Genomic DNA, 46,480 nt, shown 5'->3' on the forward strand with positions numbered 1-46,480 from the left:
TAAGCGAAAAAGTCACACGTTTATTATCTCACATCGGGGGCATGATTAAAAGACTTGAGCGAGCAAGAATCCCCGGAAACTCAATACATCACCCGCACGGCCGTCCTGTCATGTCAGGAGCCCTGGGGACGGCCGCTGCGGAGAATGTCCCGTTTCGAGTCAAAGATGCCGTCGCCGGTAAAACCCGGTGACGGTTCCCTCTACGACGCTGCAGAGTCCCAGCCCTAAATGGCCCGCTGCCGCACAGTAGACTGGACGGGAAACAACAACTTCTGCAGGGGAGATCCATGGCTGCGATCAACCGTGACGACGTGGCGCATCTGGCGCAACTGGCTCACATCGAGATGAGTGCTGACGAACTGGACCGGATGGCTGGCGAATTGGCCGTCATCGTCGATTCGGTGAAATCCGTCAGCGAGGTGGCGGGAGCAGATGTTCCCGCAACGTCGCACCCGATTCCGCTCACGAATGTGCTCCGTGAGGATGTCGTCGGCCACGTGCTGACCGCCGAGGAAGCGCTCGCCGGCGCCCCGGACGCACGCGGCGGCCGTTTCCGCGTACCCGCGATTCTGGAGGAGGACTAATGACGGAACTGATTAAGCACTCGGCGGCCACCTTGGCCGCCATGTTGGCGGCCAAGGACGTCTCCGCCGTCGAAGTGACGCAGGCGCACCTGGACCGGATTGCCGCCGTCGACGGCGATGCTGACCGCGGCGTGCACGCCTTCCTGCACGTCAACACCGATGAGGCGCTCGCGGTCGCCGCCGACGTGGACGGCCGCCGGGCCAGGGGCGGCGCAGACGCCGAGGATCTGCACGAAATGGCCGGTGTGCCAATCGCGGTCAAGGACCTGATCGTAACCGTCGGGCAGCCGACGACGGCCGGGTCGCGGATTTTGCAGGGCTGGCACAGCCCCTACGACGCGACGGTGGTCAAGAAGCTGCGCACCGCACGGATGCCGATTTTGGGCAAGACCAATCTGGATGAGTTCGCGATGGGCTCCTCCACAGAGCATTCGGCGTACGGACCCACCCGCAACCCCTGGGACCTGGACCGCATTCCCGGCGGTTCCGGCGGCGGCTCAGCGGCCGCCGTCGCCGCTTTTGAAGCTCCGCTGGCACTCGGGACGGATACCGGAGGTTCCATCCGCCAGCCCGGTGCGGTCACCGGGACGGTGGGCGTGAAACCGACCTACGGCGGCGTGTCGCGTTATGGGGCCATAGCGATGGCGTCATCGCTGGATCAGATCGGTCCGGTTTCCCGGACGGTGCTGGATGCCGCGCTGCTGCACGAACTGATTGGCGGCCATGATCCGCACGACTCCACCTCGCTGACGGATCCGTCCACCGGCCTGGTGGCGGCCGCGCGGACCGGCAATGTGCAGGGCCTGCGGATCGGTGTGGTCAAGGAACTTGGCGGCGAGGGCTACCAAGCCGGCGTGCTGGCGCGGTTCAACGAGTCGCTGGACCTGCTCCGCGACGCCGGCGCGGAAATCGTCGAGGTGTCCTGCCCCAACTTCGTCTACGCGCTCGGCGCCTATTACCTGATCATGCCGTCCGAGGCATCCTCGAACCTCGCGAAGTTCGACGGCGTCCGGTTCGGCTTGCGCACGCTGCCCAAGGACGGGCCCATGACGATCGAACGCGTGATGGCGTCCACCCGCGCCGCCGGTTTCGGCGACGAGGTCAAGCGGCGGATTATTCTGGGTACCTACGCGCTCAGCGCTGGCTACTACGACGCGTACTACGGCTCCGCGCAGAAGGTCCGCACCCTGATTCAGCGCGATTTTGACGCGGCCTTTACGCAGGCCGACGTGCTAATTTCCCCGACGTCCCCCACCACCGCCTTCAGATTGGGTGAGAAACTGGACGATCCGCTGGCCATGTACCTCAACGACGTGGCCACCATCCCCGCCAACATGGCCGGTGTTCCGGGACTGTCCATTCCTGGCGGACTGGCCGACGAGGACGGGCTGCCGGTGGGGATCCAGCTGCTGGCCCCGGCCCGCGAGGATGCCCGGCTCTACCGCGTGGGTGCCGTGCTCGAAGGGCTGCTGGAAGAAAGCTGGGGCGGCCCGATCCTGAATATGGCGCCCGAGCTGGTCGCGACACAGACCATGGAGGCAAAATAATGACCGACGCAACCCTGAGCTTTGACGTCGCGATGGAGAAGTTTGACCCGGTCCTGGGCTTCGAGGTCCACGTTGAACTGAACACCGCCACCAAAATGTTCTCCTCCGCGCCGAACGTCTTTGGGGACGAGCCGAACACCAACGTCAACGAGGTGGATCTGGGCCTGCCCGGTGTCCTGCCCGTGGTCAACAGGAAGGCCGTGGAGTCCTCGATCAAGATCGGCCTGGCACTGAACTGCAAAATCGCCGAATCCTGCACCTTCGCCCGCAAGCACTACTTCTACCCTGACACTCCGAAGAACTTCCAGACCTCCCAGTACGATGACCCGATTGCGTACGACGGGCACCTGGACGTGGTGCTTTCCGACGGCAGCATTTTCCGCGTGGAGATTGAGCGGGCGCACATGGAGGAGGACGCCGGCAAGCTGACCCACATGGGCGGGGCCACCGGGCGCATTCAGGGCGCCGATTTCTCGTTGGTGGATTACAACCGTGCCGGCGTTCCGCTGGTGGAAATCGTCACCAAGCCTATCGAAGGTGCCGGGTCCCGGGCGCCGGAACTTGCCAAGGCCTATGTGGCCGCGGTGCGGGAGATCGTGAAGAACCTCGGCGTGTCGGATGCGAAGATGGAGCGCGGCAACGTCCGCTGCGACGCCAACGTGTCGCTGCGCCCGTACGGTCAGGAAAAGTTCGGCACCCGCTCCGAGACCAAAAACGTAAACTCGCTGCGCGCGGTGGAAAACGCCGTCCGTTTCGAAATCCAGCGCCACGCGGCCGTCCTGGATTCCGGCAACACCATTGTGCAGGAGACCCGGCACTGGCACGAGGACACCAAGTCCACCACCTCCGGGCGGCCCAAATCGGACGCGGATGACTACCGCTACTTTCCGGAGCCGGATCTGCTGCCCATCCTGGCTACCCCGGCGTGGGTGGAGTCCCTGCGGGCCGAGCTGCCCGAGCCGCCCGCGGCGCGCCGCAAGCGCCTGCAGGCGGACTGGGGCTACACGGATCTGGAATTCCGCGATGTGGTCAATGCCGGCGTGATGGACGAAATCGAGGAAACCGTCGCCGCCGGTGCCTCCGCCGCCGTCGCCCGCAAATGGTGGATGGGGGAGATCGCGCGCCGTGCCAAGCTGGCCGACGTCGATCCGGTCGGGCTCGGCGTGACGCCGGCCGTCGTCGTCGAACTTGACGCCCTGATCCGCTCCGGCGCGATCAATGACAAGCTGGCCCGTGAGGTCCTGGACGGTGTGCTGGCCGGCGAAGGAGCCCCCGCCGAGGTGGTTCAGACCCGCGGTCTGGCCGTGGTGTCCGACGACGGCGCGCTGCAGAGTGCGATCGACACCGCCCTGGCCGCCCAGCCGGAGGTGGCGGACAAGATCCGCGCCGGCAAAATCCAGGCCGTGGGTGCCATTGTCGGCGGCGTCATGAAGGTCACCAAGGGGCAGGCCGACGCGGGGCGGGTTCGCGAATTGATCCTCAAAACCCTCGGCGTCGAAGCCTAGCCCAACTAAGTAGCAGTTATCGCACTCAAAACGCGATTTGGATGCGATAACTGCTACCCGGTTGAGATTAGGGTGGAGCGATGGCCCCCGAATCCCTGAATTGGAAGATCCGTGCCCGTGTGCAGTCCGAGGGGGACGCGCACGTGATGGAGGATACCTGCGGGTTTGCCGGCCCGGCCGCCTGGGTGATCGACGGTGCCACCTCCCTGCTGGAACCGCTCGGCCTGCCCGGAGCCTCCGATCCCTCCTGGCTGGCGCAGACGCTCTCCATTGCCTTGACCGAGGTGGTGGCGGAATCCGAGCCAGCGGCCCCGATGTCGGAGTCCGGCGTCCGGGCTCTGTTGGCGGCGGCGCTGCAAAAGGTCGACGACGGCGGCCGGCGGTCAGTGGGGGAGGAACGCGTGCGCTTTCCCAGCGCGGCCGTTTCCGTAGCCCGGTTGAACGACGGCGGCGTGGAAGTGCTCAGCCTGGCCGACTGCCACGTGGCGGTACGGCTGGCCGGGGGCGGTATAGAGCACGTCTTCAGCGAGCTGGCTGATTCCCGCATCCACGCTGCCGTGCCGACTACCGGCCCGGATCCGGTCGGCCTCCGGGTGCGGCAGATCGCGGACCGGGAACGCCGCAACACCGCGGACGGGCTCTGGGTGGCACGCCGCGAGCCGGCGGCGGCTGACCACGCGTACGTCGTCCAGCTGCCCCGGCCCGAACTGATGGTGATGGCCTCGGACGGCGCCTGGCGGGCCGTCGATCTTGGCCTGATGAGCGATGCCGGAGAATTCCTGGAGGCCGTCTCGACGCCCGTCGGTGCGCTGGAACTGATGCACCGGCTCCGCGCCCATCAGCGGGCCATCGGCGAGGTGGCCGACGACGCGACGGTGCTCGTCGTCGAACCGGCGGACCAGGACCAGGACGCCACCCGGGTCCAACTGCCCCGCAGATAAGAGCCGGCAAAGCGCGGTTTTCGTGCGTTATCTGCGGGGCAGATGGGCTTCGGCGCCTGCCAACCGTTCGCGCGTGTGCCGGAGGATGGAGGTCACGGCCTTCCCCGCGACCAGCCGCCCGTCCTCGATGAAGCCCTCCTCCCGGCCGGTCAGGTCCCGGATCAGCCGGGACTTCCACAATGCCAGCAGCTCGGCGTGCGCCGAATCATCCGCCAGGTTGTCCAGCTCACCGGGATCCGCATCCAGATCGAACAGCTCTTCGGTGCCCCAGCCCGAGGCCCACAGGTACTTCACATGACCATCGGTGACCCACTGCAGGGACTGTCCGAAATAGACATGCTCGCCGTGCAGCCAGTCCCGGACCGGAACACCGGCTTCGCCGTGCAGCAACGGAACCAGGGATATGCCGTCGCACTCCGGCGGGACCGGGATGCCGGCAAGATCCAGCAGTGTGGGCATCACGTCCCGCAATTCCACCACCTGGTCGACGACGATCTGCCGGGCCGCCTTCGCGTCGGACGGCGCGGGGGCAAGGATGAACGGAATCCGGGCCGAGCCCTCATAGCCGACGGCCTTGCGGTAGAAGTCGTGGTCGCCCATCATCTCGCCATGATCGCTGGTAAATGCGATGACAGTGTCGTCGGCGAGCCCAAAGTCGGACAGAGCCTCCTGCAGCCTCATGATCTGAAGGTCGACGTGGGCCATGAGCCCGTAGTAGCCGGCCCTCGCGCGGTGCGTCACAGCCTCGGACAGGGTGCCGAACGCGGCCTGGTGCAGCCCGTCGGTCCGGACGGCATCGAAATGGTGCTCCCAATTGCCCAACCGGCGTCGGAATGCGGGCAGGTCCAGATACTGTTCGAAGGCCCACGCCGGCGGATCGTAGGGCGGGTGCGGCCGATGGAAGGACAGGTACAGGAAGAATGGCCTGGTCGGATCCCGGCGGTACAGCCAGTCAACAGCCTGACTGCCGGCCCAGCTGGTCGGGTGCAAGCGCTCGGCCTTGTCCCAGGGACGGGCCACCGTGGAATTGCAATTGACCCCGTGGTCGAAGTATTCCTCCTCCGGGTCCACGCCCGGCTGCCGGCGCAGCCAGGGGACGTAGTCGTCGAAGAACCTGAAATTGAGCCGGTGCTGCTGACGGGCGAAGTGCAGGAAACCATCGTGCAGGATGACGTCATCGAAGCCGATTCGACCCCGCTCCGGGAAGACATGCATCTTGCCGATCGCCTGGGTCTGGTAGCCCGCCTTGCGGAACTCGCCCTGGAGCGTCACCGGGTGCGCAACATCGAAGGGAACTCCCTCCTGGTAGCCAACCCGTCCGTGCCGTTCCTGGGACTGGCCGGTGAAGAGGGCAACGCGGGCCGGCACGCAGGTGGGTGTGGCGGAATACGCGTGCTCAAACCGCGAGCCCTTGCGGGCCAGTTCGTCCAGGTGCGGGGTTTGGAGGTAGGGGTGGCCGGCGCCGGAAAGGCAGTCGCCGCGCCATTCGTCGGCGCAGATCAGGATGACATTGGGCCGCGTCATGTGGGACTGGCCACCTTTCCTTCGTTCGGTTTGTCCAGTTTTGTCCGGCCACACACGTTCAGCCACCACAGGACATCGGCCACCGCGCCAAGGATGTCCTGCGGATCAGCGCGGACCGTGAGATGGAAAACGGCGGACGTGCCGTAGATTTCCGACTCGGTCCGGTATCCGGTCGACTCGACAAAGGCCGCGAACTGGGCATTGCTGACCGCGGCGGAGTCGATCCGGAAGGACTCCAGACTGACCTGGTGGACGGCGTTTCACCGTCGCCAGCGCAACCCTCCCCGAACGGATCCCTCATCACGAAGGTGCCGCCCGGAATTCTGACGTCCTGATGGACGAGGGCGGTCGGCGGGCTTCCGCTGCCGGCCCCGCCGCGTTGGCTCTCCGGGCCGGCGGCGACATGGCCGGCCACCACGGGAGGCTCGTCGCGGCGCTGCGGGCTGCAGCACTGCGCCATGGATCCTCCGTTCGGCTGGTGGCGGTGGCGGCGGAGCGGATCGATGAATGCCGCCGTCCTCCGCTTTATGGTAGCCCGGCCATGGCCCGATGTCGCCGTCAACGTGACGAAAGATGCTTGTTACATCAGTATTCGATCAGTTTCTTGCATTTTTGAAATTCATCCCCTACGTTTGTTAAACGGTTAACAAGGTGCGGGTCACATGATGTCTCCCCCGCCGCAGCCCAAAGGTAAGAGGAGAGAGCATGAGCTCGACAACGAGTGAGGTGCCGCCGGCGCCGGCGCCCGAACGCGCCACGGCTTCGACCGGACCGGGTAGATTCCGGGGCGGGAAGAAGAAAGCGTCCGCGGTGGCTGGACAGAGTTTTGCCGGACAAAGTTTCAGGGTGCGGTGGAAGCGCGACCGGCAGATGCTGTTGATGATGGTGCCGGGTGTGCTCTTCCTCTTGCTCTTCTTCTACATCCCTATTCTTGGCAATGTCATTGCCTTTCAGGACTACCAGCCATTCTTGGGCATCGGAGACAGCGACTGGGTCGGTTTTCAGAACTTCGTGGATCTCTATTTCAACCCGGACTTCTGGGTGGCGCTGCGGAACACCCTGGTGCTGGCGCTCTGGCAGCTGCTGCTTTTCTTCCCGGTCCCGCTGGGATTGGCGCTGGTTGTGGATTCACTCATGAGCTCCAGGATCCGCCGGTGGTTCCAGAGCATTGTCTACCTGCCGCACTTCCTGTCCTGGGTCCTGGTTATTGCGCTGTTCCAGCAAGTGCTGGGCGGGGCGGGGCTGGTCAATAACGAGCTGCGGCACCTGGGACTGGATGCTCTTCCCTTCATGACTAACCCGGATACGTTCCCGCTGCTGGCCACGGTGCAGCTGGTGTGGAAGGACGCCGGCTGGGCGATGATCATTTTCCTTGCCTCGCTGGCCAGCATAGATGGGTCCCTCTATGAGGCCGCGGCCGCGGATGGGGCCGGGCGCTGGCGCCGGATGTGGCACATCACGCTGCCCGGCCTGCGGTCCATCATCATCCTGCTGCTCATCCTGCGCATTGGGGACATCCTCAGCGTCGGCTTTGAACAGTTCCTGCTCCAGCACGACGCGGTGGGTCCGGGGGCCTCGGAAGTGCTGGATACCTTCACGTACTTTGCTGGCGTGGTGGGCGGCGGCTGGAGCATCGGCGCCGCGGCCGGCCTCGCCAAGGGCATCGTTGGCGCAGTCCTGATTTTCGCGGCCAATAAGGTGGCGCACAGGTTGGGCGAACCCGGAATCTTTTCGAAAAAGGCCGGCTGATTCCGGGCCTGCGCCGGGAATCCAGCCACCCAAGGAGGCATCTCATGGCAACAGACACAATGGTCCGGAAGACATCCGGCAGGCAGTCCAAGGGGCTGACTTTCAATCCCACACGTCCGGCCTGGAAGGAACCGGTCTCGCCGCTCTACCAGGCCATCAAGGCCGTCGTTCTGGGACTCATCACGCTTTCCATCGTGCTGCCGATCCTGCTGGTGGTTTCAACATCCCTGGCGGATGACCAACAGCTGGTGGCCGCGGGCGGCTACGTGCTGTGGCCCACGCACCCGACGCTGCAGGCCTACCAGGCCATCTTCAGCGGACAGTTCATGTTCCGGGCGCTGGGGGTGAGCGCCGTCGTGACGGCGGTCGGGACCGTGCTGGCCCTGTTCGTCACGATCACCATGGCGTACGCCACCAGCCGTCCGGTGCTCTTCGGCCGGCCCGTGCTGCTGATGGTGCTCTTTACGCTGCTGTTCGCCCCCGGCCTGATTCCGATGTTCCTGATGGTCAAGCAACTGGGCCTGCTGGACACCTTGTGGTCGCTGATCCTGCCGGGCATCTTCGGAGCCTTCAACTTTGTGGTGATGCGATCCTTCTTCATGAACATTCCGCAGGAGCTCATCGAGGCGGCCCGGATCGACGGTGCCAGCGACGTCAAAATTCTGTGGAAAATCGTGCTGCCGCTCTCCAAGGCCGTGGTCGCCGTCGTCGGCCTGTTCTATGCCGTCGGATTCTGGAACGCCTTCTTCAACGCAATGCTCTACATCAACGACCAGACCAAGTTCCCCGTCCAGCTGGTGCTGCGCAACTACGTGGTGCAGGGCGGCGGCCTGGCCGACCAGCTGGGGATCGCCTCCACACCGCCGCCGCAGTCCATGCAGATGGCCATCGTCGTCGTGGCGCTGCTGCCCATTCTGCTCGTCTACCCATTCCTGCAGAAGCACTTCAACAAGGGCGTCATTACCGGCGCCATCAAGGGATAAACAGAAAGGACATGCGATGACTCGCACTTCCAAAGACGCCGGCGTCAGCCGGCGCAACTTCCTGGGCCTCGCAGGGCTTTCCGTCACAGCCGTGGCCGTGGGCGGATCGCTGGCCGGCTGCGGCGGTACCGGCTCCGGTGCCAGCGGCGGCGGCGCGGCATCCGCCGGCGTCAAGCTGCCCACCTACAAGGAATTCACCGGGATTACACCGGATTTCGCGGGCAACGCCAAGGGGTTGCAGGCTGGTTTCCTGACGATGCCCAGCCCGGTGCAGACGGTGAAGACGCCTCCGCTCAAGGGCACGGTCACGGGCCTGACGGAAACCTTCGAGACCATGTCCCCCGCGATGGCGGACAACAAGTTCTGGCAGCGGCTCAACGCCAAACTCGGCGGCACACTGGACCTGCAGATCGCCGAGGACGTCGGAGATGGGTACCCGGCCAAGTTCGCCACCATCCTGGCCAGCGACACACTGCCGGACATGATGTGGGTACCGCCGAACCAGGGTATCCCGAACATCGGCCCGATGCTGGAAGCCAAATTCCAGGACCTGACCAAGTACCTCTCGGGCGACGCCGTGCTGGAGTACCCCAACCTGGCCGCACTGAAACCGGACTCCTGGAAGACCGCCGTCGTCAACGGCAAGATCTGGGGCGCGCCGATCCCCAGCACCCCTTTCGGACAGGTGCTGGCCGGAAACAAGACCACCTGGGCACAGGTGGGCGGCCTGACCGCGAGCAGCGCGGATGAGTTCTTCCAGAAGGCGAAGGAGCTGACCCGGCCCAACGAGGGCAAATACGCGCTGGAGCCGGCCTACATCAACCTGCTGCACATGATCACCGAATGGCTCGGTGCCCCGAACGGCTGGGCAGTCAACAAGGACCGCACCCTCACCAACCGCTATGAAACGCCGCAGTATGAGGCGGGCCTGGAGTATGCGTCCAAACTGTTTGCCGCCGGCTGCTTCTACCCGGACGTCAATGCCACGGACATTTCCAACCGGATTGTCAACGGCACCGTCGCCGCCCAGGTGATCGTGGGACCCCACAACATCGCCCGCTACCGCAATCTGGACAAGGATGCCCAGACGGAGATCCTGATTCCCTTCGGTTTCGATGGAAAGATCAGGCCCACCTATGACATGGGCTACGGAACCGTCGGCTTCACGGCTTTCAAGAAGACCGATGAGGGCAAGATCCGCGAGCTGCTGGCGCTGATGAACTACCTGTCCGCGCCGTTCGGCAGCGCCGAATACCTGCAGAAGAACTACGGCGAAGCTGGCCAGGACTACACGACGGACGGCGGCGGCAACCCGGTCATGACCGAATCCGGGCTGAAGGACATCCCCGGCGTAGCCAGCGCCCTGAACATCATGTCCAGCCCGGAGAACGTGGTGTTCAACCCGGCATTCCCGGATGACACCAAGTACATCTATGAGCAGGAAAAGAAGCTGCTGGACTTCGCCTGGCGCAATCCGACCAACGGCTCGTACTCGGACACCAACGCCAAGGTGGGGGCGAAGATCAACAAGATCATCACGGATAAGACCATCGACATCATCACCGGCCGCGCCAAGGTCTCCGACTTCAAGGATGCGGTGAAGCGCTGGAAGGACGGCGGCGGAGACAAGATCCGCGAGGAGTACCAGAAGGCGCTGCCCGCGGACGTGCCGGTGTTCGGCGCGTAGCGTGATCCGCCGCGTTCGGCGGCACTGCCGCGGTGGCTGGTCCTCAGGGCCCGCCGCCGCGGCTACAGTAACCATCAGGTAGGACTTCAGCAGTGATTGGGGCATCGGAATGCGGGCTACTATCCGGAGTGTGGCAGGGGAAGCGGGAGTCTCGACGGCGACCGTCTCGTATGTACTCTCGGGGCGCCGCGGCGCCAAGGGACAGGCCGGGGTTTCCCCCGCCACGGTCCAGCGTGTCAGGGACGCGGCTGACCGGCTGGGTTACCAGCCGAATTCCGCGGCCCGGGCCATCCGGACCGGCCGGACGAATACGGTGCTGCTGTCCCTGACGATGCTCTCCGACCCATGGTCGCTGGAGGTCATCGAGGCCGTCCAACGCCTCGCCGCTCCGCTGGGCATCACGCCGATGATCCTGGCCGACGCGGACTGGGCCCAGGTACTGCGGAACCACGACGCGGACGCCGTCTTCATCGACGCCGTGCCGCCGGAGAGCCGGGACAGCCTGGGCAGGCTCGCGGAACGGGGCACCCGGCTGGTGGTATTCGACGAGACGCTGGCGCCGGAGGGCTTCGATGTGATCCGTTCCGTCGCCGGGCCCGGCTGCGTCCTGGCGATGGAGCACCTGCTCAAAAAGCACCGCAAGGTGGGCTGCCTGACCTCCGGCCGGAGCGCAGCGCCGGGACCTCCGTCGCGCTACCTGGCCTATGTCCAGGCCTTGGCCGGTGCCGGTCTGGAGCTGCGCGAGGACTACCTGGAGACCTTCGATGTCACCCCCGCCAGCGCCTACGCCGCCGCCGTGCGGATGCTCTCCGGCCCGGAGCCGCCCACCGCAATTTATGCCACCACGGACTATGCGGCGATGAGCGCGGTCAACGCCGCGCAGCGACTGGGCCTGGCGGTGGGCCGGGACATTGACATCATCGGCGTGGGCAACACCGGGGAGGGGGAACGGATGACTCCCTCGCTGAGCTCGGTGGGACCCATTGATTTCTTCGACAGGGTGGCGCGGCTGCTGCTGGACCGGGCCACCGGCGCGGAGCGGGAAGCGGCCGTACTGGACTTCCCGTGGCAGCTGTTCGCCCGCGAATCCGCGCCGGCATAGCGGCAGGTGCAGCAGCAGGTTCAGCCGCTTCAGCAGCAGGTACAGTCAGCAGATTTAGTCAGATTCAGGTAAGAGGAATGCAAAACACAATGGACACAGTTGATATGAAGATTGGTGTTGTCGGATTCGGGCTGCGGGCGGGACTGTGGAAGCACGCGCACAAACCGGGCCAGGGCTCCGAGGTCACCGTTGTCTGCGACACCAGTAAGCGCGGCCGTGCCGACGCGGCGGCGAAGATTCCGACGGCGAAGGTCACCGATGACCTGGACGTGCTGCTGGCCAGCGGCTTGGATGCGGTCCTGGTCCTGACCCCGGACAACCAGCATGCCGTGGTGGCCGTTGAGACGCTCAGGGCCGGTATCCCGACGTTCTGCGAAAAACCGCTGGATGTCACCCTGGAGGCCGCGGACCTGGTCCTGCAGACGGCCTTTGAGACCGGGACCCGGCTCTACGTTGGGCACAACATGCGGCACATGCCGGTGGTGGCGCAGATGCGCCAGCTGATCCTCGACGGCACCATTGGCGAGGTCAAGGCCATCTGGTGCCGGCATTTCGTGGGCAATGGCGGGGATTACTACTTCAAGGACTGGCACGCCGAGCGGGCCAACACCACGGGCCTGCTGCTGCAAAAGGGCGCCCACGACATCGATGTGATCCACTGGCTGGCCAACGGATACACCAAGCGGGTGTCCGCGGTGGGTGATCTTGCGGTGTACGGCGACGTAGCGAGCCGACGGGACAACTCTGACCGGCGCATGGGCGACTGGTTCAGCCTGGACAACTGGCCACCCACCGAGCAGACGGACCTGAACCCGGTCATCGACGTGGAGGACATCTCGATGATGCAGATGGTCCTGGATAACGGCGTGCTGGCGTCCTACCAACAGTGCCATTTCACCCCCGATTACTGGCGGAACTACACGGTGATCGGCACCAGAGGCCGAATTGAGAACTTCGGTGACGGCCCGGGCGACGTCATCCACGTCTGGACCACCCGGACCCAGGACGGCTTCAGCGAGCCGGATGCAAAGGTGGAGATCCTCGACGGCGACGGCGGCCACGGCGGGGCGGATCCGAAGCTGATCGCCGAGTTCCTGGACTTCGCTCGCCACGGAGGCACGACTCAGACCAGCCCGGTAGCGGCCCGCCAGGCCGTGGCGGCCGGCGTGCTCGCCACCGAATCGCTGCGTACCGACGGCTCCGCGCGCACGGTGCCGCAATTGGCTCCCGAGCTGCTGGAGTACTTCAACGCCGGCCAGCCCGCACGTACGACGGCCCTGTAACCATGACGCACGCTCACCTTCGTCCGGGCGTTCCCGGGACACCCCTCGCAGCCGCCTCCGCCCCCGAACCAGCACTCACCATCCGCGAGGGCGCGCTGTTCCGCAATGGCAGGGAGCACCGGATCCTGGCGGGGGCCATCCACTACTTCCGGGTCCATCCGGCGCAGTGGGAGGACCGCATAGCCCGGCTGGCGGCGATGGGCGCCAACACCCTTGACACCTATATTGCCTGGAACTTCCACCAGCCCAAGCCCGGTGAGGCTCCAGACTTTACCGGTTGGCGCGACGTGGCACGTTTCATCCGGCTGGCGGAGCAGGCAGGTCTGGACGTGATCGTGCGCCCGGGTCCGTATATCTGTGCCGAATGGGACAACGGCGGATTCCCATCCTGGGTTACGGCCATCCCCGGCATCGGGCTGCGCAGCTCGGACCCCGCCTTCACTTCGGTGGTGGGGAAGTGGTTTGATCAGCTCCTGCCCCAGCTGGGGCCGCTGCAGGCGGCCCACGGCGGGCCCATCGTCGCCGTGCAGGTGGAGAACGAATACGGCAGCTATGGCGACGACCGGGACTACCTGCGATGGAACCGGCAGGCCCTGCAGGAGCGCGGCATCACCGAGATCCTTTTCACGGCCGACGGCGGCACGGATTACTTCCTGGATGGCGGCGCCCTGCCGGATACCTGGGCCACGGCGACACTGGGCAGCCGTGGCGCTGAGGCCATTGAAACCTGGAAACGCCGACGCCCGGGCGAGCCGTTTTTCAATGTGGAATTCTGGAACGGCTGGTTCGACCACTGGAAGGAGCACCACCATACGCGTGACGCGGCCGAGGCCGCTTCCGAGGTGCGCCAGATGCTGGAGCGGGACGGCTCCGTCTGCCTCTACATGGCCCACGGCGGAACCAATTTCGGGCTGACCTCCGGCTGCAACCATGACACGATCCTGCAGCCCACCGTCACCAGCTACGACTCGGACGCGCCGATCGCGGAGGACGGTACCCTGACGGATAAATTCCATGCCATGCGTGCCGAATTCCATGCCGCGGCCGGCAAGGAACTGCCGCCGCTCCCCGCTGGCCTGACGACGCCGACGGCGACAGTGGCGCCGCAGACGCTGGCCGTGCGCCCCGGCGTCGGGCTTCTGGATTTTGCGCGCTCGGGCCAGCCGGTGCGCAGCGTCCGGCCGCTCAGCTTCGAACAGCTCGGGCTTGACCGCGGGCTTGTCCTGTACAGCGCCACGGCCGTGCTGCCGGATACGGAGACCACCATCGGCATCCGGGATCTGCATGACCGGGCCTACCTCTGGGTTGACGGCGCCTTCGCCGGGGTGCTCGATGATGCCACCGCGGCCGACGGCGTCCGTGTCACGGGTGCGGGGAAACCGGCAAGGCTGGAGATCCTGGTCGAGAACCAGGGTCGCATCAATTACGGTCCGCTGCTGGGACAGGGCAAGGGCATCCTGGGCGGCGTCTTGGTGGGACGGCGCTACGTCTTCCACTGGGAGCAGCGCCTGGTGCCGCTGGAGGAATTGGACGAGGGTCGCTTGGGTGTGCTCTCCTCCACCGGACCCGCTGCCGAAGATCACGCGATTGCCGGCACCGGATTCGCTGCGGCGGACTTTGAGCTCACAAATGCTGCCGACGCCTACCTGGCGCTGCCCGGATTCGGCAAGGGCTTCGCCTGGGTCAACGGCTTCCTGCTTGGCCGGTACTGGGAGACCGGACCCCAGATAACGCTGTACGTCCCGGCCCCGCTGCTGCGCCCCGGACGTAACCGGATCACCATTCTCGAGCTGGAACACCTCGGGACCGAGCTGGAACTGCGCGACCAACCAGAGTTGGGATCTGACCCGTCCGGGGCGGAGGCGCTTCCCTCCCTGAGCTGACCAGGGCGCGGGCAGTTGGCTCCCGACTAATTCAGCTGACCAGCTCCGCCATGGCTTCGTGCAGCGCATCGATCACCAGCAGGACGGACCGGCGTTTGAGGCTTTCCGGCCGGGCCAGAATATCTATCCGACGGTGCGTGCTGATGCCGCGCAGGGGGCGGAGCGTCACACCTGGGCTCAGCGCCGGGCTCGCCGTGTAGCGCGGCAGCAGTCCGAGCACGCTTCCGGTGGCAACCAACGCCGCCACCGTGGAGTAGTCGTTGATCCGGTGCACCACGGTCGGCGGTTTACTGGAAACGGCGCCGACGGCGGCAAGGACGTCGGCCGGCGAGTAGCCGCCGCGGCTGGTCACCCAATCGTGGTCGGCGACGTCGAGCGGGGTCAGTGCGTCCAGCGCGGCCAGCGGATGCCCGGCGGCGAGGGCCACGTCCAGAGGTTCCCGCGCCAACGGCAGCACCGTCACCTTCCCCTCCGGCCACGGCGGGCTGTGGTCCAGGCGGTGCGCCAGCACCAGATCGTAGCGTGCCGTCAGGGAGGGGAAGTCCTGCTGTGCGACGTCCTCATCGGAGAGCCGGACGCTCGGCGAATCCGCGCCCGCCAGGATCCGCAGCAGCGGGGCAAACAGTGCCTGGCCAGCGCTGTGGAAGCCGCTGACGGTGACAATGCCGTTCCTGGTTTCACGATAGCCGCCAATGGCCGCCCGCGCGTCGGCCATCGCGCTGACCACCGTTGCACCGGCATCCGCCAGTACCTGCCCGGCCTCGGTGAGGACCAGGTTGCGGCCCTCCTTACGCGTAAGCGGGGCATCCACGTTTTTCTGCAGCGAGGCCAATTGCTGGGAGACGGCGGACGGCGTCACCGACAACGTTTCCGCCACGGCCTTGACGCTGCCCAGCTCACCCAGTTCCCGCAACATTTCCAGCTGGTGTAATTCCATGGAAGCCACACTAAAGCATTAGGATGACTTAATCGTCGAGTCAGCTAATAGAGGTTGTGCTAATGCGTTCAGCCCGCTGTAATGAAGGAAGAGAACACCCACACACAATGGGACACGATGACTGCAATGGCGACACGATGACGGCCAAGGGGAAACCATGAAAGCACTGTACAAATCCGGAGCCCATGCGGGCTTCGAGCTCGTGGACCGGCCGGAGCCCGAGGCCGGCCCGGACGACGTGAAGATCCGTGTCATGACGACCGGCATCTGCGGCACGGACCTGCACATCGAGTCCTGGGATGCCTGGGCCGCGCAGAACATCAACGCACCGCTGATCCCCGGGCACGAGTTCTACGGTGAGGTCGTGGCGATCGGAGCGCAGGTGCGGGACGTGAAGATCGGTGACCGTGTCTCCGGCGAAGGCCATATTGTCTGCGGGATCTGCCGCAACTGCCGTGCGGGGCGCCGTCAGATGTGCATCAATACCGTGTCCGTCGGCGTGCAGCGGGACGGGGCCTTTGCCGAATATGTGGTGATACCGGAAACCAATGTGTGGGTACACCACGACACCTCCGTCACCCCTGAGCTCGGTGCGATCTTCGATCCGTTCGGCAACGCCGTGCACACCGCCCTGAGCTTCCCGCTCGTCGGCGAGGACGTGTTGATCACCGGTGCCGGACCCATCGGACTGATGGCAATCGCCGTCGCCCGTCATGCCGGCGCACGGAAGATCGCCATCACGGATGTCTCGGAGCCCCGGCTGGAACTCGCCCGCACGATGGGCGTTGACCTGGCCGTCGACGTTTCCAGCACGCGGGTGAAGGATGCTCAGCGCGAGCTCGGCATGCGGGAGGGCTTCGACATCGGTCTTGAAATGTCCGGACACCCCACGGCGCTGCCGGAAATGATCGACAACATGAATCACGGTGGCCGGATCGCGATGCTGGGTCTGCCCAGCCAGTCCATCGATATTAATTGGGGCAAGGTGGTGACCCACATGCTGACGCTTAAGGGCATCTACGGCCGGGAGATGTTTGAGACCTGGTACGCCATGAGCGCCATGCTCTCCTCAAATCCGTTGCTGCACCGGCATATTTCGGCCGTGGTGACGGACTCGCTGCCGGCCGCCCGGTGGGAAGAGGGATTCGCGGCCGCTCGATCGGGCGCGGGCGGCAAAGTTGTGCTGGACTGGACCGGATTCTAAGGAGCAAGGCTGTATGTACACCGCAATGAAAGACCAACTGGCTGCCGAATTGGACGAAATCCGGGCGGCCGGCCTCTTCAAGACCGAGCGCCGGATCTTGTCGGCCCAGTCCAACCACATTCAGGCCGGTCCGTTGCACGGCGACGCCCGGCCGGTGTTGAACTTCTGCGCCAATAACTACCTTGGCCTGGCGGACCACCCGGACATTATCACCGCGGCCAAGACCGCCATGGATGAACGCGGATTCGGCATGGCTTCGGTCCGGTTCATCTGCGGCACGCAGGATCTGCACTTGGAGCTGGAATCACGGGTCTCGGACTTCCTGGGGACCGAGGACACGATCCTGTTCTCGTCCTGCTTCGATGCGAACGGCGGCGTGTTCGAGTCGCTTTTCGGCCCGGACGACGCCGTGATCTCCGATGCACTGAACCACGCCTCCATCATCGACGGCATCCGGCTGTGTAAGGCCAAGCGCTACCGCTATGCCAATCAGGACATGGCCGAGCTGGAGTCGGCGCTGGTGGAAGCGTCCGGGCTCAACGGCACCGGCGCGCGCCGGACGGTCATCGTCACCGACGGGGTTTTTTCCATGGATGGTTTCCTCGCGCCGCTGGCGGCCATCTGCGATCTGGCGGACAAGTACGACGCGCTGGTCATGGTCGATGATTCCCATGCCGTCGGTTTCATGGGCGCCACCGGTGCCGGCACACCTGAGCACGCGGGGGTGTCGGACCGGGTGGATATCTACACCGGGACCTTCGGCAAGGCCCTCGGCGGAGCGTCCGGCGGCTATGTTTCCGGCAGGGCCGAAATCGTGGCCATGCTCCGGCAGAAGGCGCGTCCCTACCTGTTCTCCAACTCTATGGCGCCGGGCATCGTCGCGGCTACGCTCAAGGCCCTCGAACTGGTGGAAACCTCCGGGGAGCTGCGCAGCACACTGTTCGACAACGCCGGGCACTTCCGTCGACGGATGACCGAGGAGGGCTTCGAGTTGCTGCCCGGGGAGCATGCGATCGTGCCGGTGATGTTCGGTGATGCCGTTCTTGCGGCGGCTATGGCGGATGAGATGCTCGGCCACGGCGTCTTCGTCACTGCGTTCAGCTTCCCGGTGGTGCCGCGCGGCGCGGCCCGGATCCGGGTCCAGCTCTCGGCGGCGCACAGCGCGGACGACGTCGAAACCTGCGTAGCTGCCTTCGTCGAGGCCCGCGCTGCGTTGACACCCGGGCGATAGGCTGAGGGGCGATCGGGAAAGATCCAGCAGAGCCGTAGGACGACGGCGGAAGGCCGGGAAATGAACACTGACGTACTGATTGTGGGCGGCGGGATAGCCGGGCTCTCGCTGGCATGCAAACTGGCCCCACATGCCGCCGTCGTACTCGTGGAGGCGGAGGGAACGCTGGCCTACCACACGTCCTCGCGCTCGGCCCGGCAGATGCAGCCCAGCTACGGACCGGCCGCGATCCGGGAACTCACCGCCCGGAGCATTGAGGCAGTCCGGGGAATTTCCGCCGAGCTGGGGCAGCCGATTCTGCAGCCGCGGCCGTTGATCTTCATCGGCACCGAGGCGGACGTCACCGCCAGCACCGCGGCCAACGCTCACCTGCGCCCGCTCGGCCACGCGGAGACGCTGCTGCTGAGCCCGGATCTGCGCCCGGACGCTTTCGCCGCGGCATGTCTGGACGACTCGGCCATGGAAGTCGATGTGCCGGCGCTGCTGGAATACTACCGGTCCGGGGCCGTGGCGGCGGGAGCGGCCATCATGACGGGACTTCCGGTACACACAATGCAGCGGACCTCGGGCGGCTGGATAGCCGGTGCCGGTGAGGAGGCGATTGTAGCTGCCGTGGTGGTGAACGCCGCGGGAGCCTGGGCCGATCCACTGGCGGTGATAGCCGGCGTCGGGATCCAATGCCTTCGCCCGCACCGTCGCACGGCGGCGATTGTGCGGACGGAGCAGCCGGTCAACCCTGCCGGCCCGATGGTGGCCGCCGTGGATAACAGCTTCTACTACCGTCCGGACGGTAGCGCGCTGCTGATCTCACCCTGCGAGTCCATCCCCAGCATCGCCGAAGACGCCCGGGCGGTTGAGGGGGACGTGCGCCGGCTGATAGAGCGGCTCAACGCCGTGACGTCATTGGGCATCGCCGGGCTGGAGCGGAGCTGGACGGGGCTGCGCACCTCAGGTTCCGACGGGCTCCCCGTGGTCGGTTTTGACGCGGAGTCGCCCGGATTCTTCTGGCTCGCGGGCCAGGGCGGGTACGGCATTCAGACCTCGGCAGCGATTGCCGAACTGGCGGCGGGCCTGATCCTTTCGCCCGCTGAACCACCAAACTCGTTGTCGCTGGAGCTGGCTGCCGACCGGCCCTAAGGCCGCGCCCTGCCTCCCCGCATCCGATCTGAAGTGCTCATATCGCGGCAGCTCTGGCGCAATGGCCGCAAAATGGGCACCTCAGCTTCAGCTGGTGGCGCCCGAAACGAGTATGCCCAGCCCCAGTGCACCGACGATGGAGTTGCTGACGCGCTCCAACCACAGATTCACCTTGGGCTTGCGCAGCAGTCCCATCGCTTTGGCCGCGGCGAAGGCCACCGCACACAGATAAGCGCCCCCGATGCCGGCCTCAATAGAGCCCAGCACCAGCGCCGTGAGCAGGGAATTTCCGCCGTGCGGAATGAACTGGGGTACCACCGCGAGGTAAAACAGCCCTACCTTAGGATTTAGCAGCGTGGAGAGGGCGCCGGCGCCGAACCCTGCCAGACGACCCGTCCGGCCGGAGCGCCGCTGCGGCGGCATGACGTCGTCAGTGCTGGCTGCAACGACCCGCGCGCGCTCGCGCCGGCCGCGCAGAAAAGCGGATACACCCAGATACAGCAGGTACAGGCCGCCGGCAATCTTCAACCAGCGGAAGAGCTCGGCCGACTGTTCCAGCACGGCCGCAAGTCCAACGCCGACCAGCAGAGCCCAGATAATGCCGGCCACCGAGCATCCGGCAGCGGTGGCCAGTCCTGCGCTGACCCGCTTCAGCGCGGTCCGCAGCACCAAGAAGGTATCCGGTCCGGGCGTCAGTGACAACAGCAGGCACAGCCCGGCAAAGGCAAGAAGGGAAGCGATGGTCATGCTCCCATCTTCCTCGCGAATTGCCCACCGGGCCAGCGCCGCTCCGGTGCCGGACCGAACCCGGGGCAAAGCGTCCGGTACCCTGAGCGCCGGTGCCGGACCGAACGCGGGCAAGGCTTCCGGCAGCAGACTGCGCCGGCGCCGGACCAAGTGTCCGGTATCCCGGATCCGGACGCGGACGCAGCCACCCCGGCGGTCAGGTAGCCCCGTAGGGTTGAGTCATGAGCCTTGTGATCACCAATATCGGCGAGCTGATGACCCAGGACCCGCGGGCCGGAGCGGACGAGGGCGTGCTCCGGGACGCCGCCGTCGTCGTCGAGGGGGAGCGGATCAGCTGGCTGGGCCCCGCCGCGTCTGCGCCGGCCGCGGATCTCTCCTTCGACGCCGAAGGCCGCGCGCTGCTGCCGGGTTGGGTGGATTCGCATACGCACCTGATCTTCGCCGGCGACAGGACCGCGGAGTTTGAGGCGCGGATGGCCGGGAAAAGCTACAGCGCAGGCGGGATTGCGGTGACCACGGGAGCCACGCGCAGCACCCCGGACTTCGATCTGACCCGGCTGGCGATGGGGCGGGTGGCCGAGGCGGTCGCGCAGGGGACCACGTACCTCGAAACGAAGACCGGATACGGACTTGATGTGGAGAACGAGGCCCGCAGCGCGCGGATCGCTTCCACCGTGGTGGACGAGGTGACCTATCTGGGCGCCCATCTGGTCCCCGCCGGGACGGATCCGGACGAGTACACCGGACTGGTGTGCGGTCCGATGCTCGACGCCGTCAGGCCGTACGTCCGCTGGGCGGATGTTTTTTGCGAGCGCGGCGCCTTCACGGAGGAACAATCCCGGCGCGTGCTCCAGGCCTGCCGTGCAGCCGGGCTGGGACTGCGCGTGCACGGCAACCAATTGGGGCCCGGCGCCGGGGTTCGGTTGGCGGTGGAGTTCGGCGCGGCCAGCGTGGACCATGTGAACTACCTTGACGACGACGACGTGGCGGCGCTCGCCGGCAGCTGGTCCGACTGGGACGGGCAGGGCGGGCAGGGACGCCGCGGCACCGTTGCCACTGCCCTGCCGGCGTGTGATCTATCCACCCGCCAGCCGCTGGCACCGGCCCGCCTACTCCTGGACGCCGGCGTGCAGTTGGCGCTGGCGTCCAACTGCAACCCGGGCACTTCCTACACCAGTTCGATGGCGTTCTGCGTCACGACGGCGGTGCTGCAGATGGGATTGAGCGTGCACGAAGCGGTGCGGGCCGCCACCTACGGTGGTGCCCTGGCATTGGGCCGGGAGAGCGGCTCCGATACCGATGGCAGCCGGGCCGTGGGATCCATTGCCGTCGGCCACCGGGCGGACCTGCACCTGCTGAACGCCCCCTCGGCGACCCATTTGGCCTATCGCCCGGGTATCCCGCTGACCGCGGCGCTCTGGCGGGCCGGAGTCCGGCAAGCGTAAGCCGTCCGCCGGGCGGGCCTACCGCGGCGATCTGGCGGGCCGGAGTCTGGCAAGCGTAAGCCGTCCGCCGGGCGGGCCCACCGGGGCTGCCCGGCGGACGCGGAGCCGGCGCCGTCAACCACCGGGGCGGCCATTGCCCCGCGCTGTGCCCCGTCGTAACGTTGACCATGCCATGACCTGGTCAGTCGATGCCACCGGATATGAATTCGCACGGCAGGTCCTCCAGCGGGGCATTGCCGGCGTGTACCTTGTGGCATTTTTCTCCGCGGTGGCCCAGTTCCGCCCGCTGCTGGGCGAGCACGGGCTGCTGCCGGCGCCGAGGTACCTGGCCCGGGTTGCTGGCGGCGGTGTGCCGACCATCTTCCGGTGGCACTATTCGGACCGGTTCCTGCTCCTGGTGGCGTGGGCAGGCGCCGCGCTCGCTGCCGTGACCGTGGCCGGATTGCCGCAGCTGGGTCCGCCATGGCTGCCGTTCGTCGTGTTCGCGCTGCTGTGGACCGGTTACCTCTCCATAGTGAATATCGGGCAGGTATTTTACGGCTTCGGCTGGGAGAGCCTGCTGCTGGAGGCGGGTTTTCTGGCCGCGTTCCTGGGGTCCAACGAGACGGCGCCGCCGGTGGCGGTCATCTGGCTGGTGCGCTGGCTGGTGTTCCGGCTGGAGTTCGGCGCCGGGCTGATTAAGATCCGCGGCGACAGCTGCTGGCGGGACCTGACGGCGCTGTATTACCACCACGAAACGCAGCCGATGCCGAATCCGGCCAGCTGGTTCTTCCATCACCTGCCCAAGCCGCTGCACAAGGTGGAAGTTGCCGGGAACCACTTTGCCCAGCTGGTAGTGCCGTTCTTCCTGTTCGCTCCGCAGCCCGTGGCCAGCGCGGCGGCCGGCATCATTATCGTGACCCAGCTCTGGCTGGTTGTATCGGGAAATTTTGCCTGGTTGAACGTGCTGACCATTGTGCTGGCGTTTTCCGCCCTCGGGGACGGCGCCGCGCACGCCGTCCTGGCGGCAGTTCCGGCCGGCGTTCCGGACCGGGCGGCGACGCCATTGTGGTTTACCGCCGTGGTCCTGGTGATGACGGCCGGGATGCTGTTCCTGAGCTACTGGCCGGCACGCAATCTGCTTTCCCGCCGGCAGCTGATGAACGCCAGCTTCAACCGTTGGCACCTCTGCAACGCCTACGGAGCCTTCGGAAGCATCACGCGTCGCCGTTACGAGGTCGTGGTCGAGGGGACCGACGACGACGATCCCGGCACGGGTGCGCGCTGGCGGGAGTACGAATTCAAGGGAAAACCCGGGGATCCGGCCCGGATGCCACGCCAGTTCGCCCCGTACCATCTGCGGTTGGACTGGATGATGTGGTTCCTGGCCCTCGGCTCACCGGGGTTCAGCTGGTTCGTTCCCCTGCTGCAGCGCCTGCTGGCGGCGGACCGGCCGACCCTGCGCTTACTGCGCGTGGATCCCTTTGCCGGAGCCCGACCGCGTTGGGTCCGCGCCCGCTTGTTCCGTTACCGGTACTCAACACCCAAGGAACGCCGGGCCAGCGGTCTGTGGTGGATCCGTGAACCGGCCGGTGAATACGTCCCCCCGCTCCGTCAGGGCCAGGATTGACCCGAACCGGTAGGGATGTGGATCGAAAATGATCAAACCTAGCGGTAAGACGTCACGTTCAATCATCGGGTGCTATGCTGGGGCAAAGAATCGGTCTTCGTGGGCCGTATATTACCGACCTGATGCAAAGAGATTGGCTGACAATGACCAACGCAGCTGCAACCGCCGCCGGCGGCGCGTACATGGATGAAGAGTTGACGAGCCAGCCGGAGGTCTGGGCCCGCGCCATCGAGCAGGCCACCGCGGACGGGAAGGCCGGGAATCTGCTGCCGCGCGACGGCGAGCGGGTTGCGGTCATCGGTTGCGGTACGTCCTGGTTTATGGCGCAAAGCTACGCCGTGGCCCGCGAATCCGCGGGCAAGGGTGTTACCGATCCCTTTGCCGCGTCGGAGGCGTTTTTGGGGTCCGCCCGCGGCTACGACACCGTCGTGGCCATCACGCGCTCGGGGACCACGTCCGAGGTGCTGGAAATCCTGACGCAGCTCAAGGGCACGGTGCGGACCATCGCGCTGGTGGGGGATTTGGGCTCGCCGATCATGACTCTGGCCGACGCCGTCGTCGAACTTCCCTATGCTGACGAAAAGTCGGTGGTGCAGACACGTTTTGCCACCACCGCCCTTGCCTACCTGCTGACCAGCGTCGGTATGGATCTGAGCCGCGCCGTTGAAGAAGCCAAGACAGCCGTCAGCGCACCGGTGGAACAGGAACTGATCGACGCCGAACAGTTCACCTTTCTGGGGCGCGGCTGGACCGTGGGACTGGCGCATGAGGCGGGGCTGAAGATGCGTGAAGCAGTGCAGGGCTGGACCGAGAGCTATCCGGCGATGGAATACCGGCACGGGCCCATCGCGATCGCGGCGCCCAACCGCGTGACCTGGCTGTTTGGCGCGCAGCCGGAGGGGCTGGATGCGGATATGGCCAGGACCGGTGCCCTGTATATCCATACGGACAGGCACCCGCTGGCCGAGCTGGCCCGCGTGCACCGGGTGACGCTGGAGCGCGCGCGTGCCCGCGGCCTGGATCCGGATTCGCCGCGCAACCTCACGCGTTCGGTGATTCTGGACGACGCCATTTCCGGGGCGGCGTCCGGCCCCACGTCCGGTCCCACGGCAGACTCCTGAGCCGGCCCCCCGCCCCGGAGAGCGCACCCATGAGTCATGCCCAGCCGGCCGTCCTGGCCTTCGACGTTGGCGGCACAGATATGAAGGCCGGTATTGTGGCTGGCGGAGTTTCGGCTGGTAACGCCGTGGTCCGGGACCTGCAGCGCCTGCCCACGCCGCACTGCGAAGGCACCGCCCGGGCCGGTTCCGGGCGCGGCGACGCCATTGTGGAACGGATCGCCGGGCTGACGGAGACATACCGGCGCAGACACCCGGATATTGCGCTGGCCGCGGTGGGCGTAACGGTTCCCGGGCTGGTGGATGAGGCGGCCGGCGTTGGCCTGTTTTCGGCAAACCTGGGCTGGCGGGATTACCCGTTTGTCGCACGGCTCGAGGCCCGGCTGGGGCTCCCCGTCGCCTTCGGGCACGACGTCGGCATGGCCGGCGAAGCGGAATTCCGGATTGGCGCAGCGCGGGGCCGGTCCGACGTGGTCGTGCTGGTGATCGGGACCGGCATCGCAGGAGCGGTATTCAGCGATGGCCGCCGGCTGACCGGCGGCGGCCTAGCCGGGGAGCTCGGCCATGCCATGGTCCCGGGCGCGGACGGTGCCCTGCGGATTCTGGAGTCGGTGGGCTCCGCCGGTGCCGTGGCCCGCCGGTACACCGAAGCCGGCGGGGCGTCCGTCCGTGGGGCGCGCGAGGTGCTGGAGCGGGCGGGCCTAGGCGACGCCCTCGCCGCCGGGATCTGGGCCGACGCTGTGGCCGCGCTGGCCTTCAGTGTGGCACAGTGCGTCTCCATTCTCGGGACCGAAACGGTGGTGCTCGGCGGCGGGCTGGCCGAGGCCGGAGATGCATTGTTCGTGCCGCTGGACAGGGATGTGGATAAACTGCTGACCTTTCACCGCCGCCCGCGGCTGGTGCCCGCTGAACTGGGACAAAATGCCGGACTGATAGGGTCCGCGCTCAAGGCGCGCGACCTGCTCGCCGCGGCGCAGGGATCCTCAAGACCGGTCCGGCAACGACAGGTCCTACCGTGACGGGCGTGACGGGCACCGGGAAAACCGGCAGGGGGGAGAACGGCGCCGCAATGACCGGCAGTGTCGTCACCGTCACGCCGAACCCCGCCCTGGACATTACCTATACGGTCGCCGGGCTTCGGCCAGGCGGATCGCACCGGGTACCCGCACCGCTGACGCGGGCCGGTGGGAAGGGCGTTAATGTTTCCCGGGTGGCGCACCAGCTGGGCTGCCCGACGCTGGTCATCTCCACGGCGGGCGGCGGCACCGGTGCGGAATTCGCCGCCGACCTCCGCAACAGCGGGATCCCGAACCGGCTCATCCCGGTGACAGCGCAGACCCGCCGGACCATCGCACTGGTGGATACCGGGGCGGACCTGACCAGCATCTTCAACGAAGAGGGCCCGGCGCTGAGCGCCTCGGAGTGGCAGCGTCTGGTTGCCGCCGTCGTTGAAAGCCTTGCTACGGCCGGCGTGCTGGTCGGCTCGGGTAGCCTGCCGGAGAATGCGCCGGCGGATTTCTATCCGGCTCTGGTCGAACTGGCCCACCGGGCTGGCGTGCCGGCGATCATCGACACCTCCGGCGCCGGCATACTGGCCGCGGCGAAGGCAGGCGCAGATCTGCTCAAGCCGAACAATGACGAGCTGACCGAGGCGATGGGGGAGCGGGATCTGGTCACGGCCGCGCTTAGGCTGCTTGAAATGGGTGCCCGGAGGGTGCTGGTCAGCGCCGGCGCCGAGGGCATGCTGGCCTTTGACGCCGGAACCCCCGGACGGTACCTTTGCGCCCGGCTGCCGGAGCCGCTGCGCGGAAATCCCACCGGGGCCGGCGACGCCGCGGTCAGTGCGGCCGCCGTCGCCCTGGCAGCGGGAATCACCGACCTGGAGGAGATTCTGCGCCGCGCAACCGCCTGGAGCGCGGCCGCGGTCTTGATGCCCGCGGCCGGCGAAATATCCCCGCGCCATCAGGAGCTGGCCGGCCAGCTCATCATCAGGCGGTACTGACTTTTTCAGCCACTCCCGAGCCACGCAACGATCGAAGGAAGACATGGCACTGAGCCCCACACGCGAACTGATGGCTGCCGCCGCGGCAACCGGCTCCGGGCAGGGGGCCTTCAACGTCATCCACCTGGAGACGGTCGAGGGCCTGCTGGCCGGAGCGGAATCCGCCGGCCTGCCTCTGATCCTGCAGATTTCCGAAAACTGCGCCCGGTACCACGGCGGCCTGGAACCGCTGGCGCTGGCCACCCTGGCCGCGGCGCGGCGGTCATCCGTTCCCGTGTCGGTCCATCTGGACCATGCCGAGGACGAGCAGCTGGCCTACCAGGCGGTCGATCTGGGTTTCGGATCCATTATGTACGACGGCGCCCGGTTTGAGTATGCGGACAATGTGGCCGTGACCCGCCGGGTCACGGAGTACGCGCACGCACGCGGCGTGTACGTTGAGGCGGAACTGGGGAAGGTCGGCGGCAAGGACGGCGCGCATGCGCCCGGCGTGCTCACCGACCCAAAGGAAGCCGTCGCCTTCGTGGCCGCCACTAAGGTTGACGCGCTCGCCGTCGCCGTCGGCTCTTCTCATGCCATGACGGAGCGCAGTGCGGCCCTGGACCTGGCGCGGATCGGTGCGCTCAAGGCGGCACTGAATGTGCCGTTGGTGCTGCACGGTTCCTCCGGCGTCCCGGATGATGCCATCGTGGCGGCGATCGCGGCCGGAATGACGAAAATCAACGTCTCGACGCACCTGAACGGGTTCTTCACCCGGGCCGTGCGGGAATACCTTAACCTGAACCCCGCCGTCGTCGACTCGCGGAAGTACCTCAAAGCCGGCCGGGACGCCCTCGTTCCGGAGGTGGCACGCCTGCTGAGTCTGTTCTCGACTGTGCACGCGCAAGGAGAAAAATGAATCGTACCGAACGGCTGAATGCCATCCTGGACCTGCTGGCAGGATCCGGCCAGATCGAGGTGGATGACATCGTTTCCGGGCTAGGGGTTTCCCCGGCCACGGCACGGCGGGATCTGGACTCCCTGGCCAACGGGCGCCTGCTCAGCCGGACCCGCGGCGGCGCCGTCCAGGGCGCCGTCGCCTATGACCTGCCGGGCAGGTATAACCGTGACGATCACGGCCTGCAAAAGCTGCAGATAGCCCGCGCGGCGAGCGCATTGATCCCTAAGGGTGCCGTGATCGGACTGTGCGGCGGCACGACGAGCACCGCGCTGGCGCAGGTGCTGTCCACGCGAGCCGATCTGATGGAAGCCTCGAACCGGCCCACGCTGACGGTGGTCACCAATGCCATCAACATCGCCGCGCAGCTGGCGGTCCGGCCGAATTTTAAGATTATGGTCACCGGCGGGATCGTCAACCCGCGCTCCTACGAGCTGGTCGGACCGTACACGGACATCATCTTGCAGAAGGTCGCGCTGGATTTCGCGTTTATCGGCGTGAACGGCATAGATCCGCAAGTCGGTCCCACGGTCAGCGACGAGGGGGAGGCAACGGTGAACGCCCTGATGGCCCGGCGCGCGTCCGAGGCCTATATGCTGGCGGACTCGTCCAAGATCGGTCAGCGATCGTTTGCCACCATGGAGGGATACCCTTTCCATAAGCTGATCACCGATGCCGGAATCACGGCCGAGCAGCTGGCGGCCTTTGGACACAATGACATGGACGTGATCGTGGCGCCGGACGACTGATCGCGGGGCGTCCGCGGCTCAGCACCCGTATTGGGCATTGGCACGTGGGGTGTCGCGGCTGCTTATGTCCCTTTCGAATGCCGACCGGAAGACGTTGTCGATCCGATCCTCAGGAAATGCGGGCAAGATAGGGACCATGAGCAATTCCGTCCCGGGCCGATCAGAGACCGGTGCCCCCAAGACCGGTACATGGGGAACCCGTCCGCACGCCAGGCTCCGCGTTGAGGTCTGCATTGTGCTGGGACTCTCGCTGGGGCAGTCGGCGGTTTACGCCGTCGTCCAGCTTTTGGACAAGCTGAGCCGGGCGCCGCTCGCGCAGGGCACCTCCACCCTTAATGCGGCCCAGAGTAGCCGCGAATACTTCGACCTGGTGTACCAGCTGCTGGGTATTCTCTTTGCCCTGGTCCCGGTGGCGCTGGTGCTGTATCTGCTCTGGCAGCCCGGCCGGTCCGCCTTCGCCAGACTGGGCTTCACGCTGCAGCGTCCCGGCCGGGATTTTCTCTGCGGCCTGGGGCTGGCTGCCCTGATCGGGATTCCGTCGCTGGCGCTCTACGCGGCCGGACGGGCACTGGGTATCACCACGGAGATCATCCCCAGCGCGCTGAACACGTACTGGTGGACCGTCCCGGTGCTGGTCCTCTCCGCGGTCCGGCACGCCATCGTCGAGGAGGTCATCGTCGTCGGCTACCTATTGGAACGCTTCGGCCGGTTCGGCTGGTCGACGACGGCAGCAGTGCTGGCCAGTTCGCTGCTGCGCGGCAGCTACCACCTCTACCAAGGCTTCGGCCCATTTGCCGGAAATTTCCTGATGGGACTCGTATTTTGTTGGGTCTATCGGCGCTTTGGCCGGCTCACGCCGCTGGTGATTGCCCATGCCCTGCTGGACATCGCCGCTTTTGTAGGGGGCCCGGCGCTCGGTTTTGGCTGAGGTGTGTGCTGAAACCGGGGTGGCCCCGTCGTCGGCGTATTGACCAGACGGGGCTGGGCCTACCTGGGTACGCGGCTAAATCGTGACAAACCCATTCGCGGTCTCGAAGGTCACGCTCATAATGCCTGGAGTCCCACGCGGAGCGATCCATTCCACCGCAACGTCGTCCAGCGGCTTTTCCACCGGTTCGCCGAGCCATTCGGTCACGCGGTCGGCGCTGCCGGCAATGGTCAGCTTCGCCAGCCTGACGTTGGTCGGGCTGGCCTGCGACGGGTGCAGGGTGGGATCGCCCTCCCACTTGAGCATGTATGGAACCTGCGGGTCCGAAATGAGTCCCTTGATGCCGATTTGCTTCCAGATCAGTTCCTGGCCGTCCGGGAACTTCCGGTTGCCGGGAACGGCGCTGCGGCCCAGACGTTCCTCAAAGGGGGAAAGATCGTCTACGGCGACGCACCATCCCATCCAGCCACCGCCGGCCGCGGAGCGGGCGCGGACGGCCTGCCCGAACGGAGCCTTGTCCGACGCCGGATGCTCCAGCACCTCCACGACCTCCAGATAGTGGTGATCCATGAGCGGGAAAATGATATTGCGGGTACCGAAGCGGGGATGTACACCGCCACGGACGCGCTCGATTCCCAGAGCAGTTGAAATGCGGGCGGCGGTGGCGGCCAAACCATCTGATTCACAGGCGTAAGAAACATGATCCATGCGCATGCTGCTCATCCTTACACTTTGCGAGTGACCTCTCGAGTTAGGTCCGGCTTACCAACATGGGACGACCCGCAGGGGCTATCTGCCGACCTCTTCCCAGCCCTCCCCACCCTCTCCCACCCCGCACCCTCTCCCAACTGGGTCGCAGTTACGGCACTCAAAACGCGGAATGAGTGCCATAACTGCGACCCAGATGGGCGGGGCGTCATATTGGCGTCATCTTGTTGCCAGCATCCGCCCGGGTCCGCCAGACTTGATTCAGGTCATGAGCGTCAGCGACAAGCCCCGGCTCGCTGGCCGGCAACCCTCCACCGCGGTGGGGTGCCCCGGGTGAGGACCAGGCCTTTAGCCAAACGGCTAAGCGCAAGCGCGGGTCACAGAACCCATCTTGGCTCAGCTCAGCGGGCATCACCCCAGGCTGTGCCTACTGATGAACCCGGTGTCCCCAGTATGAGGAGCCACACATGAGCAATGCATGGTCATTTGAAACACGCCAGATCCATGCCGGCCAGGAACCCGATGCCACCACCGGCGCCCGCGCTCTGCCGATCTATCAGACCACGTCCTTCGTTTTTCCCAGCACCGAAAGCGCGGCGAACCGGTTCGCACTGACCGAGCTGTCCCCGATCTACACCCGCATCGGCAACCCGACCCAAGATGCCGTGGAGCAGCGGATTGCGAGTCTGGAAGGCGGACTGGGTGCACTGCTGCTCTCCTCCGGACAGGCTGCATCCACTTTTTCGGTGCTCAACATCGCGGAGGCCGGCGACCACATAGTTTCCAGCCCGAGCCTGTACGGGGGAACCTTCAATCTCTTTGCGCATACGCTGAAGAAGTTTGGCATCGAGGTCACCTTCGTGGCGGATCCGGACAATCTTCAGCAGTGGCGCGACGCCGTTCGGCCCAACACGAAGCTGTTTTTCGGCGAGGTCGTTTCCAATCCGCGCCAGGATGTGCTGGACATCGAGGGTGTCAGCACGGCCGCGCACGAGGCAGGCGTGCCGCTGATCGTGGACAACACGCTTTCCACCCCGTATCTGATCCGGCCGCTCGAGTGGGGCGCCGACGTCGTCGTTCATTCCGCCACGAAATATCTGGGCGGGCACGGTACCGCCATTGCCGGCGTGATTGTCGACGGCGGCAAGTTCGACTACACGAAGGAGCCGGAGAAGTTTCCCGGCTTCAATACCCCGGACCCGAGCTATAATGGCTTAGTCTACGGCCGCGATCTGGGCGAAAACGGGGCGCTGGGGGCGAATCTCTCCTACATTCTCAAGGCGCGCGTGCAGCTGCTGCGCGACCTGGGTTCGGCGGTTACACCGTTCAACTCCTTCCTCATTGCGCAGGGTCTGGAAACGCTGAGCCTGCGCGTGGAGCGGCACGTGGAAAACGCTCTTAAGGTTGCCACCTGGCTGGAATCGAACGAGTTCGTGGAGTCCGTTGCCTACGCCGGTCTGCCCTCGAGCCCGTGGTACGAGCGCGGACGCAAGTACGGACCCAGGGGCACCGGTGCCGTCATCGCGTTCAATATCAAGGGCGGTCTCGAGGCAGGCAAGCGCTTTGTTGACGGTCTGGAACTGCACTCCCACGTTGCCAATCTGGGCGACGTGCGCTCCCTCGTGATCCACCCGGCCTCCACCACCCACGCGCAGCTTTCGCCGGAACAGCAGCTGGCCGCCGGCGTGGCTCCCGGTCTGGTGCGGCTGTCGGTGGGACTGGAAAACATCGTCGATATCCTCGCGGATCTGGAGGCCGGTTTCCGGGCGGCCAAGACAGCGTGAGCGGCCCGGGAACGACGGCGGTCCCCGGACCGGGCGCGGCCGGCTCCTTAGCGGTCTGCCCGCCACCCGGACCGGCATCGGCGGGACTGGCATCGACCGGTGAGGTGCCGGCCGGAGCACCGACCGATTCGCCGACCGGAACATCGCCGCTCGCCACGGCCGACGGCGAAGTAAAGTATGCGCGGATCGGCGACCTTGATCTGGAGGCCGGCGGACGGCTGCCGGACGTCACCGTCGCGTATGAGACGTGGGGGACGCTGAACGCCGAAGCCTCCAACGCGGTGCTGATCGCGCATGCACTCACCGGCAGCACCCACGTTTCCCGCGGTGGTTCCGCGGAGGACGGCTGGTGGGAGGGTCTGGTCGGTCCGGGCCGGGTCATCGACACGGACCGGTATTTCGTTGTGTCGCCCAATATGCTGGGCGGCTGCTACGGCAGTACCGGACCGTCCAGCATCGCCCCGGACGGACGCCCCTGGGGGTCCAGATTCCCGTTCGTGACGATCCGGGATTCCGTCCAGGCCGAGGCTCGGCTGGCCGATCAGCTGGACATTGGCTCCTGGTATGCGGTGATCGGCGGGTCGATGGGTGGAGCACGTGCACTGGAGTGGGCTGTCACGCTGCCCGCACGGGTACGCCGCTGCGCCGTCGTCGCCGCCTGCGCGGCCAGTACCGCAGAGCAGATCGCCTTCGCCCAGGCCCAGGTGCTCGCCATCCGGCTGGATCCGGACTTTGCCGGCGGGGATTATTACGACGGGGCAGCGCCGGTGGCCGGACTCGGACTGGCGCGGCGGATTGCCCATATTACCTACCGGTCCGAGCCGGAGATGTCGGCGCGGTTCGGCCGGAGCGCACAGCCGGGGGAGGCTCCGGTGAGCCAAGGCAGGATCCGCAATATTGCCGGGTCTTCCGCCGGGGAAAGGTATCAGGTGGAAAGCTACCTGGACCACCAGGCGCATAAACTGGCCCGGCGATTCGACGCCAACAGCTACATCGTCATCACCGAGGCGTTGATGAGCCACGATGTGTGCCGCGGGCGCGGTCCGCTGCTGCAGGCACTGGAGCAGGCCGCGGACGTCGAATTCCTGGTTGCCGCTGTGGCCTCGGACCGGTTGTATTTCCCCGCACAGTCGGATGAATTGGCGGCGGCGCTGCCCGGAGAAGTAGGCGTGGACGCCATCGAGTCGGAGATCGGGCACGACGGTTTCCTCACCGAGACCGAAGCCGTCGGAGTGCTCCTACGGCGGAGGTTCTTCGGTAACCCTGCCTCGATTGGGGAGCTGCGCCCTTTTTAGGTCTGTAACAGGCACCTGCTCGGTTAAAGGTGGTCAAACCTTGACGGTCGATGTACCTACGCTCCGGCCCCGGGCGGCATCCCGGGGCCGAAGACCGGGCCCGCCGTCGGACGCTTGGCACTGATGCCGTCGCCGGAGGACTGATGGCGCACTCGGCGCAGCACCCACGGCACAAAGAACTCGCGCGCCCAGACAAGGTCCTCCGACCGGGCCGTACGCCAGTTCCGCACCGGAAGTGGCTTGGGGAACTTCGGCTCCAGGGTATGCGGAACGTTGAGTGCCTCGAGCGCCATCAACGCAACGGTGTGGTGGCCCAGCGGGGAGAAGTGCAGCCTGTCACCGGCCCACATCTGCGGATCCTTCAGCTGCCGCAACGACCACATGTCAGCGATGATGGCGTCGTGACGGGCGGCGATGGTGCGCAGGTTTTCGTTGTAGATCGCCACGCGGCCCCGGACCAGGCCCAGCACCGGGGTATCGCGGATATCGGGACCGTTGAAGAGCAGCACCGTGGCGCCGGACGTCGTCATCCGTTCCACAGCGCCGTCCAGGGACTCGGCCAACGCGTCCGGGTCCGAGCCGGGACGGATGAGGTCATTGCCGCCGGCCGAGATCGAGATCAGTCCGGGTTTGAGTTCCAGCGCCGGCTCCAGCTGCTCGTCCAGGATCTGCTGCAGGAGGCGGCCGCGGATGGCCAGGTTCGCGTAGGCAAAGTCCTCGTGGCCCCGGCTCAGCTCCTCGGCCAAACGGTCGGCCCAGCCGCGATGTCCGCCGGGGCTGGATGGTTCGGCGTCCCCGATCCCTTCGGTGAACGAATCACCCATGGCCACATAGCGGTTCCACGGATGCAGCCTGCCCGGCAGCTGTTCGGAATGGGTGCGGGCGTCCTGCTCAGTCATTGGCGGCGCTTTCGATGGGAATCACCGCTCCATCCTGCCCATGTCCGGCATGGTTACGCCACCGCAGTCCATTTTCACGGTCAGCGTCGTACGGCTTTTTTGGCGCCAGGACGACGACGGTGGGGGGCTCGGTTGCGCCGGCCGGCGCCCAGCCGGGCAACACGCTGTCGGGGCCCCGTTTCCCATCCCTCGGCGGTTCTGATTGACTGCCCGGATGGATAAACAAGCAGTACTTGCGGCCTTCAACGAGCAGATTCGCCGGCGTCCGGGACCGGCCTCCGGGGACGGAGTCATCGAGACGGAAGGCCACGTGGTCCGGCAGATGGGCACCGGGTGGTCCGGGGTGGCCTGGAGCGATCTGAATGCCGTCGGCGCCGACCGGGCCATCGCCGCGCAGGTCGAACGGTTCGCCCAGGCGGGCAGGTTGGCGGGGGCGGCTTGTCCCTGGGAGTGGAAGCACTACTCCTATGACCTGCCCGCCGATCTGCCCGACAGGCTACTGGCAGCGGGGTTGGCTCCGGGGCCCGCGGAGGCGCTGATGGTGGCCGAAATCCTGGATGACCTAAACCTCAATGTCCCGCCGCCGCCGGGCGTGCAGCTGATGCCGGTGCTGGACCGGGACGGCGTTGACTCGCTCGTGGCGGTGCACGACGAGGTGTTCGGCGGGGACCACTGCGCCATAGGCCAGGCGCTGCTCGCTGGCATCGGGCACCAGCCGCCGACCACCGCGGCCGTTGTGGCCATGGCCGATGGGATCCCGGTCTCAGCAGGCCGGGTCGAGTTCCACCCGGGAACCGAATTCGCCAGCCTGTGGGGTGGAGGCACACTGGCCCCATGGCGCGGTCGGGGTGTGTTCCGCTCGCTGGTGGCGCACCGTGCGGCAATTGCGTCCGCCCGGGGTTTCCGGTACCTCCAGGTGGACGCTTCGGCGGACAGCCGGCCCATCCTGCGGCGTCTGGGATTCGTCGAACTGGCCACCACCACACCCTTCACGCACCCGGGCACAGCGGTCTGACGGCTCAGCGTCCGCGGCCGGGTCTGAACGATGGGCCGGTACGGTGGAGGAATGACCGCCGAGCATCCGCCCGAAGACCTCCAGTCCCTTCCGGTCGCCGAGTTCGCGTTCCCCGGCCCGCTCCGCGACAAGCTGGTCGCCGCGGTCCTTGACGGAAGCAAGACCAGCACCACTGGACTTGTCGCCGACTACGAAGCCTGCGGCGACCCGATTCCCCGCGTCGGGGACCGGTCGGTGGTGATCGACTCGGAGGGCCGCAACGTGGCCATCCTGGAAGTCACCGGGATCGTCATCTGTCCGTTGGATCAGGTCGATCTGCAGCACGCACTGGACGAGGGGGAGGGACACGCATCCGTTCTCGACTGGCGCAAAGACCATGAGGAGTACTGGCACAGCCCCGCGATGCGCGAAGCCTTGAAAGATCCGGGCTTCACCGTCAATGAGGAAACACTGGTGGTCCTGGAAAGGTTCCGCGTGGTCAGCGTCCTGACGGCCGGGCGTGGAAAGATGGACGGATGATTGAAGCGACAAACACCGCGGCCCCTTCCGTCGTCTGGTCCAAGGCCGAACAGGCCCGCCCCGGGACGCCCTTGCTCGTGATGCTGCACGGCTACGGCGCCGACGAGGCTGACCTGTTCAGCCTGGCCCAGCTGCTGCCGGACGAGTTCACCGTTGCGTCCGTGCGCGGGCCGGAGCGTGCCGGTCCCGGGTACTCCTGGTTTCCATTGCGCTCGGATGTCTCCTATGCGGTGCAGACAGTGAAGACGACGACGGCGGCCGTCACGGCTTGGCTCGACGTCGTCCGCGGGCAGCACAGCAGCGTCACCCTGCTCGGCTTTTCGCAGGGAATGTGCATGGCCACCTCGCTGGCGCGGCACCGTCCGCACGACTATGCCGCCGTCGTCGGCCTTTCCGGTTTTGTTATTGACGCCGGGACGGAAGGGGAGGGCTTCTTCCACGACGCGGAACTGGCCGCGGCCCAACTGCCGGTGTTTTGGGGCCGTGACCAGGCCGATCCGGTGATTCCGGTCGAAGCCGTGGACTTCACCGCCGCCTGGTTGCGCGCGCATTCGAAGCTGACCAAAGTCCTCTATACCGGAATCTGGCACGGCATCAACGACCAGGAAATGGCGCACGTCAAGGAGTTCCTCGGACTGACCGTGCTCAAGGCCTGATGGTGCGGCGTGCTCAAGCCCTCACCGTGGCCCCGGCGGCGTGCGGTGAGATCAGGGCGCGGTTATCCGCACGGTTTGGCCATTGACGGTAACGGTATCGCCGACGTGCAGCTGGCGTCCGCGGCGCTCCTCGATCTCGCCGTTGACCTTCACCAGCCCGTTTTTGATGAGCTCGGCGGCCTCCACCCCGTCCTCAACCAGGCTGGCCAGCTTCAGCAGCTGTCCCAAGCGGATCATGTCGTCGCGGATGGAAATGTCGGTAGTGTCCCGGTTGCTCATACAAGCAATAATGCCTGACAGCGGGCCGGTCCATGTACCGCCGGACCGGTGCAGGTAGCGCCGTCTGCAACAGCGGGCCGGTCCATGTACCGCCGGACCGGTGCAGGTATCGCGGCAGCGCAGGCGGGTGGCCGGTGTGCCTGCACTCCGAGGAGATCACTCATCCGGGCTCCGCAGCTTGAGCGGGCTCCGCAGCCCGTCCGGGCTCCGCAGCTTGAGCGGGAGCCGCAGCCCGTCCGGGCGCCGGGCGCTGCCCGGTAAGCTAGGGTTTAAAGTTCTCCGGCGCACTGTCCGCCGCATCCCGGACCACGGAAATCCCCGTCGGCACCGGCCATGATCTCCACCGCGGGATACTTACCCTCGGCTCAGGCGGACCGCACCCAGCGGCCCCGCGACGCTCCTAGAAAGGGACAACGCCACAATGGCCAATAAATCCTCGCTCGACCCGATTATTTCCCTGGCCAAGCGCCGTGGATTCGTTTTTCAGGCCGGTGAGATTTACGGCGGTTCGCGGTCGGCCTGGGACTACGGACCCCTCGGTGTGGAACTGAAGGAGAACATCAAGCGGCAGTGGTGGCAGTCGATGGTCCGCGGCCGCGACGACATCGTCGGTCTTGATTCTTCGGTGATCCTGCCGCGCCAGGTCTGGGAAGCCTCCGGTCACGTGGAGGTCTTTTCCGACCCACTGGTCGAATCCCTGCACACGCACAAACGCTACCGCGCCGACCACCTGCTGGAAGCATACGAGGAGAAGCACGGCCACCCGCCGGTCAATGGACTGGCAGATATCAAGGACCCGGAGACCGGACAGCCCGGTTCCTGGACCGAACCGCAGAACTTCTCCGGCCTGCTCAAGACCTTCCTGGGTCCGGTGGATAACGAGGAGGGCATGCATTACCTGCGCCCGGAGACCGCTCAGGGAATTTTTGTGAACTTCAACAACGTCCTGACCACCTCGCGCAAAAAGCCGCCGTTCGGCATCGCCCAGATCGGCAAATCCTTCCGCAACGAGATCACACCGGGAAACTTCATTTTCCGCACCCGTGAATTTGAGCAGATGGAAATGGAATTCTTTGTCGAGCCCGGCACCGACGAGCAATGGCAGGAATACTGGATGGAAACCCGGATGAAGTGGTACACGGATCTGGGCATCCGGGCGGAGAATCTGCGCTTCTTTGACCACCCCGAAGACAAGCTCAGCCATTACTCCAAGCGCACCGCGGACATCGAATACCGCTTTGGATTCCAAGGCTCCGAATGGGGCGAGCTGGAGGGTGTCGCGAACCGCACGGACTTTGACCTGTCCACGCACTCCAAGGCCTCCGGAACGGACCTGAGCTACTTCAACCAGGCCACGAACGAGCGGTTCACCCCCTACGTGATCGAGCCCGCCGCAGGCCTGACCCGCTCGCTGATGGCGTTCCTGGTGGATGCCTACACCGAGGATGAGGCCCCGAACGCCAAGGGCGGGGTGGACAAGCGCACCGTGCTCAAGTTGGATCCGCGGCTTTCCCCGATCAAGGCGGCCGTGCTGCCGCTGAGCCGCAACGAGGACCTCTCCCCGAAGGCCCGCGAGCTCGCGGCCGCCCTGCGGAAGAACTGGAACATTGATTTCGACGACGCCGGCGCAATCGGGCGCCGCTACCGCCGTCAAGACGAGGTGGGCACGCCGTTCTGCATCACGGTGGACTTCGACACGCTGGAGGACAACGCGGTCACCATTCGGGAACGCGACACGATGGCGCAGGAACGCGTTCCGCTGGACAAGGTGGAGGGCTACCTTGCCGTGCGCCTGATCGGCGCCTAGGGATATCTCATGAGCGAACTCACTTACCGCGCCTGGCGCGACGGCGACGACCTGGCCCTGAACGAGCTCTGGGGCGACCCGGAAACGTATCAAGGCGGCCAGTTCCGCGGCGCGCTGGCGGAGAATTCCGACGCCGGTCCTTGGCGGCGCTGCATAATCGCCGAGGATCAGGGGATTCCGGTGGCGGCCGGCGTAATTTATGAGACCAGTCTGCATGCGCAAAGGCTCTGGACCTACCTCGAAGTCGCCAAGGATCACCGCCGCGCCGGTGTGGGTGCCACCTTGCTGACCATGCTCCGCCGGGAAGGCGAACATGCGCCCTCGGGGGTGCGTGCGCTGCGGACCAAGGTGGAGCCGGGAACGCCGGGTGCCGCTTTTACCCGGACCGCCGGCATGCGGCAGCTACAGCGCAGCAGGATTGTCCGGGTGCAGCCGGGCGCCGTACGGCTTCCGGTCTTCGGGGACGGCAGCGAGGCCGCGGCCAGCGCCCGGATCCAGGATCTGGCCACGGGTTCGGTGGAGCTGACGGACGTCGTGGGCCGTTACTACGCATCCGCCCACGAGTGGGACCCCACCGGCGTACTCTCGCCAGGCACGGTGCAGAAGCTGTTCCTGGACGATCTCTCCGGCGCCCACGGGGCCATCGTGCTGCGCGGGACGCCGGAGAGCGCTTTCGGCGGCGCGGTGGCGACGGGCAAAAAGAGCCGCATCCAGGCCTTCGCGGTCAGCTACACGCAGGGTGCGACGGACGAGCCGACGGATGTTTTCCTGGGCCATGAGCCGTCGCTGCCGCCGGAACAGGCCGCCGCGGCGGTCCGAGACCTGCTGGCGCTGATTTCGCATCAGTACCCGGTGGTGCTGGAACTGGACGATTCCATGGCAGCCCTGTCCGCCGTCGTCGGGCCCCTGCTTGACGCCGGCAGCGCACGCGTCCTCGGTGCCGAAACGCTCGTCGTAGGCGACTAAGCCACCGCTCCCGTCGGCCACCGGAACAATGACGGCAATCCCGCCAAATGAAGTGGTAACTTTGCCATCATTTGGCGGGAACGCCGTCAGTAAAGGACGGCGGCTGGTCGGGGGCGGGCGACGGTGCGGTGTAGAGGGCAATGATGACGGCGAAGCCGCCGCCCCCACCGATGCTGGTGAAGAAATGGGCCAGATGCTAGGAGATTGACAACCTGCCGGTCCCTTGGACCTTGGGCAGAATGGCTGCCATCGCCGCGTACAGCGGGAATTGGACCAGTATGCCCGCTGTAGCGGGGACGGCCTTGGTCACGGCCTGCAGGAAGCCCAGCGTCAGCAGGCCTGCAAGGACGGGCAGGATGCCGCTGTATTCCAGCCATTCGCGCGGACGGCTGCGTGGGGCGGATTCCTCCGGCTGGTCGTTCAGGTCCACGCCCAGATCCTGTGCCGTGCGGATGGCGGCGCCGGTCGGAGCGGAGAAATGCGCACTGACCGTGGTGAGCAGAATGAGAATGGCGAGCGTCAGCAGGGACTGCCAGGTGAAGATGGTAGTGCCGAAATCCAGCACGCAGGTGATTTTCAGGAGCGCCGGCGGAATGGATGCCTTGGTTGCCTGCAGCTGCGCGGCCGAGGGCGAGAGGCCCAGGGCCCATACCGTGCCCCAGTGACGATGAGCGGCGCGACCGTTCCCTTACCCATGGAGCATAACTAGACGGGTCCGCAGATCATGTCAGCGCCGTCGCGGGTGGCGACAGGCCCCAAAGGTGGGTGTCCCAATCGGTTTGGATCGGTCCATCGATGTCGCACTTCGCGCCGATGTTTTCCAGCCGGGCAGGTGCCAGTTGCGTCCTCGATGAGGGGGCGGGCAGGATTTGCGCGACTTTGAGAGAATTGCTGTGTGACTGTTACCGATCTGCCCGCCAGCTCCACCAGACTTGAGCTGCCACCGCTGAAGCTGGGCAACATAACCGTGCCCACCCCCGTCGTGCTTGCACCGATGGCAGGCATCACCAATACCGCGTTCCGCCGGCTCTGCCGGGAATACGGCGGCGGTCTCTACGTTTCCGAAATGGTCACCTCACGTGCGCTGGTCGAGCGTACGCCGGAATCGCTGCGCATCATCAAGCACGACGACGACGAAAAGGTCAGGTCGGTGCAGCTCTACGGCGTGGACCCGGCCACTGTCGGCAAGGCCGTCCGGATGCTGGTCGAGGAAGACCGCGCCGACCATATTGACCTGAACTTCGGCTGCCCGGTGGCAAAGGTGACCCGCAAGGGCGGGGGAGCTGCGCTGCCTTGGAAGACGGCCCTCTTTACCGCCATTGTGCGCACCGCCGTCCGTGAGGCCGGCAGGGGAAACATCCCGCTGACCATCAAGATGCGCAAGGGCATCGACGACGATCACCTGACCTATCTGGAAGCCGGCCGGATCGCGCGCGACAGTGGCGTCGCCGCCGTCGCCCTGCACGGACGCACCGCTTCCCAGTTCTATTCCGGCCAGGCCGACTGGTCCGCCATCGCCCGCCTGCGCGAGTCGCTGCCGGACATTCCGGTGCTCGGCAATGGCGATATCTGGAGTGCCGAGGACGCGATCCGAATGGTCCGTGAGACCGGCGTCGACGGCGTCGTCATCGGGCGCGGCTGCCAGGGTCGGCCGTGGCTGTTCGGCGACCTGATGGCCGCCTTTGAGGGCAGCGAAAACCGGTACAAGCCCGGCCTCGCCGAGGTTTCGGACAGCGTCTATCGGCACGCCCAGCTCCTGATCGACACCTTCGGGGACGAGGACAAGGCGCTGCGGGACATCCGCAAGCACATGGCCTGGTATTTCAAGGGATACGTCGTCGGCGGCGAACTCCGCGCCAAGCTCTCCACCGTCCCCACGCTTGAGGTACTGCGCTCGCTGCTGGACCAACTTGACCGGGACGCAGCCTATCCCGGGCCGGATGCTGAAGGGCCACGCGGCCGCGCCGGTACGCCCAAACGGACGGCGCTGCCCGATGGCTGGCTGAATGAACGCGCGCTCAGCCCGGCGCAGCAGGCCGTCATCGGTGCGGCGGAACTGGACGTGTCCGGTGGCTGAGGCCAACTCGCCGAACGGGCAGGGGCAGTACGGGCAGGGCCAGAGCGGGCAGGGCGCCGTCCCCGGCGCCTACACGGAGCAGGACGCCGAACGCTGGGTCCGGGAAGCGCCCAAGAGCAACTACCGCACCCCCTTCGAACGGGACCGCGCGCGGGTGCTGCACTCCTCTGCGCTGCGTCGGCTGGGAGCTAAAACCCAGGTCGTCGCCCCGGACACGGACGACTTTGTCCGAACCCGGCTTACCCACAGCCTCGAAGTGGCGCAGGTGGGCCGCGACCTGGGCCGGGCCCTGGGCTGTGACCCGGACGTGGTGGACACGGCCTGCCTCTCCCACGATCTGGGCCACCCGCCGTTCGGCCACAACGGCGAATCCGCTCTCAACGACATTGCCCACGCCATCGGCGGCTTTGAAGGCAACGCGCAGACGCTGCGGCTGCTGACCCGGCTGGAACCCAAGGTCCTCGACGCCAACGGCCGCCCCGCCGGCCTGAACCTGAGCCGGGCCAGCCTGGACGCAGCCTGCAAATACCCCTGGGCCGCGCCCGACGCCCCCGCCATCCACGGGCAGCGGACCAGCAAATTCGGCGCCTACCAGGATGACCTTCCGGTGTTCGGCTGGCTCAGGGCCGGAGCTCCGCGGGCGCATGCGTGCATTGAAGCCCAGGTGATGGACCTGGCGGACGACATTTCTTACTCGGTGCACGACGTCGAGGACGCCATCGTGGCTGGCCATTTCCAGCTCAAATGGCTGGACAACACGGACCAGCGCAGCCGCGTGATCGGCTACACCCAGCAGTGGTACCTGCCGCACAGCGAACCGGCCGCAATCGACGAGGCGCTGCGCCGGCTGGAGGCCACCCCGGTGTGGGTGCGGCACGCCGATGGCAGCCGGGCCTCGATGGCTGCGTTGAAAAATATGACCAGCCAGCTGATCGGCCGGTTCTGCCAGAGCGCGCTGGAGGCCACCCGCGGTCTCTACGGCCCGCAACCGCAGACCCGCTACGCAGCGGACGTCATTGTGCCGGAAGAAACCGTGACAGAAATCGCCGTCATGAAGGGCCTGGCCACCACCTTCGTGATGACCACCGACCACCGCCAGCCCATTTACCAGCGCCAGCAGGACGTGCTCCACGAACTCGTCGCCGTGCTCAGCGCAAGCGGTGCGCAGCATCTGGAGACGATGTTTGCCGCGGACTGGCGGGAGGCGTCCGACGACGGCGCACGGCTGCGCGTGGTGGTGGATCAGGTGGCGTCGCTGACTGACGTGTCCGCGCTGGCCCTGCATGAGCGGCTGGTGGGCGTGCGCCGAACCCTGCTGTGATTTCCTGTGCTGAACTCCCGGAGCGTTAAGCACAGGGCCGACGCCGGCACACAGTAACGTCCGCGCGGTCCCGTAAACTTGGCCCATGGCCGGGCTGATCAAACGCGAAGATATTGACGAGGTCCGCTCACGCACGGATATCAAAGAGGTGGTCGACGGTTACGTCACGCTCAAGAGCGCGGGAATAGGTTCCTTTAAGGGTCTTTGTCCGTTCCACGATGAGCGCAGCCCGTCCTTCCACATCCGACCGCAGATGGGGTACTTCCACTGTTTCGGCTGTCAGGAGAGCGGCGACGTGATTGCCTTCCTGCAGAAAATGGACCACAGCAGTTTCAGTGAAACGGTGGAGAAGCTGGCGGCCAGGATTGGCTTTGAGCTGCATTATGAGGACGGCGGCTCGGGTCCGCGCCGCGAGGAAGTGGGCCGGCGGCAACGGCTGCTGGATGCGCACAAGATTGCCGGCGAGTACTTCCGCGAACAGCTGCTCACCCCGGCGGGATCCACCGGCCGCAGGTTCTTGGCCGAACGCGGCTTTGAACGCTCCGCCGCGGACCACTTCGGCGTGGGATTCGCCCCGCAGGGGTGGGATTCCCTGCTCAAACATCTCCGTGGCCGTGCGTTCACCGAAGAAGAGCTCAGACTCACCGGAATGTTCTCCGGCGGCGCGTCCGTATCCGGCCAGGACCGAATCTACGACCGCTTCCGTGGCCGGCTCATCTGGCCTATCCGCGACATCGCCGGGGATACCATCGGCTTCGGCGCGCGACGGCTCTTCGATGAGGACCAGGGACCCAAATACCTGAACACGCCGGAAACCGTGCTCTACAAAAAATCCAACGTGCTCTACGGCATCGATCTGGCCAAACGGAACATCGCCAGGAAACGCCAGCTCGTCGTCGTCGAAGGTTACACGGACGTCATGGCCTGCCATCTGGCCGGCGTGGACACCGCCGTGGCCACCTGCGGCACGGCCTTCGGCGCGGACCACATCAAGGTTGCCCGCCGGCTGCTCTCCGACGACGGCAGCGGCGGCGAGGTGGTGTTCACCTTCGACGGCGACTCGGCCGGCCAGAAGGCGGCGCTGAAGGCCTTCGACGAGGACCAGCGCTTCGTCGCCCAGACCTACGTCGCCGTCGAGCCCTCCGGCGCGGATCCCTGTGAACTCCGCCAGCGCAAGGGCGACGACGCTGTGCATTCGCTGATCCGCTCCCGGCGGCCGCTCTTCGAGTTCGCGATCCGCTCCACGCTCGCAAAATTCGATCTCAGCACCGTGGAGGGCCGGGTCCAGGGACTGCGCGCCTCCGCCCCGGTAGTCGCCGCCATCAGGGACGGCTCCACCCGGACCGGGTACAGCCAGGAGCTGGCCGGCTGGCTCGGCATTGCCGATCCGAACGAGGTCCTGCGCGCGGTCAACACCGCGCTCAAACGCGGCCCCGCCCCGACGCGGACCGCGGCACCGGGAACACCCACCCAGGCACGCACCGAACCGGCCGCGCCGACGTATGGGCGCCCGGATCCGAAAGACCCGGTGGTCCGGATCGAGCGCGAAGCACTGGAGGTTGCCCTGCAGCAGCCCGGACTGCTCAGCACCGACGACTGGGCACGTTTTTCCGAGGCCGAATTTGCCGTCCCCGCCTACCGCGCGGTGCATCAGGCCGTTCGCGCGGTCGGGGATGCGGGAACCGCCCCGGCGCAGTGGCTGGAGCAGGTGCGGGAGGAACTTCCCGAACCACTTCGCCCGCTTGTCGCCGAGCTTGCCGTCACACCCCTGCCGGCGACCAACGCGGACACCCTGCGCAACTACTGCCTGGACATTATGCGGCGGCTCTTCGAAATGCAGATCACCCGGCTCAAGGCAGAAAAGATGGGCGCCCTGCAGCGGATGGACCCGGGCGCGGACCCGGCCGCCTCCCAGCAGCTGCAGCGGGAACTGATGGAGCTGGAAATCCGCAGGCGCAACCTTCGAGGCGACTGACAAGCCCCGCCAGGAGGGCCCCGCAGACCCTCGGCCGCCGTCGATTTCGCGCTACGGTAAACCTTTGTTATTCTTGAACCTGCTTCATTCCCCTGTAGCTCAATTGGCAGAGCATTCGACTGTTAATCGAAGGGTTGCTGGTTCAAGTCCAGCCGGGGGAGCGGCACGAAGAGGCCCTGATCAGCGGAAACGCCTGTCGGGGCTTCTTTTCTTTTGTCGCGATTTGTCGCCCCGACGGGCCTGCCGAAGGTGGAGCCCGGCTGGCCACTCTGCCCTCGTCCCGGCCAGCCTGGTTCACTGAGGGCGTAGCTTTTGCCGGATTAGCACGGCGCTAAGTGCGGTTGTCTATAGATAACCAGCATCCCCAGGAGGTGCACCGTGAACACGACTCCCAATACCCATACAGCTCGTTCCCCCGATGACGAGGACCCGCTCGACAGCTATTCGCGGACCGTCATCCAGGTCGCGGGAATTGTGACCGGGCAGGTGGCGGCCATTGAGGTGACGGGCGGCGGACGCGGTGGGCAGGTCCGGATCGGCGCCGGCTCGGCTGTTGTGTTCACCGCGGACGGCTACATGCTGACGAACGCGCATGTCGTCGCCGGGGCCCGTGCCGGGCAGGCTGTGTTTGCCGACGGCACCGCCACCGAGGTCGACATTGTGGGATCGGACGCGTTGTCCGATCTGGCCGTCATCCGCGGTTGGACGGCGACGCCGGCGCCCGCCACGCTCGGCGATGCCGAAACACTTCGCGTCGGCCAGCTGGTCATTGCCGTCGGCAACCCGCTGGGCCTGGCGGGCTCCGTTTCGGCCGGCGTCGTCAGCGGTCTGGGGCGTTCAATCCCCACCTGGGCCGGGCCGAACCGACGGGTGATCGAGGACGTCATTCAAACGGACGCTGCCCTCAACCCGGGCAGTTCCGGCGGCGCACTGGCAGATACCCGCGGCCGCATCGTCGGGATCAACACGGCGGTGGCTGGGGCCGGCCTTGGGCTGGCTGTGCCCATTAACGCCACCACCCGCCGGATTATTTCCGCGCTGCTGACCGACGGACGGGTCCGACGTGCCTACCTCGGCCTGGTCAGCACGCCGGTTTCGTTGAACGCGGGCCTGGTCTTGCGAACCGGGCAGCGGCAGGGGCTGCGCGTCGTCGAGGTCATTCCCGGGTCCCCTGCCGACCAGGCCGGACTCAAGGGCGGCGATCTGGTGCTGAGCGCCGGCCGGCGCCCTGTCGCCAGCGCTGAGAGCCTGCAGAAACTGCTCTTCTCCGACGCCATCGGCGTCCCGCTGCCCATTACCGTGCTGCGCTCCGGTGCAGCGGTCGACGTCTTCGCCGTTCCGCGCGAAATGGTGGACACCCACTGAATGCCGATATCACGCCAGGTTTGTGGGAGCAGAAGATTACGACGACGGCGACCGCAGGCTGGCAGAATGAAATCAGACGAAGCTCATCTCCGCCTGCAAAAAGCGCTCCGCCTCGGCCACTGCGGCCAGAAACGCCTCCTGCTCGGTGGGGGACTGTCGAGGCTCCCGCGGATGCCATTCATGGGGCGATGAATGCACGCGCTCGAATCCGGTCTCAGGCGGGGCATAGAAAATCCCAAAGCGCTGCACCGGCCACTCCGGGGAAGTCTCCGGAGCCACGAGCATGGCGGCCCCGAGCGCGGGGTTAAACCACTGTGCAATCGGCCGCCGCCGGTCTTCAACAAATAGTCCGCCTGCATACAAGGCCGCTGATTCCTGACCGGAGTGTGCGCACAAACGATCCCACCACATGGTCAACAATCCGTTATCACACCGCTGCCACGTGGCTGGAAGGGGTTCGGGATCCTGCCTCTTAGGCATGTAAAGATTTTATCCCGGCGCGGCTGCTTAGAACAGGGGACCGCCCTATTTGCGCCCGGGATTGATCCGGTACATTGCCGCGCCCAGAACTACGGCACCGATCAGCGCGGGAATCAGCCTATTTCCGAAATAGCCGCCCAAAATGAGGCCTAGCACGGCGCCAAGCAGGATGCCGACGAACAGGCCGCGGCCGTTTCGGGACGGAGCCGAATTGGTCATGACGACAGCTTACCAATCAAGGACGACGGCGATGCTGCCGCGGCTGGCGGAGCGATCAGCTGTGGCAGAGGCCCCCATGAAACCCGCGGACGCCACCACTTCCCTGCTAGTGGTGTGTCTCCCAAATAAGTAGGGATTTGGGTGTTAAGGTTGGGGTATGTCGAATTTTGCTCCCGCTTTGGTGGTTTCCGACGTTCAGCGCGCCCTGCTGGAAACGCTTTCTAAATCCCAGACGGCATCCCACCGGGAGGTGCAGCGCGCCCAGGTTTTGCTGATGGCCGCC

The 46,480-nt window shown here is 66.1% G+C and carries 43 protein-coding genes, 1 tRNA gene and 1 riboswitch; of the genes, 34 read left to right on the plus strand and 10 right to left on the minus strand.

Annotated features, from left to right (window positions below; translation table 11 throughout):
• The 5 genes from QMG52_RS16975 to QMG52_RS16995 form a co-directional block, all read left to right on the plus strand.
• On the plus strand, positions 1 to 191 hold a 191-nt coding region (locus QMG52_RS16975; protein WP_283561607.1), incomplete at its 5' end, for a hypothetical protein.
• Positions 192 to 287: 96 nt separating this feature from the next.
• Positions 288 to 584, plus strand: a complete 297-nt coding sequence (gene gatC, locus QMG52_RS16980; RefSeq protein ID WP_283561608.1) for an Asp-tRNA(Asn)/Glu-tRNA(Gln) amidotransferase subunit GatC — start codon at positions 288 to 290, stop codon at positions 582 to 584.
• Positions 584 to 2,131 (plus strand): Asp-tRNA(Asn)/Glu-tRNA(Gln) amidotransferase subunit GatA, encoded by a 1,548-nt coding sequence (gene gatA, locus QMG52_RS16985; RefSeq protein WP_283561609.1) that lies wholly within the window; start codon positions 584 to 586, stop codon positions 2,129 to 2,131. The genes gatC and gatA overlap by 1 nt, the downstream gene beginning before the upstream one ends.
• Positions 2,128 to 3,636 carry an Asp-tRNA(Asn)/Glu-tRNA(Gln) amidotransferase subunit GatB gene (gene gatB, locus QMG52_RS16990; protein ID WP_283561645.1) on the plus strand — a complete coding sequence of 503 codons (1,509 nt, stop codon included), beginning with the start codon at positions 2,128 to 2,130 and terminating at the stop codon, positions 3,634 to 3,636. Before gatA ends, gatB begins: the two co-directional genes overlap by 4 nt.
• 80 nt (positions 3,637 to 3,716) lie before the next feature.
• Complete coding sequence (locus QMG52_RS16995) at positions 3,717 to 4,577, plus strand: hypothetical protein (protein ID WP_283561610.1); 861 nt, start codon at positions 3,717 to 3,719, stop codon at positions 4,575 to 4,577.
• Between the two features lie 27 nt (positions 4,578 to 4,604).
• On the opposite strand, the gene QMG52_RS17000 is transcribed toward QMG52_RS16995, so the two are convergent.
• Entirely contained in the window at positions 4,605 to 6,101 is a 1,497-nt protein-coding gene (locus QMG52_RS17000) for an arylsulfatase (protein WP_283561611.1), read from the minus strand.
• On the minus strand, positions 6,098 to 6,340 hold the full coding sequence (locus tag QMG52_RS17005; RefSeq protein ID WP_349361750.1) for an SUMF1/EgtB/PvdO family nonheme iron enzyme: 243 nt from the start codon (positions 6,338 to 6,340) through the stop codon (positions 6,098 to 6,100). The genes QMG52_RS17000 and QMG52_RS17005 overlap by 4 nt, the downstream gene beginning before the upstream one ends.
• A gap of 631 nt (positions 6,341 to 6,971) precedes the next feature.
• On the opposite strand from QMG52_RS17005, the gene QMG52_RS17010 reads away from it, so the two are divergent.
• From QMG52_RS17010 to QMG52_RS17035, 6 genes are all read left to right on the plus strand, one after another.
• Entirely contained in the window at positions 6,972 to 7,850 is an 879-nt protein-coding gene (locus QMG52_RS17010; protein ID WP_283561647.1) for an ABC transporter permease, read from the plus strand.
• A 59-nt stretch (positions 7,851 to 7,909) separates the two neighbouring features.
• On the plus strand, positions 7,910 to 8,833 hold the full coding sequence (locus QMG52_RS17015) for a carbohydrate ABC transporter permease (protein ID WP_502920558.1): 924 nt from the start codon (positions 7,910 to 7,912) through the stop codon (positions 8,831 to 8,833).
• Positions 8,834 to 8,849: 16 nt separating this feature from the next.
• On the plus strand, positions 8,850 to 10,520 hold the full coding sequence (locus QMG52_RS17020) for a type 2 periplasmic-binding domain-containing protein (RefSeq protein ID WP_283561613.1): 1,671 nt from the start codon (positions 8,850 to 8,852) through the stop codon (positions 10,518 to 10,520).
• A 109-nt stretch (positions 10,521 to 10,629) separates the two neighbouring features.
• Positions 10,630 to 11,622 (plus strand): LacI family DNA-binding transcriptional regulator, encoded by a 993-nt coding sequence (locus tag QMG52_RS17025; RefSeq protein WP_283561614.1) that lies wholly within the window; start codon positions 10,630 to 10,632, stop codon positions 11,620 to 11,622.
• 89 nt (positions 11,623 to 11,711) lie between these two features.
• Complete coding sequence (locus QMG52_RS17030) at positions 11,712 to 12,905, plus strand: Gfo/Idh/MocA family protein (protein WP_283561615.1); 1,194 nt, start codon at positions 11,712 to 11,714, stop codon at positions 12,903 to 12,905.
• Between the two features lie 2 nt (positions 12,906 to 12,907).
• Entirely contained in the window at positions 12,908 to 14,788 is a 1,881-nt protein-coding gene (locus QMG52_RS17035; protein ID WP_283561616.1) for a glycoside hydrolase family 35 protein, read from the plus strand.
• Between the two features lie 31 nt (positions 14,789 to 14,819).
• Here QMG52_RS17035 and QMG52_RS17040 read toward each other — a convergent pair whose 3' ends face one another.
• Complete coding sequence (locus QMG52_RS17040; protein ID WP_283561617.1) at positions 14,820 to 15,725, minus strand: LysR family transcriptional regulator; 906 nt, start codon at positions 15,723 to 15,725, stop codon at positions 14,820 to 14,822.
• Between the two features lie 157 nt (positions 15,726 to 15,882).
• Between QMG52_RS17040 and tdh the strand changes: the two genes are divergently transcribed.
• Genes tdh through QMG52_RS17055 form a run of 3 tightly spaced genes read left to right on the plus strand, consistent with a single transcriptional unit; the run spans position 15,883 to position 19,297 of the window.
• On the plus strand, positions 15,883 to 16,929 hold the full coding sequence (gene tdh, locus QMG52_RS17045) for an L-threonine 3-dehydrogenase (RefSeq protein ID WP_283561618.1): 1,047 nt from the start codon (positions 15,883 to 15,885) through the stop codon (positions 16,927 to 16,929).
• Positions 16,930 to 16,942: 13 nt separating this feature from the next.
• On the plus strand, positions 16,943 to 18,160 hold the full coding sequence (locus QMG52_RS17050) for a glycine C-acetyltransferase (RefSeq protein ID WP_283561619.1): 1,218 nt from the start codon (positions 16,943 to 16,945) through the stop codon (positions 18,158 to 18,160).
• Between the two features lie 60 nt (positions 18,161 to 18,220).
• The gene (locus tag QMG52_RS17055; protein ID WP_283561620.1) at positions 18,221 to 19,297 is read left to right on the plus strand and encodes an NAD(P)/FAD-dependent oxidoreductase; all 1,077 of its coding nucleotides are present in this window, start codon (positions 18,221 to 18,223) and stop codon (positions 19,295 to 19,297) included.
• A gap of 87 nt (positions 19,298 to 19,384) precedes the next feature.
• On the opposite strand, the gene QMG52_RS17060 is transcribed toward QMG52_RS17055, so the two are convergent.
• Complete coding sequence (locus tag QMG52_RS17060; protein WP_283561621.1) at positions 19,385 to 20,044, minus strand: LysE family translocator; 660 nt, start codon at positions 20,042 to 20,044, stop codon at positions 19,385 to 19,387.
• Positions 20,045 to 20,265: 221 nt separating this feature from the next.
• Here QMG52_RS17060 and QMG52_RS17065 point away from each other — a divergent pair, with 221 nt between their 5' ends.
• The 8 genes from QMG52_RS17065 (at position 20,266) to QMG52_RS17100 (ending at position 28,832) form a co-directional block, all read left to right on the plus strand.
• Positions 20,266 to 21,489, plus strand: a complete 1,224-nt coding sequence (locus tag QMG52_RS17065) for an amidohydrolase family protein (RefSeq protein ID WP_283561622.1) — start codon at positions 20,266 to 20,268, stop codon at positions 21,487 to 21,489.
• Between the two features lie 172 nt (positions 21,490 to 21,661).
• Positions 21,662 to 23,098, plus strand: coding sequence for a lipase maturation factor family protein (locus QMG52_RS17070; protein WP_283561623.1), 1,437 nt, complete (start codon positions 21,662 to 21,664; stop codon positions 23,096 to 23,098).
• A 143-nt stretch (positions 23,099 to 23,241) separates the two neighbouring features.
• The gene (locus QMG52_RS17075; RefSeq protein WP_283561624.1) at positions 23,242 to 24,219 is read left to right on the plus strand and encodes an SIS domain-containing protein; all 978 of its coding nucleotides are present in this window, start codon (positions 23,242 to 23,244) and stop codon (positions 24,217 to 24,219) included.
• A 29-nt stretch (positions 24,220 to 24,248) separates the two neighbouring features.
• Positions 24,249 to 25,235, plus strand: coding sequence for an ROK family protein (locus QMG52_RS17080; RefSeq protein WP_283561625.1), 987 nt, complete (start codon positions 24,249 to 24,251; stop codon positions 25,233 to 25,235).
• 50 nt (positions 25,236 to 25,285) lie between these two features.
• Positions 25,286 to 26,218, plus strand: a complete 933-nt coding sequence (locus QMG52_RS17085; RefSeq protein WP_283561648.1) for a 1-phosphofructokinase family hexose kinase — start codon at positions 25,286 to 25,288, stop codon at positions 26,216 to 26,218.
• 43 nt (positions 26,219 to 26,261) lie between these two features.
• Positions 26,262 to 27,116 (plus strand): class II fructose-bisphosphate aldolase, encoded by an 855-nt coding sequence (locus QMG52_RS17090; protein ID WP_283561626.1) that lies wholly within the window; start codon positions 26,262 to 26,264, stop codon positions 27,114 to 27,116.
• Complete coding sequence (locus QMG52_RS17095; protein WP_283561627.1) at positions 27,113 to 27,904, plus strand: DeoR/GlpR family DNA-binding transcription regulator; 792 nt, start codon at positions 27,113 to 27,115, stop codon at positions 27,902 to 27,904. The genes QMG52_RS17090 and QMG52_RS17095 overlap by 4 nt, the downstream gene beginning before the upstream one ends.
• Before the next feature lie 136 nt (positions 27,905 to 28,040).
• Positions 28,041 to 28,832, plus strand: a complete 792-nt coding sequence (locus QMG52_RS17100; RefSeq protein WP_283561628.1) for a CPBP family intramembrane glutamic endopeptidase — start codon at positions 28,041 to 28,043, stop codon at positions 28,830 to 28,832.
• Positions 28,833 to 28,907: 75 nt separating this feature from the next.
• Here QMG52_RS17100 and QMG52_RS17105 read toward each other — a convergent pair whose 3' ends face one another.
• Positions 28,908 to 29,546 carry a VOC family protein gene (locus QMG52_RS17105; protein WP_283561629.1) on the minus strand — a complete coding sequence of 213 codons (639 nt, stop codon included), beginning with the start codon at positions 29,544 to 29,546 and terminating at the stop codon, positions 28,908 to 28,910.
• A 258-nt stretch (positions 29,547 to 29,804) separates the two neighbouring features.
• Positions 29,805 to 29,919, plus strand: a riboswitch (SAM riboswitch).
• A gap of 88 nt (positions 29,920 to 30,007) precedes the next feature.
• Between QMG52_RS17105 and QMG52_RS17110 the strand changes: the two genes are divergently transcribed.
• Both QMG52_RS17110 and metX read left to right on the plus strand, forming a co-directional pair.
• Positions 30,008 to 31,324, plus strand: coding sequence for a bifunctional o-acetylhomoserine/o-acetylserine sulfhydrylase (locus QMG52_RS17110; RefSeq protein WP_283561630.1), 1,317 nt, complete (start codon positions 30,008 to 30,010; stop codon positions 31,322 to 31,324).
• Positions 31,325 to 31,428: 104 nt separating this feature from the next.
• Positions 31,429 to 32,619 (plus strand): homoserine O-acetyltransferase MetX, encoded by a 1,191-nt coding sequence (metX, locus tag QMG52_RS17115; protein WP_283561649.1) that lies wholly within the window; start codon positions 31,429 to 31,431, stop codon positions 32,617 to 32,619.
• 56 nt (positions 32,620 to 32,675) lie between these two features.
• Here the strand turns inward: metX and QMG52_RS17120 are convergent, their stop codons facing one another.
• Entirely contained in the window at positions 32,676 to 33,518 is an 843-nt protein-coding gene (locus QMG52_RS17120) for an SGNH/GDSL hydrolase family protein (protein ID WP_283561631.1), read from the minus strand.
• 214 nt (positions 33,519 to 33,732) lie between these two features.
• Between QMG52_RS17120 and QMG52_RS17125 the strand changes: the two genes are divergently transcribed.
• Genes QMG52_RS17125 through QMG52_RS17135 form a run of 3 tightly spaced genes read left to right on the plus strand, consistent with a single transcriptional unit; the run spans position 33,733 to position 35,708 of the window.
• Entirely contained in the window at positions 33,733 to 34,533 is an 801-nt protein-coding gene (locus QMG52_RS17125) for a GNAT family N-acetyltransferase (protein WP_283561632.1), read from the plus strand.
• Between the two features lie 51 nt (positions 34,534 to 34,584).
• Complete coding sequence (locus QMG52_RS17130; RefSeq protein ID WP_283561633.1) at positions 34,585 to 35,052, plus strand: ASCH domain-containing protein; 468 nt, start codon at positions 34,585 to 34,587, stop codon at positions 35,050 to 35,052.
• Complete coding sequence (locus QMG52_RS17135; RefSeq protein ID WP_283561634.1) at positions 35,049 to 35,708, plus strand: alpha/beta hydrolase; 660 nt, start codon at positions 35,049 to 35,051, stop codon at positions 35,706 to 35,708. The genes QMG52_RS17130 and QMG52_RS17135 overlap by 4 nt, the downstream gene beginning before the upstream one ends.
• Positions 35,709 to 35,759: 51 nt before the next feature.
• Here the strand turns inward: QMG52_RS17135 and QMG52_RS17140 are convergent, their stop codons facing one another.
• Positions 35,760 to 35,987 carry an RNA-binding S4 domain-containing protein gene (locus QMG52_RS17140; RefSeq protein WP_283561635.1) on the minus strand — a complete coding sequence of 76 codons (228 nt, stop codon included), beginning with the start codon at positions 35,985 to 35,987 and terminating at the stop codon, positions 35,760 to 35,762.
• A gap of 421 nt (positions 35,988 to 36,408) precedes the next feature.
• Between QMG52_RS17140 and QMG52_RS17145 the strand changes: the two genes are divergently transcribed.
• Both QMG52_RS17145 and QMG52_RS17150 read left to right on the plus strand, forming a co-directional pair.
• Entirely contained in the window at positions 36,409 to 37,794 is a 1,386-nt protein-coding gene (locus QMG52_RS17145) for a glycine--tRNA ligase (protein WP_283561636.1), read from the plus strand.
• 9 nt (positions 37,795 to 37,803) lie between these two features.
• Complete coding sequence (locus QMG52_RS17150) at positions 37,804 to 38,760, plus strand: GNAT family N-acetyltransferase (protein WP_283561637.1); 957 nt, start codon at positions 37,804 to 37,806, stop codon at positions 38,758 to 38,760.
• A gap of 196 nt (positions 38,761 to 38,956) precedes the next feature.
• On the opposite strand, the gene QMG52_RS17155 is transcribed toward QMG52_RS17150, so the two are convergent.
• Complete coding sequence (locus tag QMG52_RS17155) at positions 38,957 to 39,325, minus strand: TIGR00366 family protein (protein WP_283561638.1); 369 nt, start codon at positions 39,323 to 39,325, stop codon at positions 38,957 to 38,959.
• Positions 39,326 to 39,655: 330 nt separating this feature from the next.
• Between QMG52_RS17155 and dusB the strand changes: the two genes are divergently transcribed.
• From dusB to QMG52_RS17180, 5 genes are all read left to right on the plus strand, one after another.
• A complete protein-coding gene (gene dusB, locus QMG52_RS17160; protein ID WP_283561639.1) occupies positions 39,656 to 40,837 on the plus strand; it encodes a tRNA dihydrouridine synthase DusB in 1,182 nt (393 codons plus the stop codon).
• Positions 40,767 to 42,158 (plus strand): deoxyguanosinetriphosphate triphosphohydrolase, encoded by a 1,392-nt coding sequence (locus QMG52_RS17165; RefSeq protein ID WP_283561640.1) that lies wholly within the window; start codon positions 40,767 to 40,769, stop codon positions 42,156 to 42,158. Before dusB ends, QMG52_RS17165 begins: the two co-directional genes overlap by 71 nt.
• Positions 42,159 to 42,243: 85 nt before the next feature.
• On the plus strand, positions 42,244 to 44,133 hold the full coding sequence (gene dnaG, locus QMG52_RS17170) for a DNA primase (RefSeq protein ID WP_283561641.1): 1,890 nt from the start codon (positions 42,244 to 42,246) through the stop codon (positions 44,131 to 44,133).
• Positions 44,134 to 44,221: 88 nt separating this feature from the next.
• A tRNA-Asn gene (locus tag QMG52_RS17175) sits at positions 44,222 to 44,294 on the plus strand.
• 217 nt (positions 44,295 to 44,511) lie between these two features.
• Entirely contained in the window at positions 44,512 to 45,498 is a 987-nt protein-coding gene (locus QMG52_RS17180; RefSeq protein ID WP_283561642.1) for a S1C family serine protease, read from the plus strand.
• 72 nt (positions 45,499 to 45,570) lie between these two features.
• Here the strand turns inward: QMG52_RS17180 and QMG52_RS17185 are convergent, their stop codons facing one another.
• Together QMG52_RS17185 and QMG52_RS17190 are read right to left on the minus strand one after the other, a co-directional pair.
• Positions 45,571 to 45,978, minus strand: coding sequence for a hypothetical protein (locus QMG52_RS17185; RefSeq protein WP_283561643.1), 408 nt, complete (start codon positions 45,976 to 45,978; stop codon positions 45,571 to 45,573).
• Positions 45,979 to 46,023: 45 nt separating this feature from the next.
• On the minus strand, positions 46,024 to 46,197 hold the full coding sequence (locus QMG52_RS17190; RefSeq protein ID WP_283561644.1) for a hypothetical protein: 174 nt from the start codon (positions 46,195 to 46,197) through the stop codon (positions 46,024 to 46,026).
• Positions 46,198 to 46,480 lie beyond the last annotated feature (283 nt).

The sequence above is a fragment of the Paenarthrobacter sp. PH39-S1 genome, assembly GCF_030063245.1.
GTDB lineage: Bacteria > Actinomycetota > Actinomycetes > Actinomycetales > Micrococcaceae > Arthrobacter_M.

Bases quoted from the DNA above. Each gene is read 5' to 3' on its own strand.
- gatC (WP_283561608.1), top strand. From the start codon at position 288: ATGGCTGCGATCAACCGTGACGACGTGGCGCATCTGGCGCAACTGGCT.
- gatA (WP_283561609.1), top strand. From the start codon at position 584: ATGACGGAACTGATTAAGCACTCGGCGGCCACCTTGGCCGCCATGTTG.
- QMG52_RS16995 (WP_283561610.1), top strand. From the start codon at position 3,717: ATGGCCCCCGAATCCCTGAATTGGAAGATCCGTGCCCGTGTGCAGTCC.
- QMG52_RS17000 (WP_283561611.1), bottom strand. From the start codon at position 6,101: ATGACGCGGCCCAATGTCATCCTGATCTGCGCCGACGAATGGCGCGGC.
- QMG52_RS17010 (WP_283561647.1), top strand. From the start codon at position 6,972: ATGCTGTTGATGATGGTGCCGGGTGTGCTCTTCCTCTTGCTCTTCTTC.
- QMG52_RS17015 (WP_502920558.1), top strand. From the start codon at position 7,910: ATGGTCCGGAAGACATCCGGCAGGCAGTCCAAGGGGCTGACTTTCAAT.
- QMG52_RS17020 (WP_283561613.1), top strand. From the start codon at position 8,850: ATGACTCGCACTTCCAAAGACGCCGGCGTCAGCCGGCGCAACTTCCTG.
- QMG52_RS17025 (WP_283561614.1), top strand. From the start codon at position 10,630: ATGCGGGCTACTATCCGGAGTGTGGCAGGGGAAGCGGGAGTCTCGACG.
- QMG52_RS17030 (WP_283561615.1), top strand. From the start codon at position 11,712: ATGGACACAGTTGATATGAAGATTGGTGTTGTCGGATTCGGGCTGCGG.
- QMG52_RS17035 (WP_283561616.1), top strand. From the start codon at position 12,908: ATGACGCACGCTCACCTTCGTCCGGGCGTTCCCGGGACACCCCTCGCA.
- QMG52_RS17040 (WP_283561617.1), bottom strand. From the start codon at position 15,725: ATGGAATTACACCAGCTGGAAATGTTGCGGGAACTGGGTGAGCTGGGC.
- tdh (WP_283561618.1), top strand. From the start codon at position 15,883: ATGAAAGCACTGTACAAATCCGGAGCCCATGCGGGCTTCGAGCTCGTG.
- QMG52_RS17050 (WP_283561619.1), top strand. From the start codon at position 16,943: ATGTACACCGCAATGAAAGACCAACTGGCTGCCGAATTGGACGAAATC.
- QMG52_RS17055 (WP_283561620.1), top strand. From the start codon at position 18,221: ATGAACACTGACGTACTGATTGTGGGCGGCGGGATAGCCGGGCTCTCG.
- QMG52_RS17060 (WP_283561621.1), bottom strand. From the start codon at position 20,044: ATGACCATCGCTTCCCTTCTTGCCTTTGCCGGGCTGTGCCTGCTGTTG.
- QMG52_RS17065 (WP_283561622.1), top strand. From the start codon at position 20,266: ATGAGCCTTGTGATCACCAATATCGGCGAGCTGATGACCCAGGACCCG.
- QMG52_RS17070 (WP_283561623.1), top strand. From the start codon at position 21,662: ATGACCTGGTCAGTCGATGCCACCGGATATGAATTCGCACGGCAGGTC.
- QMG52_RS17075 (WP_283561624.1), top strand. From the start codon at position 23,242: ATGACCAACGCAGCTGCAACCGCCGCCGGCGGCGCGTACATGGATGAA.
- QMG52_RS17080 (WP_283561625.1), top strand. From the start codon at position 24,249: ATGAGTCATGCCCAGCCGGCCGTCCTGGCCTTCGACGTTGGCGGCACA.
- QMG52_RS17085 (WP_283561648.1), top strand. From the start codon at position 25,286: ATGACCGGCAGTGTCGTCACCGTCACGCCGAACCCCGCCCTGGACATT.
- QMG52_RS17090 (WP_283561626.1), top strand. From the start codon at position 26,262: ATGGCACTGAGCCCCACACGCGAACTGATGGCTGCCGCCGCGGCAACC.
- QMG52_RS17095 (WP_283561627.1), top strand. From the start codon at position 27,113: ATGAATCGTACCGAACGGCTGAATGCCATCCTGGACCTGCTGGCAGGA.
- QMG52_RS17100 (WP_283561628.1), top strand. From the start codon at position 28,041: ATGAGCAATTCCGTCCCGGGCCGATCAGAGACCGGTGCCCCCAAGACC.
- QMG52_RS17105 (WP_283561629.1), bottom strand. From the start codon at position 29,546: ATGCGCATGGATCATGTTTCTTACGCCTGTGAATCAGATGGTTTGGCC.
- QMG52_RS17110 (WP_283561630.1), top strand. From the start codon at position 30,008: ATGAGCAATGCATGGTCATTTGAAACACGCCAGATCCATGCCGGCCAG.
- QMG52_RS17120 (WP_283561631.1), bottom strand. From the start codon at position 33,518: ATGACTGAGCAGGACGCCCGCACCCATTCCGAACAGCTGCCGGGCAGG.
- QMG52_RS17125 (WP_283561632.1), top strand. From the start codon at position 33,733: ATGGATAAACAAGCAGTACTTGCGGCCTTCAACGAGCAGATTCGCCGG.
- QMG52_RS17130 (WP_283561633.1), top strand. From the start codon at position 34,585: ATGACCGCCGAGCATCCGCCCGAAGACCTCCAGTCCCTTCCGGTCGCC.
- QMG52_RS17135 (WP_283561634.1), top strand. From the start codon at position 35,049: ATGATTGAAGCGACAAACACCGCGGCCCCTTCCGTCGTCTGGTCCAAG.
- QMG52_RS17140 (WP_283561635.1), bottom strand. From the start codon at position 35,987: ATGAGCAACCGGGACACTACCGACATTTCCATCCGCGACGACATGATC.
- QMG52_RS17145 (WP_283561636.1), top strand. From the start codon at position 36,409: ATGGCCAATAAATCCTCGCTCGACCCGATTATTTCCCTGGCCAAGCGC.
- QMG52_RS17150 (WP_283561637.1), top strand. From the start codon at position 37,804: ATGAGCGAACTCACTTACCGCGCCTGGCGCGACGGCGACGACCTGGCC.
- QMG52_RS17165 (WP_283561640.1), top strand. From the start codon at position 40,767: ATGAACGCGCGCTCAGCCCGGCGCAGCAGGCCGTCATCGGTGCGGCGG.
- dnaG (WP_283561641.1), top strand. From the start codon at position 42,244: ATGGCCGGGCTGATCAAACGCGAAGATATTGACGAGGTCCGCTCACGC.
- QMG52_RS17185 (WP_283561643.1), bottom strand. From the start codon at position 45,978: ATGCCTAAGAGGCAGGATCCCGAACCCCTTCCAGCCACGTGGCAGCGG.
- QMG52_RS17190 (WP_283561644.1), bottom strand. From the start codon at position 46,197: ATGACCAATTCGGCTCCGTCCCGAAACGGCCGCGGCCTGTTCGTCGGC.